Consider the following 55253-nt stretch of genomic DNA (forward strand, 5'->3'; position numbering starts at 1 on the left):
GCCAGGTGTTACAGGTCGCGCTGGTCGGTGCTGGTGTGGCTGCCGGCGCGACTTGGTTGGCCAAGCCGCTGGGTGTGCCGTTGGCGGACCTCACGGCGGATATCCGCACCGGCACCGGCGAGCGCCGCACCGTCACGTTGGACGACGGCAGCGAGCTGTCGCTCAACGCGCAAAGCGCGGCGGATATTCAGTTCGACCCACAACGGCGCCTGGTGCGCCTGCGCGAAGGCGAGTTGCTGGCCAGGGTGGCTGGCGATCGCATTCGGCCTTTTATGATCCAGACCGACCAGGCGCGTTTGCGTGCCTATGGCAACCGCCTCCTGGTGCGCGAGCGGGCAGGGCAGGGCCAGGTCGTCGCGCTGAACGGCGCGGTGGAAATCGACAGCCAGAACGGCGAGCGCCTGCAACTTGCCGCCGGCCATGAGGTGCACTATGACCGTGCCGGTTTCGGCCCGGTGCAGGCCAGCTCCTCCGGAGCCACGGCCTGGGTCGACGGCTTCCTGCAAGTGCGCGACCGCCCGCTGTCTGAAGTCATCGAGGCGCTGCGGCCTTACCACAATGGCGTGTTGCGCCTGGACCCCTCCGTGGCGGGCCTGCGTGTCAGCGGCCTGTACCGCTTGGACAACCCCCAGCAAATCCTCGATACCCTGGCGCGCACCTTGCCGATCCACATCACTCGCCGCACCGGTCTGTGGGTGAACGTCAATGCCGCGTGACCTTGGTTCTATCGACATAACCAAACGATCTGCAAGTTTTCCCCCGGCCGTGCCACACCACTCCCGTAAGCGCTGCGGGGAGCAGCGTTCTCGAGTTTCCTTGGGGGGAGCCAAAGTGAGTCAGTTCAACCGTGTGCCGCGTCGAACCTTTGCCCTGGTGCCGTTGGCCAGTCTGTTTTTCTCGTTCGCCGCCAGTGCCGAAGAGGCGCGCCAGACCTATCACATTGCCCCTGGCCCGTTGGATGAAGTACTGCTCGATATCAGCCGGCAAAGCGGCCAAGTGATCTCGTTCACGCCACAGTTGGCGAACTATTCTTCGTCCAGCGTAGACGGTTCGCTGTCGGCGCAACAGGCCGTCGACGCCGCACTGAAGGGCACCGGCCTGCACGTCCAGGTCAGCCCGGACGGCGCGTTCATCATCAAGGAAAGCGCGAGCAACAACGCCATCCGCAACGTCAAGGCCCAGACCAGCGCCGCCCAGGCCCCGACCCTGGACCGCGTGGTCGCTATCGGCACCCGGCGCAGTGACGCCACGGCCCTCACCAGCGCCGCGCCGGTGGATGTGATCAACGCCGAAGAACTCAAGCAGACCGGCGCCACCAGCCTCAACCAGGCTTTGTTCCAACTGCTGCCATCGTTCAATTTCCCGCAGAACCAGAGCGCCACCCGTGGCCAGAACCCCAAGGGCGCATCCCTGCGCGGGCTGGCCCCGGACCAGACGCTGGTGCTGATCAACGGCAAGCGCCGCCATGCCTCGGCGGTGGTGAACATCTCCGGTGGCGTACCGTTCATTGGCGCGCAGCCGGTGGACCTGGACATGATCCCCATCAGCAGCATCGATCACGTCGAAGTGCTGCGCGATGGCGCCTCGGCGCAATACGGTTCGGATGCGGTGGCGGGCGTGGTCAACATCGTGCTCAAGGAGCGTGACAGCGGCGGCCAGGTCAACACCCAGCTGGGCAAATACGCCCAGGGCGACGGCTTCAGCAAGACCACCGATGGCTGGTACGGCCTGGGCTTGCCGGGGGATGGTTTCCTCACGCTGAGCTTCAACACCCTCAACAACAAACCCACCGACATTGGCGACAAATATGTCGCCGACGGCCAACTGCAAGACCCCCGCTGGGGCGGTGCCGGGCGCGATAAATTCAACCTGGCGGCGAATGCCGAAATCGGCTTGAACGACCAGTGGCGGCTCTACAGTTTCGCCACCTTCGGCCAGGACAAGTCGGTGAACAACACGCCGCCGCTGCTGGCCAACAACCCGAACAACGTGCCGGGCATCTACCCCAACGGCACCATTCCCAAGTACCGCTACCGCTATGAAGACGGTGCGCTGACCGTCGGCACCCGCTACGAAGACGAGACCCTCGGCCGCTTCGACCTCAGTGCCACCTATGGGCGCGACCAGCACGATGAACTGGCCTTCAACACGGTCAACCCCAGCTACGGCTTGAACAGCCCGACCAAGTTCGACGTGGCCACCCTGGTCAACGAGCAGACCAACCTCGGCCTGGATTACGCCAAGGATCTGGACGTCAACTGGTCGAGCCATCCGCTGACCGTCTCGGCGGGCATTGCCTACCGCCATGAGCAATATCGGCTGGAAGAGGGCGACTACGAGTCTTACTCCTTTGGCGGCATCAACGGCGTGCAGGTCGGTGCGGTGCAAGCCTCCGGGCTCACGCCGGATGACGCCGGCACCTACAAGCGTGATGTCGGCGGTGTGTACTTCGGCCTCGAACATCAGCTCACCGATAAATTCCAGATCGGCCTGGCCGGGCGTACCGAGCACTACTCGGACTTCGGTTCGGCCACCACCGGCAAGCTCTCGGCGCGTTATGACTTCACCCCGCAGGTGGGCCTGCGCGCCACGGTGAACAACTCCTTCCGCGCACCGACCCTGGGCCAGATCGGCACGTCGTGGACCACCACCACCAACGTCGACATCAACGGCAACCCGGTGTTGACGCGCATGCTGCCCGCCGACAACCCGGCCGCCCGTGCCTTGGGCGCCGAGCCGCTCAAGCCCGAGAAGTCCACCAACTACTCCCTGGGCCTGGTGCTGCGGCCGGTCGAAAACGCGTCCCTGACCATTGACGCTTACCAGATTTCGATCCGTGACCGCCTGCTCTACAGCGGCGGCATTTCCGGGCCGCGCGCCGAACAGATCCTGCAGCAGGCCGGGTTTGGCCAGTACACCTGGGCGCAGTTCATGACCAATGCGGCCAATACGCGCACGCGGGGTGTCGACATCGTCGGCAAGTACAACCTGGACCTGGCGCAGTACGGCGCATTGAGCCTGTCGGCCGGTTACACCAGGGCGCGCACCACGATTGAGAAGGTCCACGAGAACCCCAACGGATTCGACATCCTCACCCGCGAAGCCCGTGGTTTCCTCGAGCACGGTTACCCCGAAGACAAGCTGGTGCTCGGCGCCACCCACCGCATCGGCGCCTGGACCATCGCCCTCAGCGAAACCCGCTACGGCGAGTACCGCAAATACGCCGCCAGCGCAGCCAACGCCCAGTACGACCAGACCTTCGCCGCGCAATGGAACACCGACCTGGACGTGAACTACGCGTTCACCCAGCAACTGCGCCTGTCGATCGGCGCCAACAACCTGTTCGACAGCAAACCCGACGACTTCAACACCCGCCTGCGCCAGACCCCGGGCCAGCAGTACAGCTACCTGTCGCCGTCGGCGCCGGAAGGGGCGTTCTACTACACGCGGCTCAGTTATGACTTTTAACGAACATCACCGCACAACTATGAGGTTGCCGATGAAGCATCTGAAGAAACTCCTGGGCGGCGGCCTGCTGGCCCTGAGCCTGCTGTCCCCAACCGTCCACGCCACCGAAGCCGTCAAACCCATCCACTTCGGTGACATCACCTGGGAAAGCGGCAGCCTGATCACCGAGGTGCTGCGCCTGATCGTCGAGAAGGGCTACGGCTTGCCCACCGACACCCTGCCCGGCAGCACCGTGAGCCTGGAAGCCGCCCTGGCCAAGGACGATATCCAGGTGATCGGCGAAGAGTGGGCCGGGCGCAGTCCGGCGTGGGTCAAGGCGGAAAACGAGGGCAAGGTGTTCGGCCTGGGCGACACGGTCAAAGGCGCTACCGAAGGCTGGTGGGTGCCGGAGTTCGTGATCAAGGGCGATGCGGCGCGCGGTATCAAGCCCCTGGCGCCGGACCTGAAGTCGGTGGCCGACCTGCCGCGCTACAAGGATGTGTTCCGCGACCCCGAAGATCCGAGCCGTGGGCGCTTCCTCAACAGCCCCACCGGCTGGACCTCGGAGATCGTCAACAGCCAGAAACTCAAGGCCTACAAACTCACTGACAGCTTCGTCAACTTCCGCACCGGCTCCGGCGCGGCGCTGGATGCCGAAGTGGCCTCGTCGATCCGCCGTGGCAAGCCGGTGTTGTTCTACTACTGGTCGCCAACGCCGCTGCTGGGCCGGTTCAAGCTGGTCAAGCTGGAAGAGCCGCCGTTCAACGCTGATGCCTGGAAGACCCTGTCCGACGCGAAAAACCCCAACCCCATCGGCACCCGCTCGATGCCAGCACGCCTGGCGATTGGTGTGTCGGCGCCGTTCAAGGCGCAGTACCCGCAACTGGTGAGTGTGTTTGAAAAGGTCGACCTGCCGATTGATCTGCTCAACGGCATTCTCGGCGACATGAGCGAGAAACGCACGCCGCCCCGCCAGGTGGCTGAAGCGTTCCTCAAGGACCATCCAGACGTCTGGCAACAATGGGTGCCGGCGGATGTCGCGGCCAAGGTCAAGGGAGCGCTCTGATGCTTAAAGTCTTCGCTGCAGCTGTACTTTCGTTGATCGCCGGTCACGTGCTGGCGGCCGAGCCCTCCACCTTGCGCATCGGTTACCAGAAAAGCTCGGTGAGCATGGTGTTGGCCCGTGAGCACAAACTCTTCGAAGCGGCGCTGCCCGGCACGCAGGTGCAGTGGATCGAATTCCTCGGTGGCCCGCCGCTGATCGAAGCGCTGAATGGCGGCAGCCTGGACATCGGCAATATCGGCGACATCCCGCCGATCTTTGCCCAGGCCGCCGGCATCGACTTGCAATACTTCGCCGTCGAGCCCAACGAGGGCAAGACCGAAGCGGTGCTGGTGCCCAAGGCCAGTCCGGTGCAGAGCGTGGCTGAACTGAAGGGCAAGCGCGTGGCGCTGCTCAAGGGCTCCAGCGCGCACAACCTGTTCCTCAAAAGCCTGCTGCGCGCCGGCCTGCAATGGAAGGACGTGAACGTGGTGTACCTGTCGCCGTCCGATGGTCGTGCTGCGTTCGAGCAAGGCAAAGTCGATGCCTGGGTGGTGTGGGACCCGTACTACTCCGCCGCCGTGGTCGACGGCTCCGCCCGTGTGCTGGGTGACGGGCAGGGCCTCAACCCGGCCGGCAGTTTCTTTGTGGTCAGCAGCCCGTTTGCCAAGCAGTACCCGCAGTCCATCGGCACGATCATCCAGACCCTGGGCAAGGCGCAGCGTCTGTCCCTCGACAAGCCCGAAGAAAGCATCGCACTGATGGCCAAGACCCTGGGCCTGCAACCGGCGGTGGTGAAAAGCTACTTCGAACACCGCTCGCCCGCGCCGATCCGGCCGCTGCAAGCCTCGGACGTCGCGACCCAGCAACGCACAGCGGACCTGTTCTTCGCCAACGGCCTGATCCCGAAAAAGGTCGACGTGCAGCAAGCCGTCTTCAAGGCGCCATGAATGTGTGGTGAGCGGGCTTGCCACAACCACAAAAGCCCTTAATCAGTGAGCAGACCATGCAACCGATCTACATCGATTTTCTCAACGGCCTCGACATCGACGAACTGGGTCTCTCCAACGATGAAATCCTTAGCGCCATCGAAGCCAGCCTGGCGATCCAGGGCCGTGGCGAGGCGGTGATCGAGCCGCGTACCCACCTGATTCCCGGTGGCGAGATCAACGGCCACTTCAACGTGCTGCGCGGTGTGCTTGGCGGCGCTATCGGTTATGCCGGGGTCAAGGTGGTAGGGGATTTTGTCGACAACTATCGCAAGGGCCTGCCCTCGGAACTGGCGATTCTCAACCTGCTTGACCCGGCCACCGGCATTCCCAAGGCCATCCTGGATGCCTCGGCGATCACCGATATGCGCACCGGCGCGGTCACGGCCATCGGCGCCAAATACCTGGCCCGACCCGACAGTAAAGTGCTGGCGCATATCGGCGCGCGCGGCACGGCCTACTGGAACGTGCGCCTGCTGGATCACCTGTTCGACTTCGACGAAATCCGCGTGCACTCGCGCCGCAGTGAAAGCCGCGAGGCCTTTGCCGAACGCCTGCGCCGGGACCTGGGCAAGCCGGTGATCGTCACCGGCGATTGGGAATCCGCCGTGCGTGGTGCCGACATCGTCGTCGAGGCCTCGCGCCTGGACCAGCCCGAACCGCTGCTGCGCACCGAGTGGATCAAACCCGGCGCCTTCGTGGTGCCCTACGGCACCATGAGCGCGGTGGAACTGTCGCTCACCGACATCATGAGCAAGTTGGTGGTGGATGATTGGGGCCAGTGCAAGGGCGGTCTGTTCGGTTCGTTGCGTGCCCATGTCGATGCAGGAAAACTCAGCGCCGAGACCCTGCATGCCGAGTTGGGCCAGATCGTGGCCGGCTTGAAGAATGGCCGGGAAACCCCCGAGGAAACCATCCTGTTCTGGCATCGCGGGCTGAGCCTCAGTGATATCGCATTGGGCCATGCGCTGCTGGAGAAATCCAGGCGCCTGGGCATCGGCCAGCGGTTGCGCTGGGCATGATTCACTTCGATCCCCAAGGCTTGGTGCTGGCGGATTTGCTGGCGATTGCGCGGCAGGATATACCGGCGGATTTCAGTCAATCGGCACGTCAACGTATCGACGAAGGCCATCGGCTGCTGGTGAAACTGGCGGCTGACGGCACGCCGATCTATGGCGTCAACACCGGCCTTGGCGCGGCGGTGGATACGCCGGTGGCGCCGGTGCAGGCGAGCATTCCGTTGGGGCGTGCGGTGGGGGTGGGGCGCCTTGCCAATCGCCAGGAGTTGCGCGCCATCACCGCCACGCGCCTGGCCGGGTTGGCCCAGGGTCGCTCGGGGATTTCACCGGCAGCGGCGCAGGCATTGCTGGACCTGCTCAACTCGGGCGTCGAGCCCGAGGTGCCGTTGCTGGGTTCCCTGGGCGAAAGCGACCTGGCGCCATTGTCGCACCTGAGCCTGGCGCTGGCGGTGCCTTTGACCGGTAAGGATGGCTTGGCGCTGGTCTCGGCGAATGCCGCCAGCGTTGGGCTCGGTGCGTTGCTGGTGGCTGAGGCGCAGCAGGCGTTGGAGGCTGTGCTCGCGGCGCTGGCGTTGTCGTGTGAAGGCTACCGCGCCAATCTCAGTGCGTTCCAGCCATGGGCCTCACGCCTGCGCCCGGCCCCGGGGCAAACCGAGCAATCGGCGGCGCTGTTGCGCTTGCTGGCGGGGGGCGAGTTGGCGGACAACCCACGTCGCCTGCAAGACCCACTGAGCTTTCGCTGCGCCACGGTGGTCCAGGGCGCGGCGCAGCAGGCGTTGCACCAGTTGCATGAGCTGATCGAACTGGAACTGCGCAGCGGCGCGGACAACCCGGGGTTGATCAGCGAGGAAGCGCTGGTGTTGGCCACGGCGAATTTCGACAGCACGCATCTGGCACTCGCCGCAGAAGGGCTGGGCCTGGCGCTGAATCGAGTGGCGGCGTGCAGTGCAGAACGCATCGCCAAGTTGCTCTCGCCTGGCTCCAGTGACTTGCCGCGCTTCCTGATCACTCAACCAGGTCATGTCGGCATGGCCGCGTTGCAGCGCACCAGTTCGGCGCTGGTCGCGGAAATCGGACACTTGGCCAATCCGCTGCCGGCGGTGAGCGTGCCGGTGGCGGATCGTGTCGAAGACTATGCGGGGCAGGCCTTGGCGGTGGTCGACAAGACCCGGCGGTTGGTCGAGCGGGTCGTGTGGCTGGTCAGCATCGAACTGATCGTCGCGGCGCAGGCGGTGGACCTGCGGGGTGCGTTGCGATTGGGGCAGGGCTCCGGGCAGATCCATGCCGAGGTGCGCAGCCAGGTGGCGCACCTGGATCAGGATCGCTCGGGCTCGGTGGATGTGTTGGCGCTGAGCCGCTTCATCTCAACTCATGGGTTTTCAGCGGCCAATGCGGCAACCACCGCAGGTCGCTCACCCACGCGTTGCTGAAACGCCGCCAGCGCCGGCCACCGGCCCAGGTCAATTGCGTGAAACGCGGCCCAGCGCAGCACCACGAACAGGTAGGCATCCGCCACCGAGTAGTGCGACCCCAGCAGGTAATCCTGGCGCTCCAGCGTTTGCACCAGCACCGCGAAACGCTTGAAGAGTGTGGCTTCGAACAGCGCGCGCACGTCGCCCTGGATCGCGTCGTTGAAGAACACCGCCAGGCCGCCATGAATCTCGGTGGCGATAAAATTCAGCCATTCCTGCAAACGCACCCGCTCCCAGCTGCCATTGGCAGGGGCCAGGCCGGCGGCGGGTTTCAGGTCGGCGAGGTATTGCAGGATCGCGCTGGCTTCGGTCAGTACCTGGCCGTTGTCCAGTTTCAGGGCGGCGACGTAGCCCTTGGGGTTGATCTGCAGGAAGTCCTCGCCCTCGGCGGTGATCTTGGCCTGGTTATCGACCAGCACCAGGTCGAACGGCAACGCCAATTCGCGCAACACGATATGCGGGGCGAGGGAACAGGCGTGAGGGAAGAAATACAGTTTCATCTGGGGCAGCTCCGTTGAATTTGCGCCAGTCTCGCGGGCGTGGCACCGTGCGTAAAATTAAACCTTCAGACCCCTGCCATAAGGACAGCTACTGCCATGATGAACCTGATGCACTGGCGCCTGCTGGTTGCCGTGGCCGATCACGGCAGCATCACCGCCGCCGCCGAGCGGGTAGGCATGACCCAGTCCGCTGCCAGCCAGGCCATGGCCGGCATGGAGGCGACGCTGGGCGCGCAACTGTTCACCCGTGAACCGCGCAAGACCTTGCCTACGGCGTTGGGCTTGAGTGTGATCGAACAGGCGCGGGTGATGCTCGGTGCCTTGCAGGCGATCCGCAGCACCGTGGACGAAGCCAGGCCCATGCTGCGGGGGACGATTCGCATCGCCAGTTTCCCGAGGGTGCTGGCGACGTTTCTGACACCCGCGTTGCAACGTTTTGCGCAGCTCTATCCCGGCATCGAGGTCACCACCCTGGATGTCACCGACAACGAAGTACTCACCCTGCTCGACACCGGCCTCATCGACCTGGGCGTGGTGCTCAACCCCGCGCCCGAGCGCAATGCCACCGTGTTGGGCCGTGACTTATGGATGGCCGTGCTGCCAGCGAACCATGCCCTGGCGCAACGCCCGGCTGATGCGTGTGTGTCGCTCGAGGAGTTACTGGAGCAGCCTTTCGTACTGGCCACCGGTGGCTGTACCGCCAATGCCCGCAGCCTGGGGGCCGCAGCGGGGCTGACCCTGCGGGATATCCGCGTGGAAGTGCGCGAATGGAACAGTGCCTTCAGCCTGGTGCGCGAGGGGGTTGGCGTTACGCTGGTGCCGGAAATGGCCCTGCCCATCCAGCGTAAGGGGCTGCGGGTGATGGCACTGAAGGTGCCGCTGCACCGTGAGTTTGCCTTGGTCGGTACGCCAAATCGTCCACCTTCAGCCGCCGCCCGTGCATTGTTAGAAATGCTGGCTCAATAGTGGCTTGCAGAGTGCCAAGCCCTGTCTATGCTCATCCAGAACCGTTGATGACGCTTGGTATATAAAGCGATTTGGATGGTTTGCGACTGTATTCGATCCGTGAATGGAATGCGCCCCGCCAGGCGCTGGTAATTGAAGGGTGATCCGAACATGTTCAACCTCCACCACAAATCCGACCTGCAGCAAATCGAACGTTTCTCCTGCGCCCTGTCCGAATCCAACGCCAAGCTCGCCGCCATCAGCCGTTCCATGGCCATGATCGAATTCGACCCTGGCGGCGTGATCCTCGACGCCAACGACAATTTCTGCAAAACCATGGGCTACGGCGTTGAAGACATCCGTGGCAAACACCACCGCATCTTTTGCGACGAGGCTTACACCCACACCGACGCCTACGCCAAGCTATGGCACGACCTGGCGCGGGGCGAGGCGCTCAGCGGCACCTTCATGCGCTTGAACAAGCACGGCCAGGAAGTGTGGCTCGAAGCCAGCTACATGCCGGTGCTGGACAAGGACAATCACGTGCAGAGCGTGATCAAGGTCGCTTCGGATATTTCCGCGCGGGTTCACCATGAACATGAAAACCAGAGCCTGATCGATGCCATTAGCCGTTCCATGGCGGTAATCGAGTTCACTCCCCAGGGCCAGATCCTCAACGCCAACGAAAACTTCCTGAAAACCGTGCAGTACTCCCTGGATGAAATCGTCGGCCAGCACCACAGCCTGTTCTGCCATCGCCGTGACGTCGAGTCGCCAGCCTACAAGGCGTTCTGGGCGTCCCTGAACCGCGGCGAGTACCACTCGCACCGTTTCGAGCGCAAAGACAAATACGGCAAGACATTGTTCCTGGAGGCGTCCTACAACCCGATCTTCGACGCCAGCGGGCGCCTGTACAAAGTGGTGAAGTTCGCCAGCGACATTACCGACCAGGTCACCACCCTGCGCAACGCCGCCGACTCGGCTCACGCGACGTCAGTGCAAAACGATGTCTGCGCGCGCAAGGGCTCGGAGGTGGTGCAGCAGACCGTGCAGATCATTGAAGAAATTTCCAACGACCTGAACCAGGCGGCGCAGAGCATTGATGCGGTGAACAAGCAATCGGACATCATCGGCAGCATCGTGCAGACCATCCGCAGTATTGCCGAACAGACCAATATGCTCGCGCTCAATGCGGCGATTGAAGCGGCGCGGGCGGGCGAGCATGGGCGCGGCTTTGCGGTGGTGGCCGATGAAGTGCGCAGCCTCGCGGCACGTACCAGCCAGGCGACGGTGGAGATTGTCGATGTGGTGCGCAAGAACCACGACCTGTCGCTGAGCGCGGTGTCGAGCATGCAGTCGAGCTTGAGCCGCACGGGGCTGGGGGTGGAACTGGCGAATGAGGCGGGGCAGGTGATCCTGGAAATCCAGGAAGGGTCACGGCATGTGGTGGATGCGATCGGGCAGTTCAACTCGACATTGCAACTGCAATAGCCTGCAGGAGCGCGTTCGCTCCCGCAGGGGCGGATGGCGTCAGATCGCAGCCAGGGTTTCTTTGACTGTCTGCGCCTGCGGCTCAGCGGTTTTCGCCGCTACTTGCTGTTCTTGCTGCTGCTTCAGGCGTTCAGCCACCTGCTTGGAAATAGCGTCCTGCTTTTCCTGGGACATGTTCTGCACATCCGCCTCGGTCAAACCCTGCTCCTTGAGCAATTGCTCGCGGATACGCTCGGCCGGGGATTTGCTCATGTAGTCCGTGAATTCGGCACGTGCGCCGGAGGTGGCGCTGGTAGCCGGCACATCCGAGGTCGCCGCGCTGGTCTGCAACTGCACACGTGTCTTGGCGAAGGCTTCGTCGATGCGGTCGGCGGCCTTGTCCAGTTCCTTCTGCGCGGCCGGCACGGTCACGCTTTGCTGCGCGGCCTGCAGGGCACCGCTGTACAGCGCGCTGGCGGCGGCGTTGGCGGGGTCCATGTCGGGCCGTTTGATCTGTTGAACGGTCGACACGGCTTGGGTGTTGTTGTTAACCAGCATGATCGGTCACCTGTGGAAATGTGCGGTGCCACAGGTGGAGCAAATAGCGTGCCGGGCGTGAAGTGCCCGGTTTTATTGGGGATGGCGTGGCCTGCGCGGCAAGGGTTGTCCTGCCGGCGGCCAGCCGTTGCCGTCAATGGGCGATGTGTTCCAGCGCCAGGTTCCGCGTACGCGGCCCGAACCAACTGATGGTGATCATCACGATCAGCATGCTGCTTGCAATGAACGCCAACACTCCAGGCGTGCCCAGATGCTCGAGGATAAAACCGATCAACAAGCTGCTGAACACGGTGGACAAACGGCTGAACGAGTAACAGAAACCCACCGCCCGTGCGCGGATGTTGGTGGGGAACAGCTCGCTCTGATAGGAGTGGTAGCTGAAGCTCAGCCAGGCGTTGCAGAAGGTGATCATCACCCCGCAGATCACCAGACCCACCGCCGTGGTTTGCAGGGCGAACAGGCTGCCGAAGATCATCGCGCCCAGCGCCGATCCGACGATTTGCCATTTGTTTTCAAAGCGATTGGCGACCTTCACGAACAGCAGCGGCCCCAACGGGTAGGCGAGGGTGATGATGAAGGCGTAGAGCAAACTGTGGGTCACGCTGACGCCCTGGCCGGACAGCAACGCCGGCAACCAATTGCCGAAGCCGAAGAAACCGATGGCCTGGAACACATGAAACACGATCAGCATCAACGCACGGCGGCGGTACGGCGGTTGCCAGATATCGGCAAAGCGGCCACTGCCTTGCACGCTGACGGCTTGCGGCTCGGGTTCGTCCAGCGGTTTGCCGTGGTCTTTCTGGCAGCGTGCTTCCAGGTTGTCCATGATCGTCCCCGCTTCTGCGAAGCGGCCCTTTTGCGCAAGCCAGCGCGGTGACTCTGGCAGGCGCTTGCGCAGTTGCCAGATAAACAGCGCAAACACCGCACTGCTCAGCACCACCCAGCGCCAGCCCGACACGCCGAATGGCGCTTGCGGCACCAACCACCACGACATCAATGCCACCGCCGGCACCGACAGAAACTGGATGAAAAACGCAAAGGCAAACGCCGAGCTGCGCATGCGCTTGGGCACCAGTTCCGAGAGGTAGGCGTCGATGGTCACCAGTTCGATACCCAGGCCGATCCCCACCAGGAAACGCATGCCGATGATGCCCAGCGCTGACGTTTGAAGCCCCATCAACACGGTAGCGACGGTGTACCAGATCAACGCAAAGGTGAAGATCGCCCGGCGCCCGAAGCGGTCGGCGATGGGGCTTAGCAGGCTGGCGCCAAGGAACAGACCGAGAAAGGTCGCCGAGGCGAAGGCGGCCTGATCCGAGAAGCCGAACACACCCTCGCTGCCGGTGTGGAAAATCCCGTCGCTGATCAGGCCGGGGCTGATGTAGGCGGTCTGGAACAGGTCATACAGCTCGAAAAAACCACCGATGGACAGCAGCGCGACCAGGCGCCAGACGGTGGCGACGGCGGGCAGGCGGTCAATGCGTGCGCTGATGTGGGCGGCGCGGATCGGGTCGATGCCGTCGGTGCTAGAGAGTACGGGCATGGGAAAACTCAATAAGTGATCGGAATCTCGACTGTTTGAAACGCGCCATCCTGGGGATGCTTTCTCTCGCAGCGTGCTCAGTTATGGCCGTCGAGGGCAAAGGTTTTGAAGCCGGAGCGCTGGCTGAGGCGCTGGTAATACGCTTGCACCGCAGGATAGTCGGGATGCGCCAGTGGGGCGTTGCGCCAGCGGTGCACCGAGAGGCCGATGAGGATGTCGGCCAGGGTGAACTCATCGCCCGCGACGTAGGCGTCGGTCTTGAGCAACTGCTGTTCGAGCAGGCCCATCTTGTCATTCCACGCTTGCACGCCAGCCTGGATGCGCTGCGGGTCCTGGTAGTCCGGGTTCTGGCGCACCAGCGCATGGAACGCATAACCCCACGACGGGTTGAGTTCGGTGGCTTGCCAGTCCATCCATTGTTCCACGCGTGCCCGTGGCGCGGGTTCGGCGGGGAGCAGGTCGTGGCGTTGGTAGAGGCCGACGAGGTAGCGGCAGATGGTGTTGGACTCCCACAGCACGCCGTGGTCGTCGATCAGCACCGGCACCTGGGCGTTGGGGTTCAGGGCGAGGAACTCAGCGGATTGAGTGGGCTTGAAGCCGATGCCCCAGTCTTCGCGCTGGTAGTCGATGCCCAGTTCCTGGCAGGTCCAGAGTACTTTGCGCACGTTGATGGAAGAGGTGCGGCCCAAGATTTTCAGTGAGTGTCCCATGGTGCTTCCCTGGCATTTGGAGAAGGCTCAATCTAGCAGGGGTGATAGCAATGTGGGAGGGGGGTTGCCCCTACCACATAGGTCAAGTGCTTTCCCGTATCTGCAATTCAAAGCCCATATCCACCACCGGCTTGGCGATCTTGCTGCCTGCCATGATCGTCAGCAGATGCTCCGCCGCCCGCCGACCAATCGCTTCCCTTGGTGTACTGATACTGCTCAGGCGCGGCACCATGAACGACGACGCCGGTAAATCGTTGAAGCCCAGCACAGCCACGCGCTCCGGCACCTTGATGCCATGGCGCATGGCCTCCAGCAGGGCGCCCTGGGCCAGGTCGTCGTTGCCGAAAAAGATCGCATCCACGTCCGGATGGGTTGCCAGCAACTGCAGGAACAATTCACCTCCCAGGCCGACTGAGGAAGGGCGCGGCGTCAGTAGTTCCAGCGCCGGGTCGTACAGGCCGGCCTGTTGCAGCGCCCGGCGGAAACCTTCACCGCGCAGCAGCGTGCGTTGGTCCAGTTGCGCGCCGATATACGCCAGGCGCTTGCGCCCACGGGACAGCAAGTGCGCCGCCGCTGTCTCACCCGCCGCCAGTTGCGAGAAACCCACGCAGTTCACCCCGGCGTTGGGGTCCAGGTCCATCATGTACACGCAAGGCACATTGCTGGCCTCGACCATTCGTCGGGCGCTTTCGGTGCGATCAAAGCCGGTCAGCAACAAACCCCGTGGCTGATAGGCCATGTAGTTGCGCAACAGGTTTTCTTCTTCGTCGCGGGAATAGTGGGAATTGCCGATCAGCACTTCGAAGCCCTTGGGCCGCAGAACCTGGTGGATGGCTTCGAGGGTTTCGATAAACAGCAGGTTGGACAACGACGGCACCAACACCACCACCGAATGGCTCTGGGCCGAGGCCAGGGCGCGGGCGGCGGGGTTGACCACATAGTTCAGTGCGGCGGCGGCCTGCTGTACTTTCTCCACCAGTTCGGTGGCGACGGTACTGATGCCGCGCAGGGCGCGGGAGGCGGTAATCGGGCTGACGCCGGCCAGGCGGGCGACTTCGTTAAGGGTCGGGCGACCCGTGGTGCGCATTTTTTTATCGTTCTTGGAGGTCATCAGGCGGCTTGCCAAACAAAAATCGAGGCACTAAGGTAGCGCTGTCTCCAAGTAGCTGCAAATGCTTGAACGCTGGGTTGCCTGATCCGGTTCAAATGATTGGAGAGGATGCACGCGTCACTCCATAAAAATGACAAGACGGCGCGGGAAAGCCTGTTTTTGCACTAGCCTTACAGCGTGCAAAGGTAGCGCTATCTGCGTCCTGAGGTGTTTCATGAGTCAACCTGTTACCGCCCTGGTCATCATGGGTGTCGCCGGCTGTGGCAAGACCAGTGTCAGCGAGGCCCTGTGCCGCCTGAACGGCGCCACCGCGATCGAAGGCGACAGCTTTCACCCCGCCGCCAACATCGAAAAGATGAGCGCCGGCCACCCCCTCAACGACGACGACCGCGCCGGCTGGCTCGACATCCTGTGCGATGAACTGCGCCGTTCGCTCAAGGCGGGCGAGCATCCCGTGCTCACCTGTTCCGCCCTCAAGAAGAAATACCGCGACCACCTGCGCGAAGCCGCCCCGGGCCTGGGTTTTGTGTTCCTGGAACTGACCCGTGAAGTGGCCGCCGACCGTGTGTCCCATCGCCCCGGGCATTTCATGCCGGCCAGCCTCATAGACAGCCAGTTCGCCACCCTTGAATCGCCCAAGGGCGAGCCGCTGACCCTGGCCCTCAATGCCAGCGAAGACAGCGTCGAGCAGTTGGCCGAGCAGACCAATGCCTGGTGGCTGCAACACGGCTTTGAACCAACCCATTGATTTTTTGCCGGAAAAGATAGCGCTGTCCCCGGCAGGAAATTCAACACCCGCTTTAATAACAACAACAAACAGGAGAGACCCCCCATGTTTGGCATGTCCCACGAGTCCTACCTGCTGCTAGACGCAGTGGTTACCATCATCGGGTTGATCGTTCTGATCACCAAGTTCAAGGTGCACCCGTTCATTGCACTGATCATCGCGGCCGGCTTCCTCGGCCTGACCTCGGGCATGCCCGTGGACAAGATCATCAAGGCGTTCCAGGACGGCTTCGGCGGAGTGCTCGGCTTTGTCGGCATCATCCTCGCGCTCGGTACGATGCTCGGCAAGATGATGGCCGAATCCGGCGGTGCCGATCAGATCGCCCAGACCCTGATCCGCGCCTTCGGCAAAGAGAAGGTCCAGTGGGCCATGATGTTCGCCGCGTTCCTGGTGGGCATCCCGCTGTTCTTCGAGATCGGCTTCGTGCTGTTGATCCCGCTGGTGTTCATCGTCGCGCGCCGTACCGGTGTGTCGCTGATCAAGATCGGCATCCCGTTGCTGGCCGGCCTGTCGGCGGTACACGGCCTGGTGCCTCCGCACCCGGGCCCACTGCTGGCCATCGGCGTGTTTGGCGCGGACATCGGCAAGACCATTCTCTACGGCCTGATCGTCGCACTGCCGACAGCGATCATCGCCGGCCCGATCTTCGGTACGTTCATCGCCAAGTACATCCCGGGCAACCCGTCCCAGGAACTGGTCGATCAACTGGCCCGCGAGCCTGAGAACAAAGACCTGCCGAGCTTCGGCATTACCCTGGTCACCGTGCTGCTGCCGGTGTTCCTGATGCTGCTGAAAACCTTCGCCGACATCGCGTTTGCCGAAGGCAACGTGGTACGCAACTGGATGGACATGATCGGTCACCCGATCACCGCCTTGCTGCTGGCGTTGCTGCTGTCGCTGTACACCTTTGGCCATCGCCAGGGCATCCACTCCAAGCAGATCCTCAAGCTGCTCGACGCCAGCCTCGCGCCGACCGCCGCGATCATCCTGATCATCGGTGCCGGTGGTGGCTTCAAGCAGATGCTGGTGACCAGCGGCGTGGGCGATGTGATCGGCCACATGGCGGTGAACGCGCAGATCAACCCGATCCTGCTGGCGTGGCTGGTGGCGGCGGTGATCCGTGTGGCGACCGGTTCGGCTACCGTCGCGACCATTACCGGCGCGGGTATCGTGGTGCCGGTGGTGGGGATGATTCCGGGGGTTAACCGTGAGCTGCTGGTGCTGGCGACGGGGGCGGGCTCGTTGATCCTGTCTCACGTCAACGATGCGGGGTTCTGGCTGGTGAAGCAGTACTTCAACATGACCGTGGCCGAGACGTTCAAGACGTGGACGGCGATGGAGACCATTCTGTCGGTGGTCGCGCTGATCTTCATCATGCTGCTGTCGTTGGTGGTCTAAGCCACACCATGGAACAAATGTGGGAGGGGGCAAGCCCCTCCCACAGTTTTGACTGCAGTTCTACAGGTGGATCCGGTCAGGCTTTGGTGACCAGGCCATCCGCCCGGAACATCCCGCGAATCCCGCGCACTGCCTGGCGGATCCGGTCCTGGTTCTCGATCAGCGCAAAGCGCACGTGATCATCGCCATACTCGCCAAATCCAATCCCGGGCGACACACATACCTTCGCCTCCAGCAGCAGTTTCTTGGCAAATTCCAGCGAGCCCAGGGCGGCATACTGCTCGGGAATCTTGGCCCAGACGTACATCGACGCCTTGGGGTTCTCCACCATCCAGCCCAGCTCATGCAGGCCCTTGACCAGCACATTGCGGCGCTGGCGGTACTGCTCGGCGATGTCCTTCACGCACTGTTGGTCGCCTTCCAATGCAGCAATCGCGGCGACTTGCAGCGGGGTAAAGGTGCCGTAGTCGTGGTAGCTCTTGATCCGCGCCAGGGCGTTGACCAGCTCCGGGTTACCCACCATGAATCCGATGCGCCAGCCGGCCATGTTGTAGCTCTTGGACAGGGTGAAAAACTCCACCGCAATGTCCTTGGCGCCAGGCACTTGCATGATCGACGGGGCTTTCCAGCCGTCGTAGACGATGTCGGCGTAGGCCAGGTCATGCACCACCAGCACGTCGTACTGCTTGGCCAGGGCGATCACGCGTTCGAAGAAGTCCAGTTCCACGCACTGCGCGGTAGGGTTGGACGGGAAACCGAGGATCATCATTTTCGGCTTGGGGATCGAGCCGCGAATCGCCCGTTCCAGCTCAGCGAAGAAGTCCACGCCAGGCACCAGCGGCACTGAACGCACCTGGGCACCGGCAATCACCGCACCGTAGATGTGGATCGGATAGCTCGGGTTGGGCACCAGCACCGTGTCGCCCTGGTCCAGAGTGGCGAGCATCAAGTGCGCCAGGCCTTCCTTGGAACCGATGGTGACGATGGCTTCCGACTCGGGGTCGATGTCCACTTCATAGCGGTCCTTGTACCAGCGCGAAATCGCCCGGCGCAGACGCGGAATGCCTTTGGAGGTGGAGTAGCCGTGGGTGTCTTCACGCTGGGCGACGGTGACCATTTTCTCCACGATGTGGGCAGGCGTGGCGCCGTCAGGGTTACCCATGCTCAAGTCGATGATGTCTTCGCCGCGCCGACGCGCAGCCATCTTCAGCTCGGCAGTGATATTGAAAACATACGGGGGGAGTCGATCTATGCGCGCAAAGCGGCGCGGCGAACCTTGGTCGGCCATTGTTGCCTCGAGAGTACGTAAGCGCCCGGAACCGTCCGAGCGACGTCGGCCACTGCGGTGGCCTGCGGGGCAGACAATACGGTCGATGATGGCCAGTTGTCCAGATGCGTAGGAAAATTTTCTGCATGGAGTAGCGCGTGGATATGCCCCTATACTCGATACGGGTTTGTTCCCTCATAAGAAGGAGACTGTTCGTATGGATCAGCAGACAAAACAACCGTTGGAGCCACGCATGGAAGCAGGCAAGGCCCTGGTGATTGCCGGTGTACAAGGGCGTTATTCGAAGGCCACCGTGGGCGATATCCCCAAGCTGTGGGAATTGTTCGACACCTGCATCAAGGACATCAGGAAGCGCGTCGGCGGTGTGACCTATGGCGTTTGCCATAACCCCAACCATGGCGAATTCGACTACATGGCGGGTGTCGAAGTCCCCAACAAGGGCGACGTGCCGAGCAACTTTGAATACATCGAAATTCCGCCGCTCAACTATGCCGTGTTCCCGCATTACGGGCCGGTGCAGGCGCTGGAACAGACGTACGAACGCATCATGTTCGAGTGGCTGCCGCACTCGGGCTACAAGGTGATGGGTGCGGATTTCGAACGCTACAGCGAGGATTTTGATGCGCGTAAGGGCACCGGGACGGTGGAGATCTGGTTGCCGGTGGGCGAAAGAGGCTGAAGCACTCGCCGATGTCACGTAAACAGGACATTAACGTCTGAAAGTCATGTTTACGTGACATCAAAGGGCTGGGTTAAACACCCTCTTCAATCTGCGCTCATACCCGATCCGCCCTTTATACGCCTCCCCGCTATCGACCCAACCAGCCGACAGATACAACCCCATCGCCGCCACATTGTCCGCGTCCACCGACAACTCCAGGCCCCTGATCTGCGGCCACGCAGCCAATGCCGCCGCCGGCAGCGCCTGCAAGCACGCCTTGCCGAACCCGCGCCCTTGTTGATGCCGATCGACCTGCAACGCATGCAAGGTCGCGCTGTGCTCATCGGCCCAATGGGGCAGGCACGGTGGGCGTTTGAGCAGCAGGAAGGCCACCGGTATTTCGTCGGAGAGCAGGGCGAAGCCCTTGATGGCGCCGGGGCTGGGGTTGACCAGCAGGCTGTTCAGCGCACAGTAGATATCGCCGGAATACGGCAGTTGCTCGGGATGCACTTGCAGGGTGTCGAGTTGCTGTTTCTGCACAAGGCTCAGCGTCTCATAGGCGGCGAGGCGGGTTTCCATCGGTGGCGCATCCGAAATCCTACAAAGAGGCGTGGATTCTAGCGGGTTTGCCGAGGGCGAAATTATTTTTCAGCGGGGTGTCGATTTGTCGGCGGGCCATTCGACCAAGGGTGTCTTCCGTGATGTTTTCCAACCCGAGGAGTATCGCCATGAGCACTGCCATCAACACCCTGATCGAACAATGGAAGCAAGCTGTCACCGCCAAGGATGTCGACAAGATTGTCAGCTTTTATGCCGAGGATATCGTCGCGTTCGACGCCGTTGGCGCCCTGCAATTCAAAGGCAAGGCCGCCTACCAGGCGCACTGGAAGGCCTGCATGGAGTTCTGTCCCGGCCCCGGCATTTTCGACTTTCATGAGCTGCATATCGTAGCCGGAGAAGACAGCGCCTTTGCCCACTGGCTCGCCCACTGTGGTGGCGCCGGGCCGGATGGCGTGCTCAAGACGTGCTGGATGCGGGTCAGCGCCGGTTACCAGCGCATCAACGGGCATTGGAAGGTGGTGCATGAGCACTGGTCCGCGCCTTTTGACATGGAAACCGGTGCCGGTCTGTTCGACCTGAAACCTTGACCTGCGCGATCTATAGTCAGTAATCCGAAAACGGAGAACGCCATGAAATACCTGTGCCTGATCTACAGCAACGAACAGGTGCTGCACACCTCGCCGGACAGCCCCGCCGACCCGGAGTGCTTCGCCTACGCGCAGTCCGTGCAGGCCAGCGGTCGCATGCTGGCCGCCGAGCCGTTGGCGTCGGTGAGCACCGCCACCACCGTGCGCATGCGCAATGGCAAGCTGTCGATCACCGACGGGCCGTTTGCCGAAACCAAGGAACAGCTCGCCGGCTTCTACCTGATCGAGGCCCGTGACTTGAACGAAGCGATCCAGGTGGCTGGCGGTATTCCGGCCGCCCGGGTCGGCAGTGTAGAAGTGCGTCCCGTGCGTGAATTGAATCTGTGACTGCAACAACCTCGGTCGATGCCCTTTACCGCAGCGAATCACGTCGGGTTCTCGCAACGCTGATTCGCTTGCTGGGCGACTTCGACCTGGCCGAAGAAGCCCTGCACGACGCGTTTTTCGTCGCCGTGCAGCGCTGGCCCCTGGACGGTGTGCCAGCCAACCCAAGGGCATGGCTGGTGTCGACCGGGCGCTTCAAGGCCATCGACCGTCTGCGCCGCCAGGCGCGGTTTACCCCGTTGTTGCAGGAGCAGGCCGACACGCTGGAAGCGGCTGACTGGAGCGATCAAGACGTGGAAGACGACCGCCTGCGCCTTATTTTCACCTGCTGCCACCCAGCACTGGCGGCAGATGCCCAGGCGGCGCTGACCCTGCGTGAGATCTGCGACCTCACCACCGAGGAAATCGCCCGGGCGTTCCTGGCCACGCCGGCGACCATCGCCCAGCGCATCGTGCGCGCCAAGGGCAAGATCCGCGAGGCGAAAATCCCTTATCAAGTGCCGTCCAAGGACGCGCTGCCGGAGCGTTTGGATGCGGTGCTGCGGGTGATTTACCTGGTGTTCAACGAGGGGTATTCGGCGTCCATCGGTGCCGACCTGACCCGCGAGGAGTTGACCCGCGAAGCGATTCGCCTGGGGCGCCTGCTGCTGGAGTTGCTGCCCGAACCGGAAGTCATGGGCCTGCTGGCCTTGATGCTGCTGCACGAGTCCCGCCGCCCGGCGCGCACCTCGGCCGAGGGTGAGTTGGTGCTGCTGGCTGAGCAGGATCGCTCGCTGTGGGACGCCTCGTTGATTGCCGAAGGTTGTGCCCTGGTCGAGCGCGCGCTGGGCACACGGCGCTTTGGTCCGTATTGCCTGCAGGCCGCCATCGCCGCGGTGCATGCCGAAGCGGCGCGTGCCGATGAGACGGACTGGCCGCAGATCGTCGGGCTCTACGATGTATTGCTCAGGGCCGTGCCGTCACCGGTGATCGAACTGAACCGCGCCGTAGCCCTGGCCATGCGCGATGGGCCGTTGGCGGGGTTGCAGCAGGTGGAGGGCATTCTGGCACGCGGCGAGTTGCTGGATTACCACTTGGTGCATTCGGCGCGGGGGGAGTTCTGCCGGCAACTGGGGCGCGTCGAAGAGGCGCGCGCCGCCTACGCAAAAGCCCAGTCGCTGACCCAGCAGGGCCCGGAACGACGTTTCCTCGAACAACGTTTGCAAAACCTGTAGGCGGTGTCATTCGAGCATTTGACTGAGCATCCAACTGCCCGCCGGCCCAGGTGGGTGTTGTCGCGACCACAACGCATCCACCGCCACCGAGCGTGGCCAACCCCGAACGTTGAGTTCAATCAGTTCGGCATTGCCAAAGCGCTCCACCAACCAGCGTGGTAACTCCGCCCAGCCGAAACCGAGTTGAGCCATCTCCATCAGCATCAGAAAACTCGGCGCCGACCACACCCGGCCCATGGGGCGTGTCTCGTTGGGGCTGATGATGCTTGCCAGGCGCAGTTCCCGGTGTTGTTGCAGGGCCTGCGAGTCGATGTTTTCTACGCGCGCCAATGGGTGAGTGGGGGCGACGAACAGTGCGATTTCCGTGCGTTCGGCCACGGGCGAGTGGGTCAGGTCGGGCGGGTAGATGTGCTGGGCTTCGATCAAGGCAATCTGTGCACGGCCGCTCTGCACCAGGGCGATCAGGTCTTCACACTCGGCGATCAGCCATTCCAGTTCAAGGTCCGGGTAGCGATGTTCAAAGGCCTTGAGGGCGATCTCGAAGCGTTCCGACTGATACGTATCGGACATGGCGATCGTGACCTTCGGCTCCAACCCCTGGGACAACTGGCTCGCCGCCAGTTCCAGGCGACTGCTGGCCTCCAGCACCTGTTCGGCGCGCTGCAGCAGCACATGGCCGGCCGGGGTCAGCGTCGGCTTGCGGCTGCTGCGGTCGAACAGCACCACATCCAGGTCAATCTCCAGGCTCGCCACGGCCGCACTGACGGTGGACTGGCTCTTGCCCAGCTTGCGTGCCGCCGCCGAAAACGAGCCTTGGGTAGCGGCCTGGACAAACGCTTGCAGCACTTCGTGGGAGGCCATGACTATCGCCTTGATCGATGGTTATTAGTTATGAAGTATCGATTCAAAGGGTAATCATGGCAACCATCGTCCTTCACAGAGCACAGGTTATGAGCCCTACCAAGTCGATTACTGAACGCGTTTGCCAGGCCCTGGGTTTTGAAGGCCTGGCGTTGTTGATCTGTACGCCGCTGCTGGTCTGGATCACCGGCAGGCCGGCCCTGGAAATGGGCGCGGTGACCCTGGGCCTGAGCCTGTTGGCGCTGACCTGGAACATCATCTTCAACAGCCTGTTCGACCGCCTCAAGGTGCGCCTGCAACTGTCCAACGGCGGTTGGACGCGAGTGTTGCATGCGCTGATGTTCGAAGGCGGGCTGATCATCGTCGCCGTGCCGCTGATCGCGGCGTGGCTGAACATCAGCCTGATGCAGGCGTTCATGCTCGACATCGGCGTGTTGCTGTTTTTCCTGCCGTACACCTATGTGTATCACTGGGGGTATGACGTGATCCGGGAAAAAATCATCAACAGAAACGCGCCTGCAGGTTATGTGTGAAATCAGAGGAACATGCCGCCTGAGGCTTCGATGCGTTGCCCGGTGATCCAGTGGCTGCCATCGGCCAGCAGGGTCGAGATCGCCCCGCCAATGTCGTCCGGCAAACCGGCGCGACCCAGGGCGGTGTTGTTGGCCACCATCGCATTCACATCCGGGTTGTCGCGCACGGCGCCGCCGCTGAAATCCGTGGCAATGGCGCCAGGGGCCAGGGTGTTCACGCTGATCCCGCGCGGGCCCAGTTCCTTGGCCTGGTAGCGCGACAGCACCTCCACCGCACCTTTCATCGACGCATAAGCCGCATACCCCGGCAGGCTGAACCGCGCCAGGCCGCTGGAAATATTGAGGATGCGCCCACCATCGCAGATCAGCGGCAGCAATTTTTGCGTGAGGAAAAACGGTGCCTTGAAGTGGATCGCTACCAATTGGTCGAACTGCGCTTCGGTGGTCTCGGCAAAACTGGCGTGGGCGCCGATACCGGCGTTGTTGATCAGAAAGTTGAAGTGATCCTGTGCAAACACGTCCTTGAGCAGGGTGCCGACTTCGCCGACAAAGGCATCGAAGCGGTCGCTCTGGCTCACATCCAGTTGCAGCATGGCGGCGCGGCCACCCAGGGCCTGGACCTGCTCGACCACCGTCTGGGCTTCAGCTGCCGCGCTGTGGTAGGTGCCGATGATGTCGACGCCCTGGGCCGCCAGGTGCAGCGCGGCGCTTTTGCCCAGGCCACGGCTGGCGCCGGTGATCAGTGCGATTTTACGGGGCATGGTGCAGTCCTCTCAGGTGATTGGTGGGACTGAGTGTATTTATTCGTCCGTAACGTGATAAACAGCGCCATACCGGAATCACTGGCCGGATAAGGCGAACAATCCCATGAATAAACTTGAGCTGTTGCGCACCTTCGTGCGCGTCACCGAACTGTCGAGTTTTACCCAGGCCGGCGAGAGCCTCGGCCTGCCGCGCTCGACCGTGTCCGAGCATGTGCAAGCCCTGGAAGAACTGCTCGGCGCGCGCCTGTTGCAACGCACCACGCGTAAGGTGCAGGCGACCCAGGACGGCCGGGTTTTGTATGAGCGCAGCAAGGACCTGCTGTCGCACATGGAGGAGTTGGAAGGGTTGTTTCGCCAGGATGAGGCGCAACTGAGCGGGCGCATCCGGGTGGACATGCCCACCGTGATGGCGCGGGAGTTGATCCTGCCGCGCTTGCCCGAATTCATGGACGCGCACCCGCTGATCGAGCTGGAGATCAGCAGTTCCGACCGCCAGGTGGACCTGATCGCCGAAGGCTTTGATTGCGTGTTGCGTGTCGGTGCCCAGCCGGATCAAACGGTGGTCGCACGAAAAGTCTGCAGCATGCCGATGGTCAACTGCGTGAGCCCGGTCTACCTGCAACGCTATGGCACGCCGATGACCCTGGCGGACCTGGCGCAGCATCAACTGGTGCATTACGTACGGCCGCTGGGGTCACGCTCGGCGGGCTTCGAATACCAGCAGGGCAATAAGGTGCACCGCGTGCCGATGGCCGGGCGGGTCACGGTCAACAGCACAGATGCCTATCAGGCTGCTTGCCTGGGTGGTTTCGGGATTACCCAGGTGCCGTTGCTCGGTATCCGCGCGTTGCTGGCGCGAGGCGAACTGGTCAGCGTCCTGCCGGATTACCCGGCTCCCCCATTGGACGTGTCGATGCTCTATGCCGGGCAACGGCATTTGCCGCAACGTGTGCGGGTATTCATGGAGTGGCTGGCTGCGACGTTGCAAGCCCAGCTCTAACGCCGTGCCGACAATTGCTGCGGCGCCAGGAACGCGTCGTGGAAGTAATCGCGCACCGCCTGCATCGCCGGGGTGAACGCGCGTTCGCGGTGCCAGGCCAGGCCCACGCTCATTGGCGTGACGGGGTCGGTGACGGTGAGGGTTTCGATGCGCTTGCCTTCCAGGGACCAGGGCCGATGCACCAGGTCGGACAGGATCGCCACGCCGCTGCCATTGGCGACCATGCTGCGCACCGCTTCCACCGAACTGGTGCGCAGCCGCACCTGGGGCGTTTGCCCGGCCTGTTCCCAATAGCGCATGGCGCTGTGTTCGGCCTCGTCGACGGTGAGCAGGATGTAGGGTTCCCGGGCCACATCAGCCAGGCTCACGGCGCCGCGCTCGCACAGCGGGTGGTGGCTGGGCAGCCACAGGCGGCGTTCCGAGTTGAACAAGATCTCCGAGACGATAGCCGGGTGGGTAAGGTTCGCGGTGAGCACCACCGCCATATCGAACTGGCCGTCGAGCAAACCCTGTTCGATGGCCTGGCGTTCCTGCTCGAAGACCTCGATGGTCACGTCCGGGTGCCAGTGCTCCATGCGCTGCAAGTGGTGCGGCAGGAAGTAGCCGAGCACCGTGTAGCTGGCCGCCAGGCGCAGCACGCCGCTGGCGCGGTAGTCGGGCAGCGGGCTGTTCAGCGCGTCATCGACACTGCGCAGGATCACGTAGGCGCGGTTGAGAAAATGCCGCCCGGCGTCAGTCAGGTTCATGCCCTGGGCCGAACGCACGAACAGTTGCACACCGAGCATGCCCTCCAGCTCCTTGATCGCCGTGGTCACCGCCGACTGGGAGATGTTCAGGTGGATGGCCGCCTGGGAAATCTGGCCGATCTCGGCGGTGGCGACAAAGTAGCGGACTTGGCGCAAGGTCAGGGACATCGGCCTCTCCAAAACGTAGGGCTATCTGATTTTCAGAAGATGGGTCATCTGATAATAGATCTTCCCAAGGGGTCAAGGGGCAGCCTACTTTTCCTGCATCACTTAGGCGGAGCGACTTCGATGCAGGCAGTGGATTTCAATTCGGACATGGGCGAAGGCTTTGGCCCCTGGACCATCGGCGATGGCGTCGACGCTGAGCTGATGGCCTACATCAGCTCGGCCAATATCGCCACCGGCTTCCACGCCGGCGACCCCGGCACCATGCGCCGCACCGTCGAGCGGGCCAGGCAATTGGGCGTGGCCATCGGCGCGCATCCTGGCTTCCGTGATCTGGTCGGCTTTGGCCGCCGCCATATCAACGCTCCGGCCCAGGAGCTGGTGGACGACATGCTCTACCAGCTTGGCGCCCTGCGGGAAATTGCCCGCGCCCAGGGCATGACCCTGCAACACATCAAACCCCACGGCGCGCTGTACATGCACCTGGCCCGCGACGAAGAAGCCGCGCGCCTGCTGGTGCAGAACCTGCGCATCATCGAGCCGACGCTGCTGCTGTACTGCATGCCCAACTCGGTGATCTGGCGTGTCGCGCAGGAGCTGGGACAGCCGGTGGTCCGGGAGTTTTATGCCGACCGTGAGTACGATCTGACCGGCTCCATCGTGTTTACCCGCAATGTGCGGGCGCTGGACCCGGCGACGGTGGCGGCGCGCGTCCTGCGGGCCTGTCAGACGGGACTTGTTCGAACCGTGGAAGGCGAAGACCTGTTTATCGAATTCGACTCCATCTGCCTGCACAGCGACACCCCCGGTGCGCTGGAGCTGGTGGAAGCCACCCGCGAAGCGCTGGACCAAGCGGGCATCACGGTCAAGACACCACAATAAAAATCATCGCCTTATTTTTTCGCCTGCCTTTCTACAATGATTCCAAGAGGAACAGACATGGCTGAAACGTCCCCCATCCGCTACAGCTTCGGCGGTGATGAACACCTGTTTGCCGAGGTCAGCGACAGCATGTCCCTGGAGGCCTTTTTCAAGGGCATGGCGGTGACCCGCGCGGTGGAGCGCCTGGCGCTGGAAGGCGTGCTGGATGTGTGCCTGGCCAACGCATCGTTCCAGATCCGCTTCGACCCCGACCGCATCGCGCCCCACGTATTGCTTGACGCGGTGCAGACCGCCGAAGCCCAGGCCGTGGCCGAACGCACGCTGCACACGCGCATCATCGAAATCCCGGTGCTGTACAACGACCCGTGGACCCACGAAACCCTCATGCGTTTTCGCGACCGCCACCAGGACCCCAGCGGCACCGATCTGGAATATGCTGCGCGTATCAATGGCCTGGCCGATGTCGACGCGTTTATCGCTGCCCACAGCGGTGCGCCGTGGTTTGTGTCGATGGTTGGGTTTGTCGCGGGCTTGCCGTTCATGTTCCAGATGGTCGAGCGCGAGCGGCAGTTGCAGGTGCCCAAGTACCTGCGCCCGCGCACCGACACGCCGAAACTCACCCTCGGCCATGGCGGCTGTTTTGGTTGCATCTACTCGGTGCGCGGTGCCGGCGGTTACCAGATGTTCGGCGTGACCCCGGCGCCGATCTATGACCCGGCGCAGCAGTTGGCCTACCTCAAGGAGCACATGGTGTTCTTCCGGCCAGGCGATATCGTGCAGTTCAAACCCATGGACCGTGACGCCTACGACCGAACGGTGGCCGAGGTGGACGCAGGACGTTTCGACCTGCGTATCCGCCCGGTGGAATTTTCCCTCGACGCTTTTCTCGCCGACCCCATTGGCTACCCGAAAACCCTGCAGGAGGCGCTGGCATGATCAAGGTCCTCAAACCCGGCCTCGCCACCTCCGTGCAAGACCTTGGCCGCGAAGGTTACTACCACCTGGGCATCCCGCCGTCGGGTGCGTTGGATCAATACGCGTTGAGCGCGGCCAACCACCTGGTGGGCAACCCGGTGGGCGCGGCGGGTCTGGAATGCACATTGATCGGCCCTGAACTGCAGTTCCAACAGGATGCGCTGGTGGCCCTCAGCGGCGCCCTGATGTCGCCGCGCCTGGACGGTGAAGTGGTGCACCAGGACACCGCGTTCCAGGTGCGCGCCGGGCAGGTGTTGCGCTTTGAATTTCCCAAGGCGGGGGCGCGTACTTACCTCGCGGTGGCCGGTGGCATTGATGTGCCGCTGGTACTCGGTAGCCGCTCGACCTACACCCTCGGCGCGCTTGGCGGCTTTCAGGGGCGGCGCTTGCAGGAAGGCGATGAATTGCCCATCGGTGAAGCCAGTGGCACGGGACGCGCGGGCAACAGTCTGCCGATGGCGTTGCGTCGCTCAGTGGGCGGGGATGTCACCCTGCGCGTGGTGCCGGGGCTGTATTACGAGCGCCTCACGGATGAGGCAAAAAGCAGCTTTTTCGCCGAGCCCTGGACCGTGGGTTCCGAAGCCGACCGCATCGGCTATCGCTTCAAGGGCGGCAGTGCGTTGAGCTTCCAGCCACGGGAGCAGCCGTTTGGCGCGGGGTCGGACCCGTCGAACATCGTCGACAGTTGCTACCCGATCGGTTCGATCCAGGTGCCGGCTGGCTTGGAGCCGATTGTATTGCACCGGGATGCGGTGTCGGGCGGTGGCTACGCGATGATCGGCACGGTGATCAGCGCCGACCTGGATTTGATCGGGCAGATGCAACCGAACCAGCGGGCAGGGTTTGTGGCGGTGACGCTGGAGCAGGCGTTGGAGGCGCGGCGTGTCTACAAGAAGCGGTTGAAGATAATGTCCGGGCTGTTCGCTGGATAAAACTGTGGGAGGGGGCTTGCCCCCGATAGCGGTGGACCAGCCAGCTTCTCTATAGCTGACCCACTGCAATCGGGGGCAAGCCCCCTCCCACATGTTCAATCACTGTTGTGTCAGAAGAGTTGGGTGAACAGCCAGTAGAGGCTGCCGGAAAGCAGAATCGCCGCCGGCAACGTCAGCACCCACGCCATCGCCAGGTTGCGGATCGTGCGCATCTGCAACCCGCCCCCGTTCGCCACCATGGTCCCCGCCACACCCGACGACAGCACATGGGTGGTCGACACCGGCAACCCATACATGTCTGCCGCGCCGATGGTCAGCATCGCCACCATTTCTGCCGAGGCGCCTTGGGCGTAGGTCAGGTGGGTCTTGCCGATCTTCTCGCCCACGGTCACCACGATGCGCTTCCAGCCGACCATGGTGCCCAGGCCCAGGGCGATGGCCACGGCGATCTTCACCCACAGCGGAATAAAGCGAGTGGAATTGTCGATCTGTTGCTTGAACAGTTGCAGCTTGCCCTGGGTGTCGGCGTCGAAGCTGCCGACCTTGCCCTTGTCCATCAGGCGAATGGTTTCGCTGGTCAGGTACATGTCGTTACGCACGTTGCCGACGGCTTCGGCAGGCACCTTGGCCAGGGAGCCATAACCTTTGACTTCATCACCGATCTGCCCGGCGAGGGCGGCGAGGGCGGGGACCAGTTCCGGGGTGGCTTCCTTGGTGCGCACGTAGGTGGAGAGGATCGGGCGCGGGTCACCGGTCAGCGCTTGCGGGGCACTTTTCACCAGGGCGACCTGGGTGACTTCGGCCACTGCCGCGAACTGCAGCGACTGCTCGGCCGGCATGGTGCGGTTCAGCGCGTAGGCCATCGGCAAGGTGCCCACCAGGATCAGCATGATCAGGCCCATGCCTTTTTGCCCATCGTTGGAGCCATGGGCAAAGGACACGCCGGTGCAGGTGGCGATCAGCATGCTGCGGATCCACCACGGTGGCGGGGTGTCGCCCTTGGGCGCCTTGTACAGCGCGCGGTTCTTGACGAAGGCGCGCAGGGCCAGCAACAGCATCGCCGCAAACGCGAAGCCGATCAGCGGCGACAGCAGCAAGGCGTAACCGATCTTTATCGCCTGGCTCCAGTCCACACCGCTGGTGCCGTCACGCCCGTGCATCAAGGCATTCGCCACGCCCACGCCGATGATCGAACCGATCAGCGTGTGGGACGACGACGCCGGCAAGCCCAGCCACCAGGTGCCGAGGTTCCACAGGATCGCGGCGATCAGCAGGGCGAAGATCATCGCAAAGCCGGCGGAAGAACCCACCTGCAGAATCAGCTCGACCGGCAGCAACGCAATAATCCCGAACGCCACCGCGCCGCTCGAAAGCAGCACGCCGAGGAAGTTGAAAAAGCCCGACCACACCACCGCAAAATGCGGCGGCAGCGAGTTGGTGTAGATCACCGTCGCCACGGCGTTGGCGGTGTCGTGGAAGCCGTTGACGAACTCGAAACCCAAGGCGATCAACAGCGCCACGCCCAGCAGCAGAAACGGCGTCCAGGTGGTGAGCTGGGCGCCCATTTCATGCATGTCGTGCATCAGGCTGTAGGCGGTGAACAACAGGCCCATGGCGAGCACGGCAAAGAAGATGATTACCGTCACCAGGCCGGGTTTCTTGTCCAGCCTGGGCTTGGGCGCGGCGGGTGAGGCGTGGGTGGAGGCAGTCAGGGAAGGGGTGGCCATGCCGGGGCATCCAGTGTGGGGAGGATGCCGTTCATAGTCATTGCAGAATGTTACAAAGATACTGCCATAGGTCAGTGTTTGGAGGATTGAGCATGCTGCTGGTCAGTAGTCATTCTAAACGTCCGGTCCGCCATCATCAGGAGGCAATGCCTATTGAAGGAGACAATTTTCAGTGTTGTTAAGTTTGATGTCGGGTCTTATTGGTAATGCCTGTTTCAGAGTGACTTGATACCCGTATGTACCTGTTATATTTGACAGTAGACGTACTAATGAGGGGGGCGGTTTAATCGAGTTGTCGGCCTGATTCAATTAATTTAAAAAAGGTGAATGTGATGGCTATTCCTACTCTCCCAAAAATCCAGATTCCTCAAGCTATACCTAATGCCTATGGTGAAAGCGTCCGCGTGGGGCATTTTGATATATTGAAAGTTGTTGTTCCTCCACTTACTCACCTTCCACCTTTTGGGGATAGCACTGTCACAGTACTGATTGATGGCAAGCCAGTCAAAGAAAAATTGGTTGAACCAGGGAACTCCGACCTTATTCTATTTGATATCCCACCCTTTGCGCTAAAGTGCTGCTGGCAAACAGTCGGATATACGGTGACAAATGTCACTGGTACGGAGTTTTCAGAAACACTCTTGCTTCTCAATGAGGGCACGTGAGGCTGAGATAAATGTTTTAACGGGCGCCAAACTGGGTTGGCGCCTCTATTTATTTGAAAATCACGTGTTTACTTGTCTTTCAAGACGGTGCTGTTTCAGGCGTCAAGGTTTAATTAGGACCCCCTGCTAGGGGCGTGGTTACGCAAATCTCAAGTCAATAGTCTTTACGCTTGCGAAAGGCCCACCGCCCGGCAATCAAGGTAAAGGTCGCCACCAACGCCACCAGGATCCAGAAGCCTTCCGGGTCCTGCGAAAGCGGCACACCTCCCACGTTCATGCCGAAAAAACCGGCGATGATGTTGATCGGCAACGCCAGCACCGTCACCACGGTGAGGGTGAACAGTGTGCGGTTGCTCTGCTCGTTGAGGTTGGCGGCGATCTCTTCCTGTAACAGCTTGATGCGTTCGCCCAGGGCCATCAGGTCGTTGATGATCAGCGCAAACTCCTCGGTGGATTTGCGCAGCTCTTTCACGTCCTCTTTTTGCAGCCATTGCGGCGGGCGGTTGAGCAGGCGCAGCAGCGAACCCGGTTCCAGCGCCAGCAGGCGTTGCAGGCGCACCAGCACCCGGCGTGCCGCCCCCAGTTCAGCGCGGTTGGTGGACAACCGTGACGAGAGCAATTGGTCCTCGATATGGTCGACGCTGATGCTGGTCTTGCGCACGATCTGCGTCAGCACTTCACCCTGGTCACGCAGCAAGTGCACGAGCAAGGCCAGCGGTGAGCGAAAGCTTTCACCGGCTTTCACCGACGAGCGCAGCTTGTCCACCGAGTGCAGCGGTTGCAGGCGTGCGCTGATCAACAGGCGGCTGCGGGCGCACACCCACAGCGTGGAAATGTCCGACGAGACCATGCTGCTGAAGTTGAACACCACGTCGTTGACCACCGCCAGCAAGGCCGAGTCAACATGCTCGATGCGGGTTGAGCGCGAACCTTCATGCAGGGCTTCGAAGAACTCTTCCGGCAGGTCCAGATGTGCCTGCATCCAGCGCTCGCATGCGGCGTGGGCCAGGTTCAGGTGCAGCCACAAAAACTCGTCCGGGTCGGCCGGCTGGCGCAAGGCCTGGAGGGCCGTGGCCGAATCGATCTGCTCGCCCTTTTCACCGGGGCGAAAACGGAAACCGTAAAGCAAGCCGAACAGGTCTGAGTCCTGGTGGCTGTGTTCGATGCTGTGGTTCATGGAGACTCGCAGAGAAAGGGCCTGTAGGACGTTTCACAGGTCGCGCAGCGAATCATTGCAAGGTGATATGACGATTCTGTGACCGTTTGACGGTGCTCACAAAAAAACGCGCCACCCGAAGGTGGCGCGTTTTTCACAGGGGGTAAATCAAGTGTCCAGCTTGTCTTCCAGCACGGCGCCGGTCTTGGCGTCGAGCTTCACTTCAAACCGCTTGCCGGCGGTGTCGGTCAGCTCGACTTCGTAGACCAGCACGCCGCTGTTGTTGTGGTCCAACTCGGTGTCGTTGATGGTGGCGCCAGCGTGTTTGGCCAGGGCGGCAGCGTTGAGTTTGTCGAAAGGCATCACGGCGCCGGACTTGAGCAGGCCTTCAATATGATCCGGGCGAACATCCGCCTGGGCCAGGCCGGCGGTCAGGGTCAGGGCGGTAGCGGCGAACAGAGCGGTCAAGGTTTTCATGGTGTGTGTCCTTCTTCGGTGAGCTGTTTAAGTGGCGCCAGATTAACCGGCGCAACTTAACTCATCCTTAATGGCACACTGACCACTCAGTACTTATAGTCGTTCAGCAGGTCTTGCACGCTGGACGACGGCCAGCGCTTGTAGAACTTCAGCAGTTCGGCGGCGCGGTTGGTGAAGATGCCATCGACGCCGGCCTTCATCACTTTGTCGAAGTCCACCGGCTCATCGACGGTGTAGACGTGCACCAGCAGCCCCTTGTCGTGGGTCAGCTTGTTCATCTCCGGTTTGACCAGGTCCGAATAGCTCTGGTCGCCGTGGTTGGTCAGCTCGGCCGATGGGCCGGTGCCGATAGCGCCGAGGCTCTTGGCTTCGTCGACCCATTTTTCGAACTCGGCGGCATCCTTCGGTTCCTGCTTGGCGTAGTAGGCGGCCTTGGTGGTTTCGCCGGACTCAGCGAACGTCTGCTTGTTTTTCGGCTCGATGCTGCCTTCACCCACCCACAACAGCAGGATCTTCGGGGTGTTGGGCATTTCTTTCTGCAGCTCTTTGAGGCTGGCAACCTCGAAGGTTTGCAGCACCACGCGGCCCTTGCCCTGGCCGACGCCGGTGTTGCTCTTGCCCAGCTTGGAGCCGGCGGAGCTCAGCCAGCCTTTATCCAGCAGCTTGTTCTTCAGGTCGGCTTCGATGCCCGGGAATTGCTTGGGCTCCTTGGTCTCGATGTACAGGCCGGGTTTGTGCGACGGGTTGCCTTCGGCGATCTTGATGATGTCGTCCAGGCTCTGGATTTTCAGGCCGACGAAGCCTGGACGCGCGCGGTCCGGGTAGGCGGCGTTGAACCAGCTGCCGGCGTCGAGGGTTTGCAGTTCTTTCCAGGTGAACTCGTTGGCCGGGGCGTCCTTGCGGTCGGGGAACTTGGTGGCCACGTCGGTGGTGCGCTGCAGGTTGTTGTCGTGCAGGGCGAACAGCACGCCGTCCTTGCTGCGCTGCAGGTCCATTTCCAGGTAGTCGGCACCCAGGTCGCGGGCAATCTTGTAGGCCGCGGCGGTGGATTCGGGGGCGTCGTAGGACGCGCCACGGTGGGCGATCACGGCTGGATACGGAATGCCTTCGTTGGTTGCCAATTCAGCCGGGCTGATCGGGTCGGCAGCCTGTGCCTGGCCAAGGCCGAGCATCAGGGCGAGCAGCAAGGCACTCTTGGTAAACGTGACAGGCATATGCGAAGTCCTTTCGTGGAGGTAGCTTTGAGAAGGCCTCCTTTTTAACAATTGATTGCGAAAGGCGCTATCACCAAACCGACATTAACGTGTGCACGCCTCGATTTTCTGCGTTTTTTTTGCAGGCATTGCAGTACTCTTGCCCGAAGCTGCCCCGTTAGAGGGCGGTACTTTGTGCCACGCGTGTAAACCATCTTTCCAGTCCCTGTGGGACTTTTCAGTGAGGTTTACCATGCGCATCACCTCCGAGCTTATCTGTCAGGCCGCCGACCAACTCCACGGTTTTGTTGGCCTCAACCGCAAGACCGGCCAATACATCGTGCGTTTCAGCGAAGACGCCTTCGGCATGGACGTGGCCGATGACGGCATCATCCCCACCTCCGAGTTCGTCTGGCTGCCGGCCCCGGAACAGACCATGACTCTGTCTCGCGAGCGCATCCAGTTACTGCTGGACCAGAACATCGACGAGCGTATCAACATCACTGAACCGTTGCGGGTGTATATGCGGCGGGTGGAGGTTCCGCAGATCAGTGCGTTGCGCAGTCTTGTAAGCTGATCCTGTGGTGAGCAGGCAAGCCTGCTCACCACACCGAGCCTCTTGATCATGCTTGCTGGCAAGCCTTGAGCAGGGCAATCGCCAGGGGTGGGGTGATGCCTTTAAGCGTGGCGCGTTCGGGTTGGAACAGGGTGGCGACGAAGAACGGGTGGTCGAGCAGCTCCACGGCTCGCAGATCACCTGCCGAGTCATGGCCGCAGGGGATCAGGTCGCCTTCCAGCAGTGCGTCGAGAAACTCAGGGTTCACGCCGTAGCGGCAACGATAGCCTTCCTGCACATCAAGAGTGCCGTAGGCTTCTGCAATACGCGTGTAGGACACCAGGCGCACAGTGTCGGTGGCTTCCACCAGCGCACAACTCAGTGGCGCGATCACGGCGCGCCTGGCGTGCGGCGCAAGTTCGCCGTGCTCGGCATCTTTCCAGCCCAGTACGTTGCGCGCATATTCCACCACCGTGTGCTGAAAACCGCCGCAGGTGCCGAGGAACGGCCGGCGTTGCTCGCGGGCAAAACGGATCGCCCGCAGTGCGCCATCGGTGTCGCGGTAGGGGCTGGCGGGGACGCACCAGAAGCCGTCGAAACCGTGCAGTGATTGCGGCAGGGTATCGGTGTCGAGCCACTGGACATGCACGCTCAACCCCAGGGTTTCGGCGGCCTGTTGCAAAGCCACGGGAATGGCTTGGTGGGCGATGACATCGGGGTTGTAATCGCCGATCAGGGCAAGGTGCAGCGGTGTGGTTTTCATCGTGTACATCCCATGGCTTGTGGTGTCCTGGGGCGCACTATAGATTGGCGTTCACGCAATCAATATTGGCGTTTGCCCACATGTTCAATGCAGCTACGCACTATTCAATCGATTACCCTGATTTGTCGCTGATCCTCGCCCTGGTGCGTGGCGGTACGCTCGCACGGGCGGCCGCGTTGTTGCGGGTGGACGTGTCCACGGTGTTCCGCGCGGTGCGGCGCCTGGAGGCGGCGCTGGGCCAGACATTGTTTGAAAAAAGCCGCGCCGGCTACCTGCCCACCAGCCTGGCAAGCAACCTGGCGCAGCAGGCCGAGCGTGCCGAACAAGCGCTGGAGGCGGCGCGCATTGGCGTGGAGCAGGGCGGTGAGGTGATCAGCGGCACGGTGCGCCTGACCTGTACCGACTCCGTACTGCAAGGTCTGCTGTTGCCGGCCCTGGCGCAGTTCATGCCGCACTACCCGGCATTGACCCTGGAACTGAGCACCTCGAATGATTTTGCCAACCTCAGCCGCCGCGACGCGGACATCGCCCTGCGCCTGACCCGCACGCCGCCGGAGCATCTGGTCGGCCGACGCCTGGGCAACGTGGCTTATCAGGTGTGTGCCAGCGCGGATTTTGCTCGTCAGCACGCCGGCCGCGAGTTGGCCGACCTGCCATGGATCGCCCCGGATGACTTCCTGCCCGACCACCCCACGGTCGCCTGGCGTCGCGAGCATCTGCCCGGTGTACGTCCCAGTTATCGCTGCAACAGCATGTTGTCGGTTACCGAGCTGGTACGGGCAGGGTTGGGGGTGGCAGCCTTGCCGGACTTTCTATTGGGCGACGGCCTGCAATCGCTCGGCCCCGCGTTGGCAGGGCATGACACCGCGTTGTGGCTGCTCACGCGCCCGGACTGCCGAGCGTTGCGCTCGGTGGTGACCCTGTTCGATGAGCTGGGACGGCAGGTGCGTTTGCCTTAGGTTTTTCGCACAAAATGCTCATGCATTTCGCAGGTCAGGCTTTCAATGTGCTCAGTCAGTTGTTTGGTCATTTCCGTGAGCCGGGTGTTTTGCTCCAGCAGTTCCAGTAACTGTTTGGTGGTCTGCGCCGCCTGGGCCTGGCGCTCGGTATTGGCGATCGCCAGGGCTTCACGGTGCTGCGCATCCGCATCGGACTGCGCCTTGTCGCGTGCGGCCTGGCGGGTCTGGGCCAGCAGGATCAGCGGCGCGGCGTAGGCCGATTGCAGGCTGAACGCCAGGTTGAGCAGGATGAACGGGTACACATCGAAATGCGTGATGCCGGTCATGTTCAGTACCACCCACAACACCACGATGGCGGTTTGTGCGCCAAGGAAGGTCGGCGTACCGAAGAAGCGCGCGAAGGCTTCGGCCTTGAGGGCAAAGGTGTCGTTGCCGAAGGTCGGCGCCAGGTGGGCGTGGGGGCGGTGGAAGCGCAGGTGGTCGACGGGGGTGGCTTCGGGCTTTTCTGGGGTCATGGCGGGCTCGGATCTCATGCTTGAAGAACAACCAGCACTATAGACCGAGCCCCCGGCACTCCGTATGAAGATCGGGTCAGTTGCCGCCACGCTCGTTGGCGAATGCACTCACCGCCTGCACCGCTTCGCTGGTGCCTTGGCGAATCTGCAGGATAACTGTGCCAGCCTGGTTGGCCATTTCAACGCCTTGGGCGGCGCGGTCGCGGGTGGCGTCCATGCTGTCGATGGCTTGTCGGGTTTCAGCCTGAATCATCGCGATCATGCTGGAAATCTCCGTGGTGGAGCCGCTGGTGCGCGCCGCCAGTTGCCGGACTTCGTCGGCTACCACGGCGAAACCACGGCCTTGTTCACCCGCACGCGCGGCCTCGATGGCGGCGTTGAGGGCCAGCAGGTTGGTCTGGTCGGCGATACCGCGAATGGTGTTGACGATGGCAGTGATCTGTTGCGAGCGATCACCGAGCTTGGCGATCAGTTGTGAGGAACTGTCGATGTCGGCAGAAATTTCGCGCATGCCGTTGGCTGTTTTCTGAATCACCTCGGCACCTTTTTCTGCCATGTCCTGAGTGTTCAAGGACAGGTGATAGGCCTGCGCCGCACTCTGCGCGTCCGCCGCATGCTGTTGCACGCGGGCGGTGATGTCCGAGGCGAACTTCACCACTTTGCACAGCCGCCCGCTGGCGTCGTACACCGGGTTGTAGTTGGCTTCGAGCCACACGACCTGGCCGTTTTTATCCACCCGCTCGAACTGGCCGCTGAACATTTCCCCTTGGTTCAGGCGTTTCCAGAAGTCGCCGTAGGTTGAGCTGCTGGCCAGTGCCGCGCTGCAGAACATTCGGTGATGCTGGCCCTGGATCTGCGCCAGGGTGTAACCCATGCGCTGCAGGAAGTTGGCGTTGGCGGTGATGATGGTGCCGTCGAGGTTGAACTCGATCACCGCCATGGCGCGGCCAATGGCATCCAGTTTGGCATTGGCTTCGCTTTCGGCCTGCAGGCGCGGGGTGACGTCCATCGCGTATTTCACCACTTTGGTCACCAGGCCCGCGTCATCACGCACTGGGTTGTAGCTGGCTTCCAGCCACACCGACTGGCCATCGCCGGCCACCCGTTCAAAGGTGCCGGACTGGAATTGGCCGTTGCGCAGGTTTGACCACAGTTGGCTGTACTCGGGGCTACGGGCGAAGGCCGGGGTACAGAACATTCGATGGGACTGGCCCTCTACCTGCTCGGCGCGGTAGCCCATGGTCTGCAGGAAATTGGCATTGGCGCGCAGCACATTGCCGGACAGGTCGAATTCGATCACCGCCATGGAGCGCTCGATGGCGTCCAGCAGGCTGGCCTGTTGGGCGATGGTGTGTTGCTGGGTGCTGATGGTTCTTTTATGTGTGTTGAATAGCATGTGCGGTGCTCGGGCAAGCAGACTCTGGGGTTTCCTTGGATATGCGCCTGCCCCCGTAAGGCGTACGCCACACGGTTGACTTGCTCATTGCCAGCTTCCTTGTGCTGACAGAGGGGGGTGGGACAACGGGTTCAGAGTGATCAGCCTGACAAGAAGTTCGCCCGTGTGGGAGGACCTTTTTTGGGTAGGCGACCAGTGGTGGCATTATGCTTTCTTGTTGGGTGCTTTCTGGTCTTTGCAGACGAGGAGTCGTAGGACGACTTCAGGCGGAATGGGCGATCACTTCGTCGCTGACATTGACCCGGTTGCGCCCGGTGTCCTTGGCGGCGTACAGCGCGCGATCCGCTGCATTCAGCCACATCGCGGCATCGCTGAAGAAGGGTTGGAAATCGGCCAGGCCGATACTCAGGCTGACCCGCAATTCGGGGATCTGCGGGTTGCGGTAATTGCTGAAAGTTTCGCGCATGCGTTCCATGATTTCGGCAGCCTGTTCCAACGGCATTTGCGGAAGAATCACACAGAACTCATCGCCCCCGTAACGACCGGCCAGGTCGTTTTCCCGCAGGTTGCGCCGCAACTCCAGGCTCAACTGCCGCAGTACCGCATCGCCGACGATATGGCCGTGGGTGTCGTTGATCTGCTTGAAGTGGTCGATGTCGATCAAGGCAATGGTGGCGTGGCTCCGCTGCTGCCGGCACTTGTGGAACTTGAGGTGCAGCAGGTCCTTCCAGGAGCCGTGATTGAGCAGCCCGGTGAGGCTGTCGGTGCGGCTCAGGGCGCTGAGGGCGCGCTTGTGTTCGGAGAGTTTGATTGCCAGTTGATAACAGACCATGCCGATGGCCATGGGGTAGAGCGTCAGCATCGGCAGGCAGGTGTAGACCTGCAGCAGGCTGACATCGGGGTTGAACCGGATGCCGAACAGCGCGTTGGCCACGCCGATTCCAAGCCCTTGTGCGCACAGGCCACGCAGGAACAGGCGCTTGCCGCCGGCGGCGACATTATTCATGGTCATCATCGACAGAATGGTCACGGCCGTCAGTGGCGTGAACTGCGTGGCGGCGGCCCAGAAGCCGCCGAGCAGCGAGTCATACAGCAGGTTGCGTTGTTCTGCCTGGTAGGGGTACTGCGAGCGGGCCGACAGTTGATACGCCACATGCGCCCAGGCAAACCCGTTGAACAGCAGGAGTGCCCACACCCAGCCCGGCATGGCGAGAGTGTAAAGGGCGCCGCTGACGCTGATACAGCCGATAGAAAGGCCGATGATCCTTGGCTTGTAGATACGCTTGGCAAATGAAAGCCCTTTGCCTTGTCTGTTTTCCATAAATTCCTGGGGCAGCTGTTTTTTGCAGATACGGTGGCGCACGTTCGCTGGATCAACCGTTGATCGGATAATGCCTGTGAATATTGTCAGTTATTCGCGTGGGAATAATCAGTGTCCTTCCAGGCCATTTGCGCAAAACAGAGGGCGAATGCGTCAAAAGCGACCTGGAATGTCGCTCACACAACAGGTTTTTTATGGCTGGCGGGGCAGGGTGACTTCGTAGCCGGCGAGGAACAGGTCGATGGCCGACTCGATCACGCTGGCCTGGTGGGCGGCATCCAGGGTGGGTTGGCCGAGGGTAATCTGTGGCCAGAAGGCGAAGGCCTTGAGCAGGCTCTGGATCTGGTGGGCGGCGAAGGCGGGGTCGGAGCAGTTGAGCCGGCCGTCTGCCTTGGCGGCGCGAACCCATTGGGTGAAGCCTTCTTCGCGCTGGCTCAGGCGGGTGACCATGTCTTGCGCACGCTCCGGCGAATGGATGGTGGCGGCGATGGCGACCCGGGCCAGGTCGAGGAAATTGGTGTCCGACATCATCTTCATCTTCGCCTCCAACAACCCGCGCAGTTGTTCGCGCAATGGGCGGTCGCTGGCGTAGCTGACGTCAAGTTGGGCGACGCTGCTGGCCCAGAGCTGATGAAGAATTTCTGCGAACAGTTCTTCCTTGCTGGGGAAGTGGTTGTACACGGTGCGCTTGGATACGCCGGCAGTGGCGGCGATCTTGTCCATGCTGGTGACCTCGAAACCGTTTGCGCGAAATTCGGCGATGGCCGCAGCCACAATGGCTTCGCGTTTACGGTCGGTGAGGCGTTGAGGGGCAGTCATGGGTGGGGCTCGGCTCTTGGACGAAAATTACACTCGGTAGTTTACTTGCTCCGGGTTTTGTTGCAATCTTGAAACTACACTGTGCAGTGTAATTTATAAGCGATCTGTAGGAGTCACCCGGTAATGGCCACGATCTCGTCCCGTGTCGATTCTTCGCCAGCAGCGCCCAAGCAAGGCCAAGGGCACTTCAGCAACGATGCCCCCGTGCAGCACGGTGGCTTCGGCAAAACCTTGCGCATTTTCTGGAACATGCTGTTCAACAAACCCCGCAGCACGCGGCCGGTGGGGCAGATTCCGGTACAACCGCTGACGCGCGAGCAATTGCTGGCGGCCCCGGATCACAGCGTATTCCGCCTTGGACATTCCACCGTGTTGCTGAAAATGCGCGGTAAATTCTGGGTAACCGACCCGGTATTTGCCGAGCGCGCCTCACCGTTCAGTTGGGCCGGCCCCAAGCGCTTCCATCAGCCGCCGATCAGCCTTGAAGAGTTGCCGCCCCTGGAGGCAGTGATTCTGTCCCACAACCACTACGACCATCTTGACCGCAAGGCTGTCGTCCAATTGGCCGACAAGGCTCGTTATTTTCTTGCGCCGCTGGGCGTGGGCGACATCCTGGTCAAGTGGGGGGTGGATGGCAGCAAGGTGCGCCAGCTGGATTGGTGGCAGGGCACCGAGGTGGATGGCGTTCGGTTTGTCGCCACCCCTGCGCAACATTTTTCCGGGCGCGGTCTGTTTGATGCCAACCAGACCCTGTGGTGTTCCTGGGTGATGATCGATGGACCTCGGCGGATTTTCTTCAGCGGTGACACGGGTTACTTCGACGGTTTCAAACGCATCGGCGAACAGTACGGTCCATTTGATCTGACACTGATGGAAACAGGTGCTTACAACGTCGACTGGCCCCATGTGCACATGCAGCCAGAGCAAACCCTGCAAGCGCATATCGACCTCAAGGGCCGCTGGTTGCTGCCGATTCACAATGGCACTTTCGACCTGGCGTTCCATGCCTGGCATGAGCCGTTCGACCGCATCATGGCCCTGGCCTGGGAGCGCAACGTGTCGATCACTACGCCGCAGATGGGGCAGGCGTTCAGCTTGAATCAGCCAGAGCGTGGAGGTGCGTGGTGGCTGGAGGTGGAAACCCAGGGGGCACAGGAACACCTCGCAGGCTGACGGAGGAGGCTATGGAAAAAGGAGTTTTCAAGCTGTTTCAGAGCTGCGACAGGCGCCAGGCAACGGTGCGATGATCCCCGGAAATTTATGTGTCGGGGGACATATTTCATGGAGTGCAAATGTAAGAAATATTGGCAGGCGGGGTTGCCCTGTCCGACGGGGCAACCGGTGTCTGCGCTCACTGACTCGTCAGCCCAGGCAACGACAGCCCAAGAGCATACAAGCCCTCGTGGTATCGTTTTCGGTGTCGATCCCCAGGCTCATGGCACCCGAGGGGGCGTCCCGATCCCGGGGTATGACGCCCCGGGACTTGCCCTCAAACCCCCGCGCGACCCGTCGCTGTCATTGATCGCATTGAGTGGTATTGACCCCTCGGGGCCGTTGATGGCTGAAGTCCCTCCCGTGATGAACAACAGCCCCTTCACCCGCACTCAGGTATTGGTTGGCTGGCGCATAGGGTTTGCCAACCGTTACGTTGGACCCGGTGCAAGCGAGGCCGTCGACCACAGTCCTGCTTTCCTACAAGCCCTGGATACCTTGCGCTCGGCGGGCGCGCAACTGGTGGCGCTGGATGCCTTGCGAGGTGACAGGGCCAATCCATTCGTTGCGTATACTCGCAATGAGATCGATGAGCGCGTCGGTGAGCAAAGTCTTGATGCCCTTGTGTCCGAAAGTAAAAGCGCAGCGTTTCATGGCGCGTGCGCCAGCGGGTATCCCGGAGCATGCGAGCTGCTTGAGGACGGGACGAAACTGTGGTTTTACGGTGCTCGTTGGGCCGGTGACCGCATACTGGTACTGGTTCGGTTCTATCGTCGGTTACTGAAAGATTCCTTGCGGATGCCTACATCGAGTAGTGAATGATCGGACCCCGGAGCAGGATTAGCCTCAACGGTTGTCCACGGGGGACTTCTTAGACTGATGTCGGGTTATCGACCGATAGCCTGACATTCAGTCAAGTAGTGAGGCAGTTTATGACCGGACCGATTATCGCAGGCGGATTAACAGACGGTGTGCTGCAGGCACTTTTGAATCAGCCGCAAGGCTTCAAGAGTGCCTTTCAAATGTCAGAGGAAATGGCAAAAGGCCAAGCCACTTCAGAATCGCTGGTTAACGACTCGCTGAAACAAATCGCCAATATTGATCGCGGGTTGCAAGGTGGCAACGCGTTTATAGAAATCAACCCCGATGCCCGCAAGCAGGCGCAAATGCGCGATCAGGAGCGTGCCAGAGGCATCACTCGTGGATATCTACACGGCGTTCCGGTTGCGTTGAAAGACGTTTTTGAAACCAAGGACCGTATGCAGACAAGTGCAGGTTCCAAGGCATTGGTAGGCGCACCGGCGCCAAAGAACGCCAAGGTAGTGGACAAATTGCTGAAGGCTGGTTCGGTGGTTGTGGGTAAAACCAACATGAGTGAATTTTCCAACTTCCGCTCTGAATTTCCCGTTGATGGGTGGAGTTCCCGAGGTGGCCAGACGCTCAACCCTCATCGGTTGGGAGGCCAGGTGGCTGGGTCGAGTTCCGGTTCTGCTGTTGCGGTTGCCCAAGGGCTTGTTGCTGTGGCGTTAGGGGTGGAAACCAGTGGTTCGATCATTACCCCGGCGGCCTACAACGGTGTTTTCGGTCTGAAAACCACGGTTGGACTGGTCAGTACCGAGGGTGTCATGATCAGTTCACGTATGGATACGGTAGGCACCTTCACACGTATTGTCCGGGATGCGGCAGAGGTACTCAACGCAATGACCGAAAGCAAGCGCTACACTGAAGGCCTGAGGTCTGATGCCTTGAAAGGCAAGAGAATTGGCTACACACCGCTGCCTGAACTGTCTGAAGAGGATGCCAAAGACCCAGCGAAACGGGCAGACCGAAAACACTATGAGGCTGCAATAAAAGTGTTGAAGGATAGGGGCGCTATCTTGGTTCCGGTCGGACAATTGGATGAAGGCATTACTGAACAAAACTACAAGGACTATAACGAAGCGTTGTTTGCAGACGTCAAACAACAACTGGAAAATTACCTGGCAGGTCGGGAGGGGTTGCCGGTCAAGTCGATCTCGGAAGTGATAGCTTTCAACAAACGTCACTTGCAGCCAGGAGAGCCTGACCAGAAGCTTCTGGAAATCATCAACGATCTGAAAGTGACCCAGGAGAGGCGCGATCAGTTGTGGCAGGATATCGTTCCGATTTTCCAGAAAATCATCGATGATCCCATCAAAGAACACAAACTCGATGCCATGGTGTCGAACTTTCTTTCTCACAACTATTATTACGCCGCCGCCGCGGGCTACCCGGGCATGTCCATCCCGTCCGGGATGGATGATGAAGGTATGCCGACAGCGCTCTATTTATATGGCACAGCTAAAAGTGAAGCGACCTTACTCTCGGCTGCTTATGTCTATGAACAAGCTTCCCCGTCGATCAAGGAACCCGCCTTTCTTCCGGGGACGCCCTTCTCGCCAGCACCCGTTGATACAGGCGCCACTATAGAGGAACCTACAAACCTCGCATAAGGTTGATTCAACCTCTGCTGGCAGATGCACAGCAGAGGTCCGTCTCCCTTGATCAACTCGAACCGTAGCGTAAGGCGGGTTTGCGATGTGACAGGTTTGGCCCCAGGGCCAGGGGCCCAAATTGATGCGCCGGGCACTGCAACTGCAGGCCTGAAGCGCTACACACCATTAGGTTGTGGCGTTGGTGAGTCAAGTGATGACGAAGTTGCGCCGATCAACCGAGAGATGATCCCTTGCGCCGCGTGTTCGGTTGTGGCGGTGTCAAAGCGGCGCGCACTCATCCCCCACCCCGGCGCAAACCCCGGGAAGAACGCCAGCCCTTCAGCTTCCAACCGAAACGCCAATGCCAGGCGGGTTTCATCCCCCACGTCGTATTGATTTTCAAACTGTTGAACCGCTTCGACCGCCACGCCGGCCTGAATAGCCAGGTGTTCCCTGCTCCAGCCCAGCATCGCGCGCGCTTGCACGCTGTGTTTGGCGGTGAATTGATGCAGGACGATCTGCTGTTCTACGAAAGAGCTCATTGCCAGAGAGGACATGGGTTTTCTCCAGGATTCGACGGGGGAGGGCAAACTATACTGTGTTTTTGTACAGTTGTTTTGACCGCTCATCAACTGGATGTTCAACGACCCGTTATTCCACCCCTGGCGCCTCGCGAATGATCAGGTGATCCAGGTTCTCGATATTCGCGCTGAACACCCCGAACGTCTGCTCGGGGTTTTTCTTGCTCGGCACCTGTTTCAGCTCCGGCGTCACCCCATAGAAGAAGCAGTACAACGCCCGCTCACTGTCCACCGCCGCCTTGATCTGCTCCAGGAATGCCTTGCGCTTGCGGTAGTTCTCGATGAGTTTCTTGCTCAGGTAGACGTTGACCGAGTAGGGCTTCTTGTCGAGCCACGCCTTCTTTTCGAAATCGATGCGAAAGCTGCTGGTGTAGTCCTTGATTTCTTTGATCTTGCCCCAGTAGATCAGGCCCTTGTTGTCCTGCAGGTATTCGATCTTCTTGAAGAACGTCCAGTAGGTGGCGGTGTGGTCGCCGATCTTCAACGGCATGGACTTGAGCTTGTCCTTGTCGTCGATGTTGGACACATAGCATTCCACCGGGTGGGCGAACACGCTGGTTTTGTCTGGTGTGGTGTCGCTGGCGCCGTGGGAAACGGAGTTGCGGTCTGAGGGGGTCTTGGTTGGTTCTAGTGGCATGCTTCCTTCGGTGCCCGCCAACGGGATCTTGCGCTCGTACTGGCGGCGTGTGAGGACAAATTCCGATGGGAAATTGTCCTCACGCTCGTCATCACTTTCGCCGGCGGTGGTCTTGTGCGTGCTGGCGTAGCGGCAGCCATCGATGTGTTGGGTGCCGGTCTTGTTCTTGAAGTGCGGCGTGCGCAGGTAATTGACGTTTTTGGCGTTGAAGGTGCTCAGGGTATTGTTGGTATCAAACGCTGCCCGGCATTCGTCGTTGGGGCACAGGAAGCGATCTCTGTCGGAATCGAAGTCGGCGGTTTCGTCGAAATTCAGGTCTCGTACGTCGTAGATCGACAGCTTGTCATCGAGACTCAGGCTGTAGGCCGTATCGAATTTCATGGGGCGCTGGTCCGTGGGAGGTTTCGCTATTAATAGCGGGATCCTGGGTAAATATCAGCAAGAACCTGCTACCCGTCGTCCACTCAAGAAACACAAGGTGCCACCTACCGCAGTCAGTGCCCCCAACGCATAGAACATGCTGGCCGGCGTGGCATTGATCAACAGATAGCCGCAAATCACTGGGCTCATTGCCCCGCCAAATGCCGCCAGGTTCTGCGCACCGTAGTAACTGCCGCGCAGCGCATCAGGTGCGATGGTGTCGATAAACAGGAACTCGGAGGGGTAGATGATCATCTCGCCCAGGGTGAACACGAACATTGCCAGGCACCAGGTGACCAGGCTGTTTGCGAGGCTGAAACCGATAAGCCCGGCAATGAACAGCAACGTACCTAGCACGATCCAATAGCGCAGTTGCTCACGCTTGAGGAAACGGCCGATCTGGTACTGCATCAAAATCACAGTGATGGCATTGCAGGCCAGTACCGCAGACAGAATCTTCAGCGCCTCGGCAGGTTTGTAGGCTACGAGCAAAAACTGCGACAGATACAAGGTGTAGCGCCCATGGACAATGGTGCTCAGCAGGCTGCCGCTGGTGAACAGAATCAGCGTGCGGTCGTTGCGCAAGGTGCGCAGGGTGATGAGGAAACTCAAGGGCTTGTTGCTGTCATCCCGTTGGGTGGGCGGGATGCCAATCATCAGGAACAGGCTGCCAAAGGCGATCGCGCTGGCGATCAGGAACGGTGCCAGTTGCATATGGCCGGCAATCACGACGCCGACCATCGGGCCTGTGGCGTAGCCGACGTTGGTCAGTGTGTAGCGCAGGGAAAACACCTTGGCACGCTCGCCCACCGGCAGGTTCTCGCTGATGATGGCTTTTGAGCCAATCAGGAACAGCGCCGACGCCGCTTCGGTGATGACCAGGGTCAGGGTGGTGAGGTAGAGGTTGCTGGCAAAGGTCAGCAATAGAAAACCGATGGAGCTGGAGAGCATGGCCAGGATCAGCAGCTTGCGCTTTTCCAGGCGGTCGATGATGTAGCCACCGTACAGGCCCAGCAATGTCGCGATAAACACCGCGATGCCCATCAGCAAGCCGATGTCCTGCTGGTTCAGGCCCAGGCGGGTACTCAGCAACAGGGCCAGCAACGGGCTGGTCATGGCGCGGCTGACCACGATGGTCACCGAGCAAATCATCAGGCGGCGGATTACCAGGGAGTAGGTGGCCACGGTGGGGCGGGTGTCCTTGTTATCTTTGTGGACAACGAAAATCCAGGGTGGGAGGGGGCTTGCCCCCGATGGCGGTGGCTCAGTCACCAGATGCTTGGCTGATAGACCGCTCTCGGGAGCAAGCCCCCTCCCACATTGTTCAGATCGAGTTATTGGCCGGAGTTGATGGTGATCTTCTCGACCGCACCTTGCTCCAGGTCCCACTTCTTCAGAATCTTGCCGTAGGTCCCATCATCGATCATGCCTTGCAACGCTTCACTGATCGCCGTGACCAATTCTGTGTTGCTCTTCTCAATCCCAAGCCCGGTGAACTGCTTGGAAATCGCCAGGCCCACCGGCTTGTACTTGCCTTTATCCAGCGACATCAGATAAGGAATGGTCTCGCTGCCCTGCATCGCCGCGTCCAGGCGGTTCTGTTGCAACTGCGCCCGTGCATCCGCCGAGCCCTCAGTGCCGATCACCACGATCGCCGGTTTACCCGCCGCTTCGCAGTTTTCCTTGCTCCACGCGGCAATTTCCGACGGCCAGGTGGTACGGCGGCTGGTGCCGACTTTTTTACCGCACAGGTCGGTCAATTCCTTGAGGTCGTCACGCTTGGCCAGGGTGTACAGCTGCGGGCCGCTGGTGAAGTAGTCGATGAAGGTCACCGCTTTCTGGCGCTCGGCGGTGTCGGTCATGCCTGACAGCACGATGTCCACGCGCTTGGTGGTCAGGCCGCTGAGCATCTGCTCGAAGCCGGTTTCCTGCCACTTGATCTTCACGCCCAGGCGCTCGGCGAGGGCGTTGCCCAGGTCGAAATCCAGGCCGGTGATCTTGTTGGTGGCCGGGTCCTTGAAGTCCATCGGCGGGTAGTTCGGCACGATGGCCGCGCTGATCTCACCCTTGTCCTTGATTGCCGCCGGCAATGCCGCGAAAACAACGGAAGAGGCCATCAGGCCTGCGAGCAACGTGGGGATAACTATTTTCTTCATGGAGGCGTTCTCGTTTGTTTTTTAGTTAAGTGCGAACGGCAGAAATAAAGCTTTGGGTACGCGGGTTTTGTGGGCTTATTAGAATTTCTTCGGGGCTGCCGGCTTCCACAATCTGGCCGGCATCCATAAACACCATGCGGTTGGAGACCTCGCGGGCGAAGCCCAACTCATGGGTGACCACGATCATGGTCATGCCAGTGGTGGCCAGGTCGCGCATCACCGACAGCACTTCTCCTACCAGCTCAGGGTCGAGGGCTGACGTCGGTTCGTCAAACAGCATCAGCTTGGGGCGCATCGCCAGCGCACGGGCGATCGCCACACGCTGTTGTTGCCCGCCGGACAACTCCACCGGATAGGCATTGCGTTTGTCCGCCAGGCCGACGCGGGCCAGCAACTCCAGGGCGTCCTCGGTGGCTTCCTTGGGCGAACGCTTGAGTACCTGGCACGGGCCTTCGATGATGTTTTGCAGCACGGTCATGTGCGGGAACAAATTGAAACGCTGGAACACCATGCCGGTGGCCAGGCGCTGGCGGGCAATCTGCGATTCATTCATCTCATGCAGCTTGTTGCCGACCACGCGGTAACCCACCAGTTCGCCGTCGACCCACAGGCCGCCCTTGTCGATTTTTTCCAACTGGTTGACGCAGCGCAGCAGGGTGCTTTTACCCGAGCCGGACGGGCCGATGATGCACATCACTTCGCCTTGCTCGACCTCGATATTGATGTCGCGCAGCGCGTGATACTGGTCGTAGTACTTATTCAGGTTGACGGCCTTGACGATGCTTCTCATGGGGCAATTCTCCTCGACCCAGACTTACGAACGCTTGCCGGCGCCGCGGGCAAAGCGGCGCTCGAGGCGGCTTTGGCCAAATGAAAGAACAGTCACCACCGCCAGGTACCAGATGCCGGCCACAATCAGCAGCTCCATGACCCGGGCGTTGGCGTAGTAGATGTTTTGCGCGTTGTGCAGCAGTTCCGAATACTGGATCACGCTGGCCAGGCTGGTCATTTTCACCATGCTGATGAACTCGTTGCCTACAGGCGGAATGATCATCCGCATGGCCTGCGGCAGAATGATCCTACGCAGTGCTTGCAGGCTCGGCATGCCGATGGACTTGGCGGCTTCATACTGGCCGGTGTCGACCGAGAGCAAACCGGCGCGCACCACTTCGGCGGTGTACGCACCCTGGTTGATACTCAGGCCCAGCAGGGCGGCCACGAACGGCGTCATCAGGTCGACGGTGTCGATGCTGAACAGACCGGGAATCGCGATCACCGGGAAGATCAACGCCAGGTTGAACCACAGCAGCAGCTGCAGGATCAGCGGCGTACCGCGAAACAGCCAGGTGTAGGTGATTGCCACGTAGCGCAGGATCGGGTTGGCCGACATGCGCATGATCGCCGTGATCACCCCGATCACCACGCCCAGCGCCATGGCCAGGATCGACATGACGATGGTGTTGACCAGGCCCCAGAGGATGGCCTCAGACGTGAGGAACTGCCCGATGTAGGACCATTCGATCTGGCCGTTGGCGAAGGCACGCAGCAATGCAGCCAACACGATCACGATCAACGTGGCAAAGAACATCCGCCCGTAATAACGACGCGGCACGTGTTCGTACTGCGTGATATCGAACTGGTTCTCGGACAACTTGCGCTCGGCTGCCAAGCGCTCGGCCGGGGTTTGGTTCATGGTGAATCTCCAAAACTTACAACGCTCTAACTACTGTACGCGGTCCAAATGTGGGAGCTGGCTTGCCTGCGAAGACGCCAGCCCAAACACCGCAGATTTAAATCCGGAACCCCTGATAACTCTCTGCCCACTGCTGTTGAGCCGCTAATGCGGACTTCAACCGCCCAATCTGCTCCCGAACCCGCTCCGGCGCTGTTCCACCCCACCCACTGCGCGCCGCAATCGCCGCTTCCAGGGTCAGGCAGTCGCGCACTTCTGGTGTGAGTCGTGCATCCACCTCCGCCAACATCGCCGGCGAGGCTTCCCACAACTCAATCTCATGCTTCTCACAGGCCTGCACCAACGCGCCGGTGATCTCGTGGGCCTCTTTAAACGGCACGCCACGGGTGGCCAACCAATCCGCCACCTCAGTCGCCAAGGTAAAGCCCATCGGCGCCTGACGCCGCAGTTCTTGTACCTGCACCTTCATGGTCGCGACCATTCCGGCCATCGCCGGCAACACCAGCAGCAATGTATCCACGCTGTCCAACACGCTGTGCTTGTCTTCACTCAAATCACGGTTGTACGACAGCGGCAATGATTTGAGCGTCGACATCAAGCCGGTCAGGTTGCCAATCAAGCGCCCAGCCTTGCCCCGCGCCAATTCGGCAATGTCCGGGTTCTTTTTCTGCGGCATGATCGAGCTACCAGTGGCGTAGGCATCGTCCAACACCACCCAGCGAAATTGCCGCGAGGACCACAGGCAAAACTCTTCGGACAGGCGCGAAATATTCACCCCGAGCATGCCCGCCACAAACAGGAACTCCGCTACATGGTCACGGCTGGCGACGGCGTCGATGGAGTTTTCGCACGGCCCGGTGTAGCCCATTTCCCTGGCCGAATGCTCCGGTTGCCGCGCAATCGCCGAACCCGCCATTGCCGCCGCACCCAGTGGCGACAACGCCGTGCGCGCATCCCAATCCACCAGGCGTTGCACATCGCGCAACATCGACTGGGCATGCGCCAGCAAGTGGTGGGCGAACACAATGGGTTGCGCCTGCTGCAAGTGCGTGAAGCCCGGGCAGATGCTCTCCACATGCTGCTCAGCCTGCTCCACCAACGCCTGTTGCAAGCCCAACACCTCGGTGGTGATGGTGCGCGCATGGTCCCGTAGGAAAAGGCGCAAATCGTTGGCGGTCTGATCGTTACGCGAACGCCCGGCGCGCAATTTTCCGCCCAGGGCACCAAGGCGTTCGGTCAGTACGCGTTCGATGAAGGTGTGCACGTCCTCGTCATCCAGAGTCGGATGCAGCGTGCCGGCGGCGAAATCTGCGCCAATACCGTCCAGCGCTTCGAGGGTGCGCAGGGTCTCCGACTCATCCAGCAAACCGGCGCGCTGCAATTCACGGGCATGGGCACGGGAGCCGGCCAGGTCGTAGGGTGTCAGGCGGAAATAGCGCTCAGGGCAACGCGACAACGCGGCCAATGCAGCAGACGGGCCGGTCTTGAAACGAGCGCCCCAAAGGCGGTCGGTGGGCTGGGACATGGTTGTTCCTCACGCTTGTTTTTAGAAGAGTCGGAGGCAGTAAAAATAAGTTTTCAACTAGACTGAACCAGCGTCTGACGCGCCGTATTCAAGGTTGCCAAGGGCGGATGTTTATGTTCATCATCGCCGCCTGGCTATGTTCAAGGATTGGGTTGAAGCCTGTTGAATATGGCACTTGAGGTCAACGCGTATTATGGAAACCCCACTTTCCACTTCTGGAAACCTGCTACCCAAACCCGGCACAAGACCGCCCCTGCAGTTGAGCGGGCTGGACTTCAAACTGCTGCGCGTGTTCATGGCCGTGGTCGAAGCCGGCGGCTTCAGTGCCGCGCAAAACGAGCTGAACGTGGGCCTGGCGGCGATCAGCAAACAGATCTCCGACCTTGAGATTCGCATCGGCATGCGCCTGTGCACCCGGGGTCGCGAAGGGTTTGGGCTGACCGAAGAAGGCAAGTTGGTGTATCAGGCATCCATCGAGTTATTTACCTCGGTGGACAGTTTTCGCGACAAGCTTAGTTCGGCGCAGAACGAGCTTATTGGTGACCTTAGTGTGGGGGTTATTGATAACACGGCGTCCGACGTTAATTCCCCGCTCATTGCCGCGTTGGGGAAATTACATAGCGAATCGCCAAAGATTAGATTGCGCCTGCATGCCTCACAATTGGACGAAGTTGAACGCGGCGTGGTGGAAGGGCGCTTGATCGTCGGCATCGTGCCGGTGTACCAGCGCCGTGAAGAATTCGACTATTTCCCGCTGTATGAGGAAAAGGCCCACGCCTACTGTGCCGTAGGACATCCACTGTTCAACGCGAGTGAAATCACACCGGAAGTGCTGCGCCAATACGAAGTGGTCAACCATCGCTATGCGATTCATCGTGACAAGGCCAACTTCGTCAACTATGACAGCCAGTCCGCCTCGGCCTCACAAGTCGAAGCCGTCGCGATCCTGATCCTTACTGGCCGTTTCCTGGGCTTCTTGCCCGAACACTACGCCGCGCCATTGGTAAGAGAAGGGCGCCTACGGGTACTGTGCCCGGAGCAAGTGCACTTGAGCACCGACTTCAACCTCATCCTTCGCCACAACGCCCCGCGCAGCCCGATGGTAAAAGCCTTTGCGACGGCGTTGGGCGTGGACCTCAAAGCCACTGCATAGACCTCCTGCCAAACACGGATCTGGGCTCGGCGAAGATCAAATGTGGGAGCTGTCGAGCTTCGGCGAGGCTGCGAAGGGATCGAATCGGTTTCCCTGGCGAACCTGCCATTCGCATCGATACATTTTCCGCCTAGGCAACAAACAAGCTGGCTTGTATTGTCTTCAGCCAACCCAAAGGAGGGATGCTCATGACTCAAACAAAAAACAGCCCCCCAGCGGAAAGCACCTGGGACAGCTATTTTCTCCATGGCGAATCAGTGTCTGACGACTTTATGTCTGAGGATGATCGATTGGAGGTTCTGGAGTTGAATCAGATAGTCCAGGAACGCCTCGACGCTGGCGAAACGCCCATTCATGTGCCCCTCGACGATTTGATCAACGAGGCTGAGACAGAAACCGTCCGAAAGAATTGAGTTAGGTATCGACGCACAGCGCGTATAAAAAAGCCCAATCTTCCAGATTGGGCTCAATGAAAACTGAAAACGAGATTTCGGGGGCAACGTAATTCAATCTTTCAACCCCTAGCACCCCATGCTAGTGCGCGACTACCGCAGCTGCTTGCGCTTCTTCTTCGCATGAAAATGCCGAAAATGCGCATCCTGCGCCGCCGCCAGCAATTCCCGATCCCCACGCGTATCGCCCCAGGCACGCAGCCGATACTCGCCCAAATCCCCGTACACCGCCTCAAGCCGCAACACCTTGTTCTCACACCGGCAATTATTCCCGGTGAGCTTGCCGGTCAACACCCCGTCGACCACCTCAAGCTCCGTGCCGATCAGCTTGATCCCCAGCCGATTGGCAAACGGCTGTAACACCAATGCCGGCGACGCCGAACACAACGTGACCTCCGCCCCGGAGCCCAACTCCTGCTCCACCGATAACACCCCTGTCGGCCGCATCAGCCGCGCCCAGGTCTTCTGGCAATACTCCTCGGCTTTCTGTTGCACCCATGCCTTCTCCACCCCGGTCATAAAGGTGCGGATCAACTGCGCCTTCAACTCATCCCGGCTGATCTGCCGCACCAGAAAGCGCAGCCCCGGCACCGCCAGCTTGACCATCCGGCCGTAGAACTCGCCGGGGCCAAAGGCAAACTTGAGGAAGGGCACGAAACTGTCGTGATGGGTCAGGGTGCCGTCGAAGTCAAAGACGGAAAGTACTTTGGCGTCAGCGGGGCCGGCTTCGAGCATGTCTGGGTTCACGGGTGGTCCTTAATCAGGTAGGGCGGTTTCATAGCGTTCTGACTGGCGCTTGCCTGTCGGGGTTCAGGTTGACGGTTCAGCTTGGTCGCTGCGGATCAGCCTCTGCGCTCTTCTGTGTGCGTGCGACGGTCCATACGTTTATGGCGATACGAGTTTACTACCCCTGAGCCCGGATTGGGGCTTCTGAGGTTCCGGCACGTTCACGCGAGAGCGAGTGCAGTTAGTTCTTACAAGTATTTTGGCTGACTGATCGGAGTGTGGGTTAAATTTCTTACATACCGCTCGTACCACTTAAAGCGAGCTTTCCGATATTTCCTATTTGCAATTTTTCGTATGGTAAATGCCAAAAACACAAGGCGTTAACCTTATGGCAAACCACGGCTATATGACCATCAGCGGCAAATCCCAAGGTCTCATTTCTGCAAACTGTTCAACTCAGGACTCTATAGGCAACAAGTGGCAAGACGGGCATCGCGACGAGATAATGGTGCTGTCCTTCCAACACAATATGGCCAACAGGGGCAACCTCAGAGCTTCGAGTCATGGGCCGATCGCAATCACCAAAAACATCGACAAATCGTCTCCCTTACTGGCAGTAGCGCTTTCCAATAGAGAAGAGCTCAACTGTGTCATTAATTTTTACCGTATCTCCCCATCGGGCAGGCAAGAAAAATACTACAGCGTCGATATTCGCGGCTGCATCATCACGGACCTCACCGTCGACGTACCCCATTCTGTTTTGCATGTTGATGCCGAGGCGCAAGAGCATGTTGCGCTTAAATATCGCGAAATAATTTGGACTCACCATCAGGCGGGAACAAGTGGCTTCAGTACCTGGGAGACAGGCCGGTGACCACAGAATATGAAGAACGGAAACCTACATTTCAAGACCTCTGGGTGGTTAGTCAGGCTGCGGCGTATCTGACTAACCAGGCTTGTACCATAAGTGCTCGGAATATCAACGATGGGGTTGTTCGGCTACAGTTCAATCGGGAGGTGGCTTATTACGCGCGGAGTATTGTTAGGGATGTTGAGGAAGGCAGGAAAACTATTGATCAGGGATTGAAAGAAATAAAGCGCGAACAAAAAAGCCTCATCAGTCAATCTCTGGAGGTGGGCAGGAAAGGTATCGGGGTAATCGCGGGGGCACTTCAGTTTGCGACGGGGGCGGGAATTTGCTATGCCTCAGTTGGTACGTTGTGTTTGCTGGCGGGCATCCCGATCATGGCACACGGCGCTAACAACATGTACGAAAATGGTAGGAATATGCTCGAGGGGCATTCCGATACAGTTGGTCCGGTCAGGAATGGATATCGCGGCGCTGCACAGTCCTTGGGGTATGGCGAAAGTGGAGGTGATTTAGTCTACGGTGGGACAGATATGATTATGTCTTTTTACAGTCTGCATAGACTTGTACTAAAGCCGGATGCTTGGCGGTTGTTTAGATATATAAGATCAGATAAGGAGAGGGCTTACAGAAGAATGGGAGTGTTTTCATTAGGTGTTGAGGTATATATTGATTATGAGACGGGGAAGCAGGTGTATAAGGGGGTGGTAGATTGATTGTGTTATATGCTTTTTTATTTTTGGTTTTTGGTGTGGGCGGTGCGTATGCTTTAAGGTCTAGACTTTCGGGTGAGGGACTTAATAGTTTGAAGTTGTTCTTGTGTTTGATATTTAATGGCTTTTTTGTGGTGGCCTATATTGAGGTTATTAAGTATTGCGAGTTTCCTTTTTTTGGGATTAGGACTGATTTTATTATTCAATATCCAATCATCGAGTGGATTGCCTTTTTCGGCATATTGGCTCACGGATTTGCACTTCCGGTGAAATGGAAAACTAGCGATGGTTTTGAACGAAAAAAAGAGGAAGGCCGATAAGAAGGTTCGTCCGGGCTTAGCTCGGTCGAACCAAACACGAAAGTTCAACGTACCGAATGACCTGAAGACCGGAAATATTCCGCTAGCTTCCGAAGCCAAGTTCTGGTCGGGGGCACCCTGCGGCGAGTCCTGTTGAGCAACAGATAGGGCATATCCCGCAACCTAATCCAGCCTTCATCCTGCCAATGCAGCAGGCTCAGCGACATCTCCGGCCAATCCAGCAAGCTCAGCATTGGACGGTCTGTGGATCGTG

57 protein-coding genes and 3 pseudogenes (2 of these 60 only partly in view) are annotated in these 55253 nt (G+C 60.5%); 31 read left to right on the forward strand and 29 right to left on the reverse strand.

Features of this window, described 5'->3' with window-relative positions; all coding sequences use genetic code 11:
- The 6 genes from BM017_RS18680 to BM017_RS18705 form a co-directional block, all read left to right on the forward strand.
- A protein-coding gene (locus BM017_RS18680; RefSeq protein WP_092247018.1) for a FecR domain-containing protein crosses the window boundary here: on the forward strand, window positions 1-716 show its 3' portion. 229 nt of this gene lie to the left of the window's left edge; the window shows 716 of its 945 coding nt (coding positions 230-945); its start codon lies off the left edge, out of view; its stop codon occupies window positions 714-716.
- A gap of 115 nt (window positions 717-831) precedes the next feature.
- Window positions 832-3468, forward strand: coding sequence for a TonB-dependent receptor plug domain-containing protein (locus BM017_RS18685; protein ID WP_092247021.1), 2637 nt, complete (start codon window positions 832-834; stop codon window positions 3466-3468).
- A gap of 31 nt (window positions 3469-3499) precedes the next feature.
- Window positions 3500-4513, forward strand: coding sequence for an ABC transporter substrate-binding protein (locus tag BM017_RS18690; RefSeq protein ID WP_092247024.1), 1014 nt, complete (start codon window positions 3500-3502; stop codon window positions 4511-4513).
- The gene (locus tag BM017_RS18695) at window positions 4513-5439 is read left to right on the forward strand and encodes an aliphatic sulfonate ABC transporter substrate-binding protein (RefSeq protein WP_092247027.1); all 927 of its coding nucleotides are present in this window, start codon (window positions 4513-4515) and stop codon (window positions 5437-5439) included. The genes BM017_RS18690 and BM017_RS18695 overlap by 1 nt, the downstream gene beginning before the upstream one ends.
- A 56-nt stretch (window positions 5440-5495) precedes the next feature.
- On the forward strand, window positions 5496-6500 hold the full coding sequence (locus BM017_RS18700; protein WP_092247030.1) for an ornithine cyclodeaminase family protein: 1005 nt from the start codon (window positions 5496-5498) through the stop codon (window positions 6498-6500).
- Window positions 6497-7927: an aromatic amino acid lyase gene (locus BM017_RS18705; protein ID WP_092247033.1), complete on the forward strand. Its 1431-nt coding sequence runs from the start codon at window positions 6497-6499 to the stop codon at window positions 7925-7927. Before BM017_RS18700 ends, BM017_RS18705 begins: the two co-directional genes overlap by 4 nt.
- On the opposite strand, the gene gstA is transcribed toward BM017_RS18705, so the two are convergent.
- Window positions 7867-8469 carry a glutathione transferase GstA gene (gstA, locus tag BM017_RS18710; protein WP_092247036.1) on the reverse strand — a complete coding sequence of 201 codons (603 nt, stop codon included), beginning with the start codon at window positions 8467-8469 and terminating at the stop codon, window positions 7867-7869. The two genes, BM017_RS18705 and gstA, sit on opposite strands and share 61 nt — an antisense overlap.
- Before the next feature lie 96 nt (window positions 8470-8565).
- On the opposite strand from gstA, the gene BM017_RS18715 reads away from it, so the two are divergent.
- The 3 genes and pseudogenes from BM017_RS18715 to BM017_RS29705 form a co-directional block, all read left to right on the forward strand.
- A complete protein-coding gene (locus BM017_RS18715) occupies window positions 8566-9435 on the forward strand; it encodes a LysR family transcriptional regulator (protein ID WP_092247039.1) in 870 nt (289 codons plus the stop codon).
- Window positions 9436-9585: 150 nt separating this feature from the next.
- A pseudogene (locus tag BM017_RS29700) lies at window positions 9586-10362 on the forward strand (PAS domain-containing protein); the annotation flags it as partial.
- Window positions 10363-10503: 141 nt separating this feature from the next.
- Window positions 10504-10905: pseudogene (locus BM017_RS29705) on the forward strand (methyl-accepting chemotaxis protein); the annotation flags it as partial.
- 39 nt (window positions 10906-10944) lie between these two features.
- On the opposite strand, the gene BM017_RS18725 reads toward BM017_RS29705, so the two are convergent.
- The 4 genes from BM017_RS18725 to BM017_RS18740 form a co-directional block, all read right to left on the reverse strand.
- Window positions 10945-11442 carry a hypothetical protein gene (locus tag BM017_RS18725; protein ID WP_071489477.1) on the reverse strand — a complete coding sequence of 166 codons (498 nt, stop codon included), beginning with the start codon at window positions 11440-11442 and terminating at the stop codon, window positions 10945-10947.
- Window positions 11443-11575: 133 nt separating this feature from the next.
- Window positions 11576-12985: an MFS transporter gene (locus BM017_RS18730; RefSeq protein ID WP_092247044.1), complete on the reverse strand. Its 1410-nt coding sequence runs from the start codon at window positions 12983-12985 to the stop codon at window positions 11576-11578.
- A 77-nt stretch (window positions 12986-13062) separates the two neighbouring features.
- A complete protein-coding gene (locus BM017_RS18735; protein ID WP_092247047.1) occupies window positions 13063-13695 on the reverse strand; it encodes a glutathione S-transferase family protein in 633 nt (210 codons plus the stop codon).
- An 82-nt stretch (window positions 13696-13777) separates the two neighbouring features.
- Window positions 13778-14809: an HTH-type transcriptional regulator GntR gene (locus BM017_RS18740; RefSeq protein ID WP_170856098.1), complete on the reverse strand. Its 1032-nt coding sequence runs from the start codon at window positions 14807-14809 to the stop codon at window positions 13778-13780.
- Window positions 14810-15020: 211 nt separating this feature from the next.
- Here BM017_RS18740 and BM017_RS18745 point away from each other — a divergent pair, with 211 nt between their 5' ends.
- Both BM017_RS18745 and BM017_RS18750 read left to right on the forward strand, forming a co-directional pair.
- Window positions 15021-15554 (forward strand): gluconokinase, encoded by a 534-nt coding sequence (locus BM017_RS18745; protein WP_071489482.1) that lies wholly within the window; start codon window positions 15021-15023, stop codon window positions 15552-15554.
- An 84-nt stretch (window positions 15555-15638) separates the two neighbouring features.
- Window positions 15639-16991, forward strand: coding sequence for a GntP family permease (locus tag BM017_RS18750; protein ID WP_058423189.1), 1353 nt, complete (start codon window positions 15639-15641; stop codon window positions 16989-16991).
- A 76-nt stretch (window positions 16992-17067) separates the two neighbouring features.
- Here BM017_RS18750 and alaC read toward each other — a convergent pair whose 3' ends face one another.
- Window positions 17068-18279, reverse strand: coding sequence for an alanine transaminase (gene alaC, locus BM017_RS18755; protein WP_071489483.1), 1212 nt, complete (start codon window positions 18277-18279; stop codon window positions 17068-17070).
- 196 nt (window positions 18280-18475) lie between these two features.
- Here alaC and BM017_RS18760 point away from each other — a divergent pair, with 196 nt between their 5' ends.
- The gene (locus BM017_RS18760) at window positions 18476-18958 is read left to right on the forward strand and encodes a GyrI-like domain-containing protein (RefSeq protein ID WP_092247050.1); all 483 of its coding nucleotides are present in this window, start codon (window positions 18476-18478) and stop codon (window positions 18956-18958) included.
- A gap of 60 nt (window positions 18959-19018) precedes the next feature.
- Here BM017_RS18760 and BM017_RS18765 read toward each other — a convergent pair whose 3' ends face one another.
- A complete protein-coding gene (locus BM017_RS18765; RefSeq protein ID WP_092247054.1) occupies window positions 19019-19519 on the reverse strand; it encodes a GNAT family N-acetyltransferase in 501 nt (166 codons plus the stop codon).
- 149 nt (window positions 19520-19668) lie between these two features.
- On the opposite strand from BM017_RS18765, the gene BM017_RS18770 reads away from it, so the two are divergent.
- Genes BM017_RS18770 through BM017_RS18780 form a run of 3 tightly spaced genes read left to right on the forward strand, consistent with a single transcriptional unit; the run spans window position 19669 to window position 21686 of the window.
- Entirely contained in the window at window positions 19669-20088 is a 420-nt protein-coding gene (locus BM017_RS18770) for a YybH family protein (RefSeq protein ID WP_092247057.1), read from the forward strand.
- 42 nt (window positions 20089-20130) lie between these two features.
- Window positions 20131-20475: a YciI family protein gene (locus tag BM017_RS18775; protein ID WP_092247060.1), complete on the forward strand. Its 345-nt coding sequence runs from the start codon at window positions 20131-20133 to the stop codon at window positions 20473-20475.
- Window positions 20472-21686 carry an RNA polymerase sigma factor gene (locus BM017_RS18780; RefSeq protein WP_092247062.1) on the forward strand — a complete coding sequence of 405 codons (1215 nt, stop codon included), beginning with the start codon at window positions 20472-20474 and terminating at the stop codon, window positions 21684-21686. The genes BM017_RS18775 and BM017_RS18780 overlap by 4 nt, the downstream gene beginning before the upstream one ends.
- Window positions 21687-21692: 6 nt before the next feature.
- Here BM017_RS18780 and BM017_RS18785 read toward each other — a convergent pair whose 3' ends face one another.
- Window positions 21693-22547: a LysR family transcriptional regulator gene (locus BM017_RS18785; protein ID WP_092247065.1), complete on the reverse strand. Its 855-nt coding sequence runs from the start codon at window positions 22545-22547 to the stop codon at window positions 21693-21695.
- Between the two features lie 89 nt (window positions 22548-22636).
- On the opposite strand from BM017_RS18785, the gene BM017_RS18790 reads away from it, so the two are divergent.
- Entirely contained in the window at window positions 22637-23080 is a 444-nt protein-coding gene (locus BM017_RS18790) for a multidrug/biocide efflux PACE transporter (protein ID WP_092247068.1), read from the forward strand.
- A 2-nt stretch (window positions 23081-23082) separates the two neighbouring features.
- Here BM017_RS18790 and BM017_RS18795 read toward each other — a convergent pair whose 3' ends face one another.
- Window positions 23083-23841 carry an SDR family NAD(P)-dependent oxidoreductase gene (locus tag BM017_RS18795; RefSeq protein ID WP_071489490.1) on the reverse strand — a complete coding sequence of 253 codons (759 nt, stop codon included), beginning with the start codon at window positions 23839-23841 and terminating at the stop codon, window positions 23083-23085.
- Window positions 23842-23947: 106 nt separating this feature from the next.
- Here BM017_RS18795 and BM017_RS18800 point away from each other — a divergent pair, with 106 nt between their 5' ends.
- Window positions 23948-24844 (forward strand): LysR family transcriptional regulator, encoded by an 897-nt coding sequence (locus BM017_RS18800; protein WP_092247071.1) that lies wholly within the window; start codon window positions 23948-23950, stop codon window positions 24842-24844.
- Here BM017_RS18800 and BM017_RS18805 read toward each other — a convergent pair.
- Window positions 24841-25758 (reverse strand): LysR family transcriptional regulator, encoded by a 918-nt coding sequence (locus BM017_RS18805; protein ID WP_071489492.1) that lies wholly within the window; start codon window positions 25756-25758, stop codon window positions 24841-24843. The two genes, BM017_RS18800 and BM017_RS18805, sit on opposite strands and share 4 nt — an antisense overlap.
- A 120-nt stretch (window positions 25759-25878) precedes the next feature.
- Here BM017_RS18805 and BM017_RS18810 point away from each other — a divergent pair, with 120 nt between their 5' ends.
- The 3 genes from BM017_RS18810 to BM017_RS18820 are packed head-to-tail and all read left to right on the forward strand — an operon-like array spanning window position 25879 to window position 28544.
- A complete protein-coding gene (locus BM017_RS18810; RefSeq protein WP_092247074.1) occupies window positions 25879-26637 on the forward strand; it encodes a 5-oxoprolinase subunit PxpA in 759 nt (252 codons plus the stop codon).
- Between the two features lie 57 nt (window positions 26638-26694).
- A complete protein-coding gene (locus tag BM017_RS18815; RefSeq protein WP_092247077.1) occupies window positions 26695-27573 on the forward strand; it encodes a 5-oxoprolinase subunit B family protein in 879 nt (292 codons plus the stop codon).
- On the forward strand, window positions 27570-28544 hold the full coding sequence (locus BM017_RS18820; protein WP_092247080.1) for a 5-oxoprolinase subunit C family protein: 975 nt from the start codon (window positions 27570-27572) through the stop codon (window positions 28542-28544). The genes BM017_RS18815 and BM017_RS18820 overlap by 4 nt, the downstream gene beginning before the upstream one ends.
- A gap of 110 nt (window positions 28545-28654) precedes the next feature.
- Here the strand turns inward: BM017_RS18820 and BM017_RS18825 are convergent, their stop codons facing one another.
- Window positions 28655-30271, reverse strand: a complete 1617-nt coding sequence (locus BM017_RS18825) for an inorganic phosphate transporter (RefSeq protein WP_092247083.1) — start codon at window positions 30269-30271, stop codon at window positions 28655-28657.
- Window positions 30272-30603: 332 nt separating this feature from the next.
- Between BM017_RS18825 and BM017_RS28905 the strand changes: the two genes are divergently transcribed.
- Window positions 30604-30936 carry a hypothetical protein gene (locus tag BM017_RS28905; protein WP_139216868.1) on the forward strand — a complete coding sequence of 111 codons (333 nt, stop codon included), beginning with the start codon at window positions 30604-30606 and terminating at the stop codon, window positions 30934-30936.
- A gap of 154 nt (window positions 30937-31090) precedes the next feature.
- Here the strand turns inward: BM017_RS28905 and BM017_RS18830 are convergent, their stop codons facing one another.
- From BM017_RS18830 to BM017_RS18840, 3 genes are all read right to left on the reverse strand, one after another.
- The gene (locus BM017_RS18830) at window positions 31091-32113 is read right to left on the reverse strand and encodes a transporter (protein ID WP_092247086.1); all 1023 of its coding nucleotides are present in this window, start codon (window positions 32111-32113) and stop codon (window positions 31091-31093) included.
- Between the two features lie 147 nt (window positions 32114-32260).
- Window positions 32261-32569 carry a PepSY domain-containing protein gene (locus BM017_RS18835; RefSeq protein ID WP_092247089.1) on the reverse strand — a complete coding sequence of 103 codons (309 nt, stop codon included), beginning with the start codon at window positions 32567-32569 and terminating at the stop codon, window positions 32261-32263.
- An 86-nt stretch (window positions 32570-32655) separates the two neighbouring features.
- Entirely contained in the window at window positions 32656-33783 is a 1128-nt protein-coding gene (locus tag BM017_RS18840; RefSeq protein ID WP_092247092.1) for a glycerophosphodiester phosphodiesterase family protein, read from the reverse strand.
- A gap of 232 nt (window positions 33784-34015) precedes the next feature.
- Here BM017_RS18840 and BM017_RS18845 point away from each other — a divergent pair, with 232 nt between their 5' ends.
- Window positions 34016-34339 (forward strand): DUF2025 family protein, encoded by a 324-nt coding sequence (locus BM017_RS18845; RefSeq protein ID WP_092247095.1) that lies wholly within the window; start codon window positions 34016-34018, stop codon window positions 34337-34339.
- Window positions 34340-34385: 46 nt separating this feature from the next.
- Here BM017_RS18845 and BM017_RS18850 read toward each other — a convergent pair whose 3' ends face one another.
- Window positions 34386-35081, reverse strand: coding sequence for a CTP synthase C-terminal region-related (seleno)protein (locus BM017_RS18850; protein ID WP_170856095.1), 696 nt, complete (start codon window positions 35079-35081; stop codon window positions 34386-34388).
- Window positions 35082-35161: 80 nt separating this feature from the next.
- Here BM017_RS18850 and BM017_RS18855 point away from each other — a divergent pair, with 80 nt between their 5' ends.
- Window positions 35162-36040 (forward strand): LysR family transcriptional regulator, encoded by an 879-nt coding sequence (locus BM017_RS18855; protein WP_092247100.1) that lies wholly within the window; start codon window positions 35162-35164, stop codon window positions 36038-36040.
- Here BM017_RS18855 and BM017_RS18860 read toward each other — a convergent pair.
- The 5 genes and pseudogenes from BM017_RS18860 to BM017_RS18875 all read right to left on the reverse strand — a co-directional run bounded on the left by BM017_RS18860 (window position 36037) and on the right by BM017_RS18875 (window position 40091).
- A complete protein-coding gene (locus BM017_RS18860) occupies window positions 36037-36555 on the reverse strand; it encodes a DUF1003 domain-containing protein (RefSeq protein ID WP_058427265.1) in 519 nt (172 codons plus the stop codon). The two genes, BM017_RS18855 and BM017_RS18860, sit on opposite strands and share 4 nt — an antisense overlap.
- A 76-nt stretch (window positions 36556-36631) precedes the next feature.
- Window positions 36632-37111: a methyl-accepting chemotaxis protein gene (locus BM017_RS29710; RefSeq protein WP_371914601.1), complete on the reverse strand. Its 480-nt coding sequence runs from the start codon at window positions 37109-37111 to the stop codon at window positions 36632-36634.
- 117 nt (window positions 37112-37228) lie between these two features.
- Window positions 37229-37951, reverse strand: a pseudogene (locus BM017_RS29715) (PAS domain-containing protein); the annotation flags it as partial.
- A 262-nt stretch (window positions 37952-38213) separates the two neighbouring features.
- Window positions 38214-39272, reverse strand: coding sequence for a diguanylate cyclase (locus BM017_RS18870; RefSeq protein ID WP_092247105.1), 1059 nt, complete (start codon window positions 39270-39272; stop codon window positions 38214-38216).
- 192 nt (window positions 39273-39464) lie between these two features.
- Entirely contained in the window at window positions 39465-40091 is a 627-nt protein-coding gene (locus BM017_RS18875; RefSeq protein ID WP_092247108.1) for a TetR/AcrR family transcriptional regulator, read from the reverse strand.
- A 123-nt stretch (window positions 40092-40214) separates the two neighbouring features.
- On the opposite strand from BM017_RS18875, the gene BM017_RS18880 reads away from it, so the two are divergent.
- The 3 genes from BM017_RS18880 to BM017_RS18890 all read left to right on the forward strand — a co-directional run bounded on the left by BM017_RS18880 (window position 40215) and on the right by BM017_RS18890 (window position 43774).
- Entirely contained in the window at window positions 40215-41264 is a 1050-nt protein-coding gene (locus BM017_RS18880; protein ID WP_092247111.1) for an MBL fold metallo-hydrolase, read from the forward strand.
- A gap of 384 nt (window positions 41265-41648) precedes the next feature.
- Window positions 41649-42125 carry a hypothetical protein gene (locus tag BM017_RS29390; protein ID WP_256575532.1) on the forward strand — a complete coding sequence of 159 codons (477 nt, stop codon included), beginning with the start codon at window positions 41649-41651 and terminating at the stop codon, window positions 42123-42125.
- Window positions 42126-42235: 110 nt separating this feature from the next.
- A complete protein-coding gene (locus BM017_RS18890) occupies window positions 42236-43774 on the forward strand; it encodes an amidase family protein (protein ID WP_256575439.1) in 1539 nt (512 codons plus the stop codon).
- Between the two features lie 158 nt (window positions 43775-43932).
- Here the strand turns inward: BM017_RS18890 and BM017_RS18895 are convergent, their stop codons facing one another.
- The 7 genes from BM017_RS18895 to argH form a co-directional block, all read right to left on the reverse strand.
- The gene (locus BM017_RS18895; RefSeq protein ID WP_092247114.1) at window positions 43933-44313 is read right to left on the reverse strand and encodes a helix-turn-helix domain-containing protein; all 381 of its coding nucleotides are present in this window, start codon (window positions 44311-44313) and stop codon (window positions 43933-43935) included.
- Between the two features lie 94 nt (window positions 44314-44407).
- Complete coding sequence (locus BM017_RS18900; protein ID WP_092247117.1) at window positions 44408-45355, reverse strand: hypothetical protein; 948 nt, start codon at window positions 45353-45355, stop codon at window positions 44408-44410.
- Between the two features lie 54 nt (window positions 45356-45409).
- Window positions 45410-46579: an MFS transporter gene (locus BM017_RS18905; RefSeq protein WP_092247120.1), complete on the reverse strand. Its 1170-nt coding sequence runs from the start codon at window positions 46577-46579 to the stop codon at window positions 45410-45412.
- A gap of 149 nt (window positions 46580-46728) precedes the next feature.
- The gene (locus BM017_RS18910; RefSeq protein ID WP_092247123.1) at window positions 46729-47550 is read right to left on the reverse strand and encodes an ABC transporter substrate-binding protein; all 822 of its coding nucleotides are present in this window, start codon (window positions 47548-47550) and stop codon (window positions 46729-46731) included.
- Window positions 47551-47575: 25 nt separating this feature from the next.
- Window positions 47576-48340 (reverse strand): amino acid ABC transporter ATP-binding protein, encoded by a 765-nt coding sequence (locus BM017_RS18915; protein ID WP_016974699.1) that lies wholly within the window; start codon window positions 48338-48340, stop codon window positions 47576-47578.
- 24 nt (window positions 48341-48364) lie between these two features.
- Window positions 48365-49243, reverse strand: coding sequence for an amino acid ABC transporter permease (locus tag BM017_RS18920; RefSeq protein ID WP_092247126.1), 879 nt, complete (start codon window positions 49241-49243; stop codon window positions 48365-48367).
- Window positions 49244-49340: 97 nt separating this feature from the next.
- Window positions 49341-50768: an argininosuccinate lyase gene (argH, locus tag BM017_RS18925; RefSeq protein ID WP_092247128.1), complete on the reverse strand. Its 1428-nt coding sequence runs from the start codon at window positions 50766-50768 to the stop codon at window positions 49341-49343.
- A 193-nt stretch (window positions 50769-50961) separates the two neighbouring features.
- On the opposite strand from argH, the gene BM017_RS18930 reads away from it, so the two are divergent.
- Both BM017_RS18930 and BM017_RS18935 read left to right on the forward strand, forming a co-directional pair.
- Window positions 50962-51921: a LysR family transcriptional regulator gene (locus tag BM017_RS18930; RefSeq protein WP_092247131.1), complete on the forward strand. Its 960-nt coding sequence runs from the start codon at window positions 50962-50964 to the stop codon at window positions 51919-51921.
- A 188-nt stretch (window positions 51922-52109) separates the two neighbouring features.
- The gene (locus tag BM017_RS18935) at window positions 52110-52334 is read left to right on the forward strand and encodes an AbrB/MazE/SpoVT family DNA-binding domain-containing protein (protein ID WP_058427252.1); all 225 of its coding nucleotides are present in this window, start codon (window positions 52110-52112) and stop codon (window positions 52332-52334) included.
- Window positions 52335-52466: 132 nt separating this feature from the next.
- On the opposite strand, the gene BM017_RS18940 is transcribed toward BM017_RS18935, so the two are convergent.
- Window positions 52467-53108: an HAD-IB family hydrolase gene (locus tag BM017_RS18940; RefSeq protein ID WP_038846731.1), complete on the reverse strand. Its 642-nt coding sequence runs from the start codon at window positions 53106-53108 to the stop codon at window positions 52467-52469.
- 379 nt (window positions 53109-53487) lie between these two features.
- Here BM017_RS18940 and BM017_RS18945 point away from each other — a divergent pair, with 379 nt between their 5' ends.
- The 3 genes from BM017_RS18945 to BM017_RS18955 are packed head-to-tail and all read left to right on the forward strand — an operon-like array spanning window position 53488 to window position 55000.
- Window positions 53488-53973: an Hcp family type VI secretion system effector gene (locus tag BM017_RS18945; protein WP_092247134.1), complete on the forward strand. Its 486-nt coding sequence runs from the start codon at window positions 53488-53490 to the stop codon at window positions 53971-53973.
- Window positions 53970-54683 carry a DUF4225 domain-containing protein gene (locus BM017_RS18950; RefSeq protein ID WP_092247137.1) on the forward strand — a complete coding sequence of 238 codons (714 nt, stop codon included), beginning with the start codon at window positions 53970-53972 and terminating at the stop codon, window positions 54681-54683. The genes BM017_RS18945 and BM017_RS18950 overlap by 4 nt, the downstream gene beginning before the upstream one ends.
- Entirely contained in the window at window positions 54680-55000 is a 321-nt protein-coding gene (locus tag BM017_RS18955; RefSeq protein WP_092247140.1) for a hypothetical protein, read from the forward strand. The genes BM017_RS18950 and BM017_RS18955 overlap by 4 nt, the downstream gene beginning before the upstream one ends.
- Before the next feature lie 44 nt (window positions 55001-55044).
- Here BM017_RS18955 and BM017_RS18960 read toward each other — a convergent pair whose 3' ends face one another.
- On the reverse strand, window positions 55045-55253 hold the 3' portion of the coding sequence (locus BM017_RS18960; protein WP_092247143.1) for a BRO-N domain-containing protein. The gene runs 316 nt beyond the window's last position; the window shows 209 of its 525 coding nt (coding positions 317-525); its start codon lies off the right edge, out of view; its stop codon occupies window positions 55045-55047.

Origin of the sequence: Pseudomonas sp. NFPP04 (assembly GCF_900113815.1) — a bacterium.
Lineage (GTDB): Bacteria > Pseudomonadota > Gammaproteobacteria > Pseudomonadales > Pseudomonadaceae > Aquipseudomonas > Aquipseudomonas extremorientalis.

Excerpts from the sequence above, each read along its gene's own strand:
- BM017_RS18690 (WP_092247024.1), top strand. The coding sequence starts at position 3,500 with ATGAAGCATCTGAAGAAACTCCTGGGCGGCGGCCTGCTGGCCCTGAGC.
- BM017_RS18695 (WP_092247027.1), top strand. The coding sequence starts at position 4,513 with ATGCTTAAAGTCTTCGCTGCAGCTGTACTTTCGTTGATCGCCGGTCAC.
- BM017_RS18700 (WP_092247030.1), top strand. The coding sequence starts at position 5,496 with ATGCAACCGATCTACATCGATTTTCTCAACGGCCTCGACATCGACGAA.
- BM017_RS18705 (WP_092247033.1), top strand. The coding sequence starts at position 6,497 with ATGATTCACTTCGATCCCCAAGGCTTGGTGCTGGCGGATTTGCTGGCG.
- gstA (WP_092247036.1), bottom strand. The coding sequence starts at position 8,469 with ATGAAACTGTATTTCTTCCCTCACGCCTGTTCCCTCGCCCCGCATATC.
- BM017_RS18715 (WP_092247039.1), top strand. The coding sequence starts at position 8,566 with ATGATGAACCTGATGCACTGGCGCCTGCTGGTTGCCGTGGCCGATCAC.
- BM017_RS18725 (WP_071489477.1), bottom strand. The coding sequence starts at position 11,442 with ATGCTGGTTAACAACAACACCCAAGCCGTGTCGACCGTTCAACAGATC.
- BM017_RS18730 (WP_092247044.1), bottom strand. The coding sequence starts at position 12,985 with ATGCCCGTACTCTCTAGCACCGACGGCATCGACCCGATCCGCGCCGCC.
- BM017_RS18735 (WP_092247047.1), bottom strand. The coding sequence starts at position 13,695 with ATGGGACACTCACTGAAAATCTTGGGCCGCACCTCTTCCATCAACGTG.
- BM017_RS18745 (WP_071489482.1), top strand. The coding sequence starts at position 15,021 with ATGAGTCAACCTGTTACCGCCCTGGTCATCATGGGTGTCGCCGGCTGT.
- BM017_RS18750 (WP_058423189.1), top strand. The coding sequence starts at position 15,639 with ATGTTTGGCATGTCCCACGAGTCCTACCTGCTGCTAGACGCAGTGGTT.
- alaC (WP_071489483.1), bottom strand. The coding sequence starts at position 18,279 with ATGGCCGACCAAGGTTCGCCGCGCCGCTTTGCGCGCATAGATCGACTC.
- BM017_RS18760 (WP_092247050.1), top strand. The coding sequence starts at position 18,476 with ATGGATCAGCAGACAAAACAACCGTTGGAGCCACGCATGGAAGCAGGC.
- BM017_RS18765 (WP_092247054.1), bottom strand. The coding sequence starts at position 19,519 with ATGGAAACCCGCCTCGCCGCCTATGAGACGCTGAGCCTTGTGCAGAAA.
- BM017_RS18770 (WP_092247057.1), top strand. The coding sequence starts at position 19,669 with ATGAGCACTGCCATCAACACCCTGATCGAACAATGGAAGCAAGCTGTC.
- BM017_RS18775 (WP_092247060.1), top strand. The coding sequence starts at position 20,131 with ATGAAATACCTGTGCCTGATCTACAGCAACGAACAGGTGCTGCACACC.
- BM017_RS18785 (WP_092247065.1), bottom strand. The coding sequence starts at position 22,547 with ATGGCCTCCCACGAAGTGCTGCAAGCGTTTGTCCAGGCCGCTACCCAA.
- BM017_RS18790 (WP_092247068.1), top strand. The coding sequence starts at position 22,637 with ATGAGCCCTACCAAGTCGATTACTGAACGCGTTTGCCAGGCCCTGGGT.
- BM017_RS18795 (WP_071489490.1), bottom strand. The coding sequence starts at position 23,841 with ATGCCCCGTAAAATCGCACTGATCACCGGCGCCAGCCGTGGCCTGGGC.
- BM017_RS18800 (WP_092247071.1), top strand. The coding sequence starts at position 23,948 with ATGAATAAACTTGAGCTGTTGCGCACCTTCGTGCGCGTCACCGAACTG.
- BM017_RS18805 (WP_071489492.1), bottom strand. The coding sequence starts at position 25,758 with ATGTCCCTGACCTTGCGCCAAGTCCGCTACTTTGTCGCCACCGCCGAG.
- BM017_RS18810 (WP_092247074.1), top strand. The coding sequence starts at position 25,879 with ATGCAGGCAGTGGATTTCAATTCGGACATGGGCGAAGGCTTTGGCCCC.
- BM017_RS18815 (WP_092247077.1), top strand. The coding sequence starts at position 26,695 with ATGGCTGAAACGTCCCCCATCCGCTACAGCTTCGGCGGTGATGAACAC.
- BM017_RS18820 (WP_092247080.1), top strand. The coding sequence starts at position 27,570 with ATGATCAAGGTCCTCAAACCCGGCCTCGCCACCTCCGTGCAAGACCTT.
- BM017_RS18825 (WP_092247083.1), bottom strand. The coding sequence starts at position 30,271 with ATGGCCACCCCTTCCCTGACTGCCTCCACCCACGCCTCACCCGCCGCG.
- BM017_RS28905 (WP_139216868.1), top strand. The coding sequence starts at position 30,604 with ATGGCTATTCCTACTCTCCCAAAAATCCAGATTCCTCAAGCTATACCT.
- BM017_RS18830 (WP_092247086.1), bottom strand. The coding sequence starts at position 32,113 with ATGAACCACAGCATCGAACACAGCCACCAGGACTCAGACCTGTTCGGC.
- BM017_RS18835 (WP_092247089.1), bottom strand. The coding sequence starts at position 32,569 with ATGAAAACCTTGACCGCTCTGTTCGCCGCTACCGCCCTGACCCTGACC.
- BM017_RS18840 (WP_092247092.1), bottom strand. The coding sequence starts at position 33,783 with ATGCCTGTCACGTTTACCAAGAGTGCCTTGCTGCTCGCCCTGATGCTC.
- BM017_RS18845 (WP_092247095.1), top strand. The coding sequence starts at position 34,016 with ATGCGCATCACCTCCGAGCTTATCTGTCAGGCCGCCGACCAACTCCAC.
- BM017_RS18850 (WP_170856095.1), bottom strand. The coding sequence starts at position 35,081 with ATGAAAACCACACCGCTGCACCTTGCCCTGATCGGCGATTACAACCCC.
- BM017_RS18855 (WP_092247100.1), top strand. The coding sequence starts at position 35,162 with ATGTTCAATGCAGCTACGCACTATTCAATCGATTACCCTGATTTGTCG.
- BM017_RS18860 (WP_058427265.1), bottom strand. The coding sequence starts at position 36,555 with ATGACCCCAGAAAAGCCCGAAGCCACCCCCGTCGACCACCTGCGCTTC.
- BM017_RS29710 (WP_371914601.1), bottom strand. The coding sequence starts at position 37,111 with ATGGCAGAAAAAGGTGCCGAGGTGATTCAGAAAACAGCCAACGGCATG.
- BM017_RS18870 (WP_092247105.1), bottom strand. The coding sequence starts at position 39,272 with ATGGAAAACAGACAAGGCAAAGGGCTTTCATTTGCCAAGCGTATCTAC.
- BM017_RS18875 (WP_092247108.1), bottom strand. The coding sequence starts at position 40,091 with ATGACTGCCCCTCAACGCCTCACCGACCGTAAACGCGAAGCCATTGTG.
- BM017_RS18880 (WP_092247111.1), top strand. The coding sequence starts at position 40,215 with ATGGCCACGATCTCGTCCCGTGTCGATTCTTCGCCAGCAGCGCCCAAG.
- BM017_RS29390 (WP_256575532.1), top strand. The coding sequence starts at position 41,649 with ATGGCTGAAGTCCCTCCCGTGATGAACAACAGCCCCTTCACCCGCACT.
- BM017_RS18890 (WP_256575439.1), top strand. The coding sequence starts at position 42,236 with ATGACCGGACCGATTATCGCAGGCGGATTAACAGACGGTGTGCTGCAG.
- BM017_RS18895 (WP_092247114.1), bottom strand. The coding sequence starts at position 44,313 with ATGTCCTCTCTGGCAATGAGCTCTTTCGTAGAACAGCAGATCGTCCTG.
- BM017_RS18900 (WP_092247117.1), bottom strand. The coding sequence starts at position 45,355 with ATGAAATTCGATACGGCCTACAGCCTGAGTCTCGATGACAAGCTGTCG.
- BM017_RS18910 (WP_092247123.1), bottom strand. The coding sequence starts at position 47,550 with ATGAAGAAAATAGTTATCCCCACGTTGCTCGCAGGCCTGATGGCCTCT.
- BM017_RS18915 (WP_016974699.1), bottom strand. The coding sequence starts at position 48,340 with ATGAGAAGCATCGTCAAGGCCGTCAACCTGAATAAGTACTACGACCAG.
- BM017_RS18920 (WP_092247126.1), bottom strand. The coding sequence starts at position 49,243 with ATGAACCAAACCCCGGCCGAGCGCTTGGCAGCCGAGCGCAAGTTGTCC.
- argH (WP_092247128.1), bottom strand. The coding sequence starts at position 50,768 with ATGTCCCAGCCCACCGACCGCCTTTGGGGCGCTCGTTTCAAGACCGGC.
- BM017_RS18930 (WP_092247131.1), top strand. The coding sequence starts at position 50,962 with ATGGAAACCCCACTTTCCACTTCTGGAAACCTGCTACCCAAACCCGGC.
- BM017_RS18935 (WP_058427252.1), top strand. The coding sequence starts at position 52,110 with ATGACTCAAACAAAAAACAGCCCCCCAGCGGAAAGCACCTGGGACAGC.
- BM017_RS18940 (WP_038846731.1), bottom strand. The coding sequence starts at position 53,108 with ATGCTCGAAGCCGGCCCCGCTGACGCCAAAGTACTTTCCGTCTTTGAC.
- BM017_RS18945 (WP_092247134.1), top strand. The coding sequence starts at position 53,488 with ATGGCAAACCACGGCTATATGACCATCAGCGGCAAATCCCAAGGTCTC.